The following is a 57,671-nucleotide window of genomic DNA, read 5'->3' as shown; positions in this document are numbered from 1 at the left end:
GAAGGCGCTGCTGCGCCGGGGCTTCGCCTCGTTGACGCGACACTTGGCCACCGGTGGTGAGGGTGTCGGGGAGGCGGTCGAGTAACGCCGCTCCCTGGGGGTCGAAAGGCCTATCGGATGGGAGGCCGGTATCGAAACCGGCGTGGGCAGCGATGAGGAAGACGACAGGGGAGGCACCGGTGAGAGGTTACGGCCGTGGACGAACCGGAGCGGGTGAGGAAGGGCAGCAGCCCGAGATCGCCGCGCTCGTCGCCGACCTGCGGGACGCGTTCCTGGTCGACCCGGATGAGCAGACCGCGCGCCGTCACCTCGACGCGATGCTTGCGGTTCAATCCCCGGTGCAGATACCCCGACCCCGAGCACGGCGGCGGGTGCTCGTCGCCACGGGGATCGGGGTGGGGGTGCTCCTCGCTGGCAGCGGGCTCGCCGCTGCTGCCGGGGCGAACCTCCTTCCCGCGCCCATCCAGGATGCGGTCGCGGCCATTGCAGACCCGTTCGGGTTGGATCTGCCGAACGCCGACGATCGACCGGGCCGGTCCGAAGAGGCCCCGGGTCACGGCGGCGAGGACCCCGGCCGATCGGAGGATGCCCCCGGCCAGGGTGGCGAGAACCCCGGCCGGTCCGACCAGGCACCGGGTCAACAGGAAGCCCCTGGGCGTTCGGAGCAGGCGCCGGGCCAGGGTGGCGAGAATCCGGGCCGCTCGGACGAGGCTCCCGGTGGGAGCGGTACCGCCCCGGGAAACTCGGGGGAGGCGCCGGGCAGGACGGGTGAAACACCCGGTGCTGGGGTCGGGCGTCCGGCCGAGCCACCGGGACAGGCCAAGCGCGATGGGGGGCCGCCAGCGGATGACGCTCCGGGGGCACCTCCGCCGGCGGCGGGTGGCGCGCCCGGAGGAGGGCAGGGCAGCAGTGGAGAAGCCGGAGGGGGCAAGGGCAAAGGTCCGAAGTGATGCTGGATCGGTCATGAGGCTCGGTTCTGGTTGGTGGCCGCGAGGAAGAGGCGGGCGTGAGGAGGTGAACCACCGGTTCACGGCGATCGGTGATGGCCCGCGGTCGAGCCGCGTCGACCGGCCGAGCACGCGATGGGACGACCGCGGCGCGGCCCTGATCGAGTTCGCACTCCTGCTGCCGTTCCTGGCCATCCTCGTGTTCGGCACGATCGATCTCAGCCGAGCCTCCCAGCTGCGGAACCGCTTGACCAACGCCGCCCGCGAAGGGGCGGCGTTCGGCCAGTTCTCCCCGCAGTACGTGAACCCCGGCTGCAACGGCGGGCGCAGCATCGACCGTGCGGTCATGCGCGAGGACCCGGGGTTGGGCGTGACCCGCAACGACATCCAGGTGTCACGGGTGCGGACCACGGCCGGCGTGACGACCGAAGTGCCCTACTGGAACGGTCCGGCCGACTCGCCCGGCGCGACCGCGTGTGACAACCCAGTGGCCGTGTCGGGAGGCACACCCATCACCTTCGACCGCTCGCCCACGAACCCCGACCGGGTCAGCGTCGAGGTGACCCAGAACCTCGAGATCCTGACGCCGCTCGTGGCGGCGATCATCGGAACGGACCAGGTCAAGCTCCGAGGCCGAGCAGAGGCGGTGATCCAGGGATGAGGGCAGGTCAGCCTGAGCCGGCCCGGCTGGGCACCGACCGTGGAGCCGTCCTGGTCGAGGCGGGCCTCGCGCTGCCACTGCTGCTCTTCCTCGTGCTGGGCATGGTCGACTTCGGCTACGCGGCGTTCCGGCAGAGTCAGTACTCGTCGGCAGCCCGCGACGGCGCGCGGGTGGCGATCCTCGACTACAAGGGCGCTGACGTCACCGGGAGCACGGACTGGCAGCGCATCGATCAGGCGGTCAGGGCCCGCCTGGGAGGCAGCGCCGTCTTGGGCATGACCGCTCGTTGTTACCGCCCCGGGTCAGCGTCGCCGATCACCTGCGCCAGCGCGACCCCGGACGTCGACCTCGTCGAGGTGCGCGTGTCGTGGCGCTATCGGCCGATGAGCCCTGCGGGTTCGATCATCGGTGACCGGACGTTCACCTCGAGCTCCCGGATGCTGATCAACGGCAAGCCCGAGCCGGCCACCATCCCTGATGCCCCGATCCCGCCGCCGCCGGACCCGGTGGTGTCCATCAACAGCACCACCTTCTACGGCGGCCAGACCATGGTGGTGAGCGGGTCGGGGTTGGAGCCGGGGGCGCCGGTCACGATCGACGTTCCCGGGTTGTTGGGGGCAACGACGGTCACGGTCGGCCCCGACGGCTCCTTCAGCCTATCGGTGCCCATCACGCCCGGAACGCCACTGGGCGACTACCAGGTGCACGTGCAATCGACCGTCTACGGCGAGCAGCGAACCTTCGGGCCGTTCCCGTTCTCGGTGACGAACCCCCCCGCGTGTCAGGCCACCTCGGTCACCGCCAGCCCCGACCCCGTGGGCAAGAAGGGCAACGGCACCCTCAAGAAGGACCTCACCATCACCGTCCAGACCAACGGCTCCCCGTTGTGCACGAACCTCTCCGTGTTCGTCCAGGTGTCGAACACGACCGGTCAATCCTTCGCCCTCAACGGCACGAGCTCGCCGTACAGCGTCACCATCGGTGCGAGCCAGCTCAACACCTGGACGGGCGGCACCAAGACGATCATCGTCCGATGGGGGACCGCCACCATCGGTACCGGGACCTTCACGGTCAACTGAGGAGGCATCGATGCGTGCACGTGCCAGACGGATCCGGGCCACCGGCGACCGTGGCGTCACCGTGGTGTTCGTGGCCGTCGGTCTGGTGGCCCTGTTGGCGGTGACCGGCCTGGCCGTCGACGGTGGCATCGCCTACGCGCAGCGCCGCACCATGCAGAACGCGGCCGACTCCGCGGCCATGGCGGGTACCCGGATGGTCGACAAGATCCGCTTCCGTGATCCGAGCTCGGGCACCCCGGCGCCGGCGAACTCGGAGATCTTGGTTGCGATCGAGCGGGAGCTCGGCGCGCAGGGGGCGGACGGAGCCAGCTGCCGGTTCGTGCTCAACGACGCAGCTCTGACCGAGGTCGGCGAGGACTTCTGCCAGAGCCCGAGCTTCCTCGGCGCCGTCAACCTCGACACGGACCGCTTCCGCCCGGGCTCCGGAACCGCGTGCACGACGGCGGAGACCGGCTGTTACAAGATCGCCGGCGTGCGGGTGCGATCGCAGGACACCCGCCCCTTGTCGTTCGGTGCCTTCCTCGGCGCGGACAGCCTGACGGCGAGCGCGTCCGCCACTGCCACCATCCAGCCGCTGTACCGAACGGACGGTAGCCCCTTCATCGTGTGCGGCCGAGCCGATCTGGCCCCCGGGAACGCCTGGGACATCCTCGACCTCGACGACAAGATCAAGCCCACTGCGCTGGGGGCGTGGTTCCCGCTGCAGTGGTCGAAGCTCCCGGACTGCGGCGCGGGCAACGAGTTCAAGGGCAAGGGGCCCGATAGTGGGGTGGCCCTCAACACCTGGGTCGACGGGTACACGGGTAACGGCTTCGACGCGCAGATCCTCATCCAGGTCAGCGGGTTGAAGCCCTGCCCTCCGGCCAAGGACGGCTTCCCACCGGGTGGGTGCGGGATGCTCATCCCGATCGCCCGTCAGGGATGCGGGAAGTCCTCGAGTGGGAAAGGGCCGACCTACGACTGCCCGCCCGGAGTCCCGGATCCACTCAAGCCGCACTTGTACGTCGTCACCTGGACGGTGTGGATGGTCTACGGGAACGGCTCGAGCGGCTCGCCCGTGTGCGACACGAACCTCGCGAGTCTCGACCTGAACGGATCGATCAAGTACTGCGGGCAGCTCTTGGGTTACCCACCCCCGGCAATGGGGGGCGGAGGGGGCACGGGCGACGTCGTCGATCCGAGCCAGGCCCGGGTCCTGAAACTGGCGCGGTAAGTGCCTCCCCCACCGCTCGAGGCCCGGGCGCGTCCTCCGAGCCACGTCCGGGGCCCGAGCCGATCAAGAGCTGTTCTTGCCCCGGTGCTTGCGTGAGGCCGTGGCTTCGGTGGGGACCATGGTCGACTCGAAGGTGCCGGGCGGTGGCGGCTCCCACACCAGCCGGTCGTCGCGCAGCCCCTCCTCGTAGAACTGCGCAGCCCACTTGCGGAACTTCATGAACGGTCCGTCGGTGTCGGCCAGCGCCGGGCGTACGAGGTGAGCCTTGTTCTCCCAGATCGGCCCGTCCTCGATGACCTGCTTGTGGACCTCGTTGACGAAGGCCTCGCCCACGCTGGAGGTGGTGCCGTCGTCACCGAGGCTGCGAACCGTGAAGGTGAAGTGCAGCTCGCAGGTGTCCTCGTCGATGGGGGTGTTGCAGCCCATGAGGAAGGTGTCGACGATGCCGCTGAACCGGGTGAACGCGAAGCCCGGTCCCCAGTTGTCGACGTCGATGCGCCCTTCCACCACCCCTCGAGGGGTGGGGAACTTCTGCGACGAGCGCATGACGGCGTGTGGTCCCTCCGCCCGGTACTCCTCGATCTCGGGCACCACCTCGGTGTTGTGGACGTACCGGAAGTGTGCGGAGTCGGCGCCGTTCTCGGCCAGCTCCTGCCAGGCGGCATGCACCGTGTACCGGCGGCACACCGGCTGGGAGAATCCTTCGGCGGCGTTGAACTCCGCCAGCTCGGGGATCTCCCACTGCGGGCCCACCGTCTCGTCCGGGTGGTACCAGGCCATGATCAGCCCGTTGCGCACGACGGTCGGGTACGAGCGGATGCGAGCCTTGGCGTTGGTGCGCTCGCTGTAAGGGATGCAGGTGTTGCGGCCCTCGCCGTCGAAGGTCCAGCCGTGGAAGGGGCACTCGATCTCGGTGCCCCTCACGGAGCCTCCGTGGCCGAGGTGCGCTCCGAGGTGGGGGCAGAACGCGTCCTGCAGGTGCACCGAGCCGCTCTCGTCCCGCCAGAGCACGAGGTGGCGGGCGAAGTAGTAGCGGGGGAGCACCTGCCCAGGGGCCAGTTCGTGGTCCCAGGCCACCTGGAACCAGCCGAACGGGACGGGGAAGGGGTAGCGGCTCATCGGTGGCACCTCACGGTCTCACTGGTCGATCTTGAGCACACGGGCTGCGTTGTGCCGCAGGAACTTCGGCCATACCTCGTCGTCGAAGGGCACGCCGGGGAGCTCGGCGAAGATCCGGTCGTAGGTCAGCCCGGCCGGGAAGTAACCCGCGTAGATGATCTTGTCGGCGCCCCGGGTGTTGGCGTAGTCGATGATCGCTCGCGGGTAGTGCTTGGGGGCGAAGGCCGAGGTGGAGTAGTAGAGGTTCGGCCACTTGAGCATGAGCTTGACCGCGAGGTCGGTCCAAGGCTCGGCGCCGTGGCGCATGACGAAGCGCAGCTCGGGGAAGAACCAGCACACCTCGTCGATCAGCTCGACCTTCTGCGGGGCCATGGGCACCCGGGGCCCCGGCACACCCGCGCAGACGAAGATGGGGATGTCGAGCTCCACGCACTTGGCGTAGATGGGGTAGTACCGCTTGTCGTTGATCGGCACCTGCACGCCCGCCGGGAAGGTGGTCGCGGCCTTGATGCCGTACCGGTCGTGCATCTCCACCAGGAAGCGCACCGCGTCCATGCCCTGGTTGGGGTCGACCGATGCGGAGGGGATGAACCGGTCGGGGAAGTCCTTGAGGGCCCGTTCGGCGTCGTCACGGCCCGGGCCGACCCCGATCATCGCCTTGTCGATACCGAACCGGTCCAGGTTGTCGACCACCACCGCCACTGGGTCGACGTTGTCCTCGAGGTCCGGCGGCACGTCCTTGAACATGTACTGCGCGGGGAAGCGGAACTCCTCGAGGCTCTCCTTGTCCCGCAGGTGCGGGGCCAGGAACTTGTACACCTCCCGCCGGTCCGGTTTGGGGAAGCCGACCATCGTGTCGATGATCCCGACGTCGGTGGGCATGGCCATGGATCACATACTAGAACAGGTTCTAGTTCCAGGGGAGCCGGTCAGGCGGTGAGGCGCTCGGCAGCGTCGCGCAGCTCGGCCACCGCCGCGGTGAAGCCGTCGACGACCTGCCAGAGGTCGGGAACCGTGTCCCGACAGGCGATGACCCCGACGTCCATGTTCCCCATGTTCGACAGGACGGTGAGGTTGATGCCCGATCCTTCGATCAAGGGACCGAACGGGTAGATCCCCTTCACCTGGGCACCGGCGATGTACAGCGGGATCGGGGGACCGGGCACGTTGCTGATCACCAGGTTCTGGACGGGCGGCAGCGTGCCGGCCACCTGCGGGAGCGCGTACAGCCGCAGCGCCAGGTTGTAGACGCCGGGCGGGGTGATCTGTGCCAGGTCCTGGATGAGGTCCGCGCCCATGGCGTTGTGCACCGCCTTGGCGTCCTTGGTCTCGGCGTGGATGGCCTCCAGCTGCCGGACTGGATCGTCCAGGTCCACCGGCAGGCGGACGAACATGTTCGACACCTGGTTGGTCCCGCCGCCGGAGGCCTGACCGTGCACCGACACCGGCACCGCCGCCACCAGTGGCCGGTCGGGTAGGTCGTCGTGGGCGAGCAACCAGCGTCGCAAGGTCATGGCCGTGGCCGCCAGCACGACATCGTTGACCGTGGTGCCGAAGGCCGACTTGATGCGCTTGAAGTCGTCCAGCTCGGCTTGACCGAACGCCACCGCCCGGTTCCCCGTGATGGGCGCGCTGAGGCGGGTGCGCGGCCCGGTGAAGGGCAGGGCCGGGCTGAGGCCGTCGCCACCGAACGGCAGGACGCTGCGTCCCATGTCCACCAGCGAGCGGGTGGTACGGACCAGGGCCCGCACCCCGCGCAGCGGGTTCGTGACCCGGTCGGCGACCGCGCCCGCGAGCACTGTCAGGTCGCTGGGTACGCGGTCGGGCTCCCAGGGCTCCTCGGGCGGCGGCGGGTCGGATGCGCCGGGCTCGAGGTCGAGCAGGTGGGCCATGAGGTCAGCTCCGGTGATGCCGTCGATGGTGGCGTGGTGCATCTTGGTGACCAGCGCCGCCGAACCGTCCTCCAGCCCCTCCACCACGTGCATCTCCCACAGCGGTCTACTCCGGTCGAGCGGCCGGCTGGCGATGTCGCCCACCACCTCGGCCAACTCGTGCAGCGACCCCGGTGGCGGCACCGCCAGGTGCGTGATGTGGCTGCCGAGGTTGAAGTCCGGGTCCTCGATCCACAGCGGGTGGTCCAAGCCCAGCGGTACCGGCACCAGCCGGCGGCGCAGCATCGGCATCAGGTGGATCCGGGCCTCGATGAGCTTGCGCACCCGGGCCACGGAGAACCCGCCCTGCATCGTCGACGGATCGAGGATGAGCACGCCGACGACGTGCATGTGATGGGTGGGCGTCTCCATGTAGAGGAAGGACGCGTCCATCCCGCTGAGGCGCTGCATCGGACCTCCAGTCCGGTCGAACGGGCCGAAGCCTGAGCCGGTGCTGGCACACCGCCCGGCGGGCGCTCACCCATCACCGCTCCAGGGGAGAGGGTACGTTCCGGGGGCATGGCCTCCCACTTCCCACCCCGTCCGGTCCGGATCGCTCGGCTCCGGGCTGCTCTGGGCCCGATCATCTGCACCCTCGTCCTGGCCGCGGGGACGGCGTGCTCCTCGGGCTCCTCAGGCTCGAACGACGGTGCATCCACGGCCACCAGCCGTGAGGTCCCACCCATCAGGCTCAACCAGATCCAGGTGATCGGCTCGCACAACAGCTATCACGTCGAGCCCCCACCGGAGCAGCTCCAGGGCTTCCTGCAGGTGGTCCCGAGCGCCATCGAGCTCGCCTACACCCACGAGCCGCTCGCCGAGCAGTTCAGCTCCCAGGGCGTGCGCCAGATCGAGCTCGACGTGTTCGCCGACCCGGATGGCACGCTCTGGCGGCCGCTCGGCACCCCGGGCTTCAAGGTGTTCCACATCGAGCAGGTCGACGAGCGCTCCCGCTGCGAGACCTTCGTGGGCTGCCTCGAGCAGGTGAAGGCCTGGTCGAGCGAGCACCCGGGCCATCTGCCCATCGCCATCCTGGTGGAGGTGAAGGACTCGGTCGACTTCCCGAACCCGCCGAACCCGGTGCCGGTCGGGCCGGCGGAGCTCGACGCGCTCGATGCCGAGATCCGCTCGGTGTTCGAGCCCGGCGAGCTGATCACCCCCGATGACGTGCGCGGCGACCGGGCGACGCTCGAGGAGGCGGTGCTCGCCGGCCGGTGGCCGCTGCTCGACGACGTCCGCGGCCGGGTGATGTTCCTCCTCGACAACAAGCGCGACGAGTACGTGCAGGGCCATCCGTCGCTGGAGGGGCGGGTGGCGTTCACCCCCTCCGAGCCGGGCCAGCCGGATGCCGCGTTCATCAAGCGCAACGACCCGCTGGGCGAGAACCTGGCGCAGATCCAGGAACTCGTGCGAGCCGGCTACGTGGTGCGCACCCGGGCCGACTCGCCGGTCACCACGCCGTCGTCAGGGGATCGCAGCCAGCTCGAGGCCGCGCTGGCCAGTGGCGCGCAGTGGATCAGCACCGACTACCCGCTGCCGGGCATGGCCGAGCGCTGGGGGTCGGACTACGTGGCGTCGATCCCCGGGGGCACCCCGGCACGCTGCAACCCCGTGAACGCGCCTCCCGGTTGCGAGCCGAGCGACCTCGAGGACCTGGGTCTGCCGCTCGGGCCGTGGGCGCCCGAGTCCCCGCCGCCGACCTACCCGAGACCGACCGTCACCGCCGGGGTGGGCGGCACGGGTTGACCGCTCAGTTCGCCAGGCAGGCCGCCGCCCGGCTCGACAGGCCGATGGTGCGCCGCGCCTCCCGCAGCACGTTCCGGTCGAGTCCGTTGGTCAGGTAGCAGAACGAGACGCCCGACACCGGGTCGGCCCAGGCGATCTGGCCACCCGCCCCGTCGTGGCCGAAGGTCTCGGGGGAGAGGCCGTAGCCGAACCCGCGCATCCTCGCCACGGTGCCCTCGCCGGCCACCATCATCCCGAGACTGCGGTGCGCGGGGATGGCCCGCAGGGGGTCGGGGAGATCGCAGCGCACCCGCCGAGCGGCGTCGAGCAGCAGGTCGCCGTCCCACAGCCCCGCCTCGTTGTGGAGCAGCGACTGGTAGTAGAGGGCGATGTCGGCGGCGGTGCTGATGCCCCCGCCACCCGGCGCGCCCACCGCCCTGACCGCGGGATCGTTGAACTCCAGGAGCGCGTCGGTGGTCACCTCACCGACGAGGGCCTCGAGGTCGATGCCGGGGATGCCGATCGCCGCTTCGATCTCCTCGGGGGTGGGGGGCTCGCCGGAAGCCACCAGCGTGGTGATGTCGGCTTGCCGCTCAGGTGGCTCGCCTAGCCGGAACCGTCGTAGGCCCAGCGGCTCCATGAGCCTGGTGTGCACGAACTCCCGGTAGTCGAGCCCACTCACCACCTCGATCACCTCCCCGAGCACCCAGTGCGCGGCGAGCGGGTGATACTCGAAGCGCGTACCGGGCTCCCAGTTCAACCGCCAGCGCTCGAAACGCTCGAGGCGAGCCTCCCGTGATGCGGCCTCGGTGATCCGCATCGGGGCCTGGGGGAACCCGGAGGTGTGGAGGAGCAGTTGCTCGACCGTGATCACGTCCTTGCCGTTGGTGCCGAAACGGGGGACGATCTCGGCCACCTTGGTCCCCACGTCGAGGGCGCCTTCGGTCATGAGCAGCCAGATGGCGCCAGCGATGACGCCCTTGGTGGCCGAGAAGATGACGTAGCGGTTGTCGTTCGTCGCCGAGCCGATGGCCGTGAACAGCGCCAGCCGACCTTCGCGGGCCAGCGCGAGCTGACAGCTCGGCAGCAGACCGGCGTCGACCTCCCGGTGGGCCCGCTCCACCAGGGCATGGAGCGCGGCCGGGTCGAGGCCGACCCCCGCGGGGTCGGCGAGCTGGTAGCGGTCGTTCGGGTGCGCCATGGGGGCAACGTAGCGGGCAGGGATGGCCGGCGCGATACTCCGCGATGCATGCAGCGACTGAGCGGGCTCGATGCGGGGTTCCTCTACATGGAGACGCCCACGCTCCACATGCACACGCTCAAGGTCGCCATCCTCGAGCCGCCCGCGGGAGCCCCCTTGCCGTTCGAGGCCATGCGAGAGGAGATCGGGGCGCGGCTGGGGCTGCTGCCGGGATTCCGGCAACGCCTGCTGGAGGTGCCGTTCGGCTTCCACCACCCGGTCTGGGTCGACGATCCGGCCTTCGACCTTGGCTACCACGTGCGCCGGGTCGTCCTCCCGCCTCCGGGGAACCGGCGCCAGCTCGACGACACCATCGGGCAGCTCGCCGGCGACCCGCTGGAGCGGGATCGCCCGCTGTGGCAGATGTACGTGATCGAAGGCTCGGAGGACGGCCGGCTAGCGGTGCTGGTGAAGATCCACCATGCCATGGCCGACGGTGCAGCCGCCTCCGCGTTGCTGGCCAACGTGATGTCCTTCGCGGACGGCGACGACGGTGAGGGCGAGACGGTGCTGGCCGGATCCACGGAGGCGTGGCGGCCCGCACCGCTCCCCGGTGGCGGGAGGTTGCTGTTGGACGCGTTCGTCGACCACCTCCGCCAGCTCGCCCGGCTGCCCAGGCTGCTGGTGCGCACCCTCGCCAACCTGCGCGCCGTGCTCCGCCACCGGCGCCGGTCGGTGGTGAGTACTCCGGTGCCGATCCTGTCGACGCCGCGCACGTCGTTCAACACCGCGTTGACCTCCCGCCGCTCGTTCGCCACCACCCGGCTCCCCTTGGAGGACGCCAGAGCGGTGAAGGCCGCGTTCGGGGTCACCCTCAACGACGTGGTGCTCGCGGTCGTGGCGGGAGCGATGCGCGCGTACCTGTCCGAGCGTGGCGAGCTGCCGTCCCGGCCGCTGGTGGCCGGCGTGCCGGTGGGCACCGACGCGGGCGGTGACGGGCGGCTTGGGGGCAACCGGGTCTCGAACCTGTTCACCTCTCTGGCCACCGACGAGCCGGATCCGGTGCGGCGGCTGCTCCGGATCCACGAGGTGACCGCTGAGGCCAAGGCCATGCAGGCCATCATCGGGCCGGAGACGTTCGCCTCCTGGGTGCAGTACACGCCACCACGGCCCTACGCGTGGGTCGTGCGCCAGTACTCCGGTCGTCACCTCGCCGACCGCCACCCGCCCCCCATCAACCTCGTGGTGTCGAACGTGCCGGGGCCCTCCCGGCCGTTGCGGACCGCCGGTGCCCACCTGATGGAGATCTACTCGGTGGGGCCGATCTTGGAGGGCATCGGGCTGAACGTGACGGTGTGGAGCTACCTCGACGGCTTGTACGTGGGCACCCTCGCCTGCCCTGACACGCTTCCCGATCCGCACCGGATCACCGATGCCATGCACGACGCGCTCGGCGAGTTGGTGGCATCGGCGCGGCAGGCGTCCGATGCTCCGTGCCGCGAGCCGGTCCCCCGGTCGTGGAGCTGAAGGGTGCGGGGAGTGACCCGATGAGCGGTCGGTGGCGCTCGGTGTGGGGCGTGGGGAAGGGGTTGTTGCTCGCCTCGCTCGTGCCGCTGGTGGTGGCCTTGGCGTGCTTCTTCGTGCCGGTGGAGAACCCCGGTGTGCAGCGGTGCGGCTCGCCGCTGCTGTTCGCCGTCGGTGGGGGGCGCAACCACCGAGTGGAGCGGACGGGGATCGACGACCCGACCTACGACGCCCGGCGGGCGCAGGACCCGTGCAGCAAGCGGGCTGAGGCGCGAGTCCGCGTGGGTTTCGCGGCTGGTGCCGTGTTCGTGGTGATGGCGGGATCGGGTGCGGTGCTCGGGCTGATCGACGACCGCCGCCGCCTGCGGGAAGCCCCCAGGTTCGAGGACCTGTTGGGAGATCGGCCGGGCGGTCGTCCGGTCAGTCGCCTCTGATCGTGCGGGAGGCGGTCGGTGCGGGTTTCACGTACACCGGTTGCCCGGGACCGGCCGGTGGGGGTGGGGGCCAGCTCTGCCGGGTGCTGTCCGAGCCGCCGACGTAGAACTGCGCGTACCACTTGCGGAACGTGAGGTAGGGCGGGTCGGCGTCGGCCAGGGCGGGTCGGGGGATGAACGCCTTGTTCTCCCAGATCGGCCGGTCCTCCTCGAACTGCTTGCACACCTCCTCGATGAACGCCCGGCCCACGCTGGAGGTGGCCCGCTCGTCACCCAGCTTGCGGACCTTGAAGTTGAACCGCACCTGGCAGTGGCCGGCGTCGATGGGAGTGGTGGTGCCCACCAGCAGGGTGTCGACGATCCCCCGGAACCAGGTGGTGCCGAAGCCCGGGCCCTGGTTCTCGATGTCGATGCGGCCGTCCACGACCCCTCGGGGGGTGGGGAAGCGCTGGACGGAGCGGGTGCGGGCCACCCACCCGTCGGTGTCATACGACTCGATCTCGGGCACGGTGTCGGTGTGGTGGACGTAGCGGAAGTGAGGGCCGTCGACGGTGTTCTCCGCCAGCTCCTGGGTGCCCGCGTTGACCGTGAAGTGGGCGGTGTGCCAGTCCGTGAACTCGTCGCTGGTCGCCTCGTCGGGCAGCCGCAGCTCCCACTTGGGCGGTTCGCCGAGTGGGTGGAACCAGGCCATGACGAAGTGGTCGGCCAGCTCCACCACCGGGTAGGAGTGCACCGTCCCCTTCGCGTTCGTGCGCTCGCTGTAGGGGATGCAGGTGTTTCGGCCCTCACCGTTGAAGCGCCAGCCGTGGAACGGGCACTCGATCTCCGTGCCTCGGACAACGCCGCCGTGGCCCAGGTGCGCGCCCAGGTGCGGGCAGAAGGCGTCCTGGACGTGGGGACGCCCATCCTCGTCACGCCACACCACGAGATGCCTGCCGAGGTAGTAGCGAGGCAGCACCGCGCCCCGCGGGAGCTCATGGGACCAAGCCATCAGGAACCAGCCGAAGGGCATGTCGAACGGGTAGCGGCCCTGCGTGCGCGCCGCCTCGGTGCCGGTCGATGCCCGGGGCTCGCGAGGATCAGTCATCGAGTTTCAGCACCTTTCTCGCGTTGTCACGGAGGAAGTTCGGCCAGACCTCGGCTCGCAGCGGAACGTCGCGCAGCTCCGCCATGATGCGCTCGAGGGTGAGGCCCATCGGGAAGTAGCCGGCGTAGAGGACCTTGTCCGCGCCCCGGGTGTTGGCGTAGTCGATGATCGCCTTGGGGTAGTAGCGGGGGGCGAAGGCGGAGGTGGAGTAGTAGAGGTTCGGCCACTTGAGCATGAGCTTCACCGCCAGCTCCGCCCAGGGCTCGGCACCGTGGCGCATGACGAAGCGCAGCTCCGGGAAGAACCAGCACACCTCGTCGATCAGCTCGACGTGCTGGCAGAGCATCGGTACCCGGGGCCCCGGCACACCCGCGCACACGAAGATCGGGATGTCGAGCTCCACGCACGCGGCGTAGAAGGGGTAGACCCGGCGGTCGTTGATCGGGACCTGTGGGTGGTTACCGGCCGGGAACCACTGAGCGGCCACGGCGCCACCGACCTCGATCGCGTCCCTGAGGGCCCGGACACCGTCCATGCCCTCGTTGGGGTCGATGGCGGCAGCGGCCACGAACCGGTCCGGATGCTGCTTCAGGGCCCGGGCCTGCGGTCCCTCGGTGCTGTAGCCGATGAGGGCCGTGTCGATCCCGTGAGCATCCATCTGGGCGAGGGTCCACTCGACCGGATCGCCGGTGGGGCCGCCCGGGACGTCCTTGAACATGTACTGCGCGGGGAACTCGAACTCCTCGAGGCTCTCACGGTCGCGCAGCTGCGGCTTCAGGAACTCGTACCAGCCTTCGCGGTCGTCCTCGGGGATCCCGAGCATGGTATCGACGATGCCGATGCCCTCGGGCCCGGTCGCCGGGAACCCCCCCGTCGGCGTGTGCATCCCGGCAGTATACGGCGCCTCCCGAGAGAACTAGAACGCGTTCTACTCCTGCCCGGCGGCCGGCGAGGTACCCGTGGGGGAGCGGCACATCGCCGTGGCGGGGCAGGGCGCCCGCCCGTCGGGGGTCGGGCGGGCGCCCGGCACGCAGAAGCTGACGGGAGACCACGAGCTCCTGCGGGGGATCGGTCGGCAGGTCACGCCGCGGGATGGATGTCCTCGTCGGGGACGCCGGCTTGCAACTCGGCGAGCCAAGCCTCGAGCTCCAGCTCGCTGGCCCGCCGCCGGTACGCGCTCGCCAGCGGCGCTGACAGGAACAGGGCCTGCCCCCGAAGGCTCTGTGCCCGCTCACGGAGGACTGATGCGGCTCGCACGAACTCGGTGTCGACCTCGGTGATGCGACTCACGGCGCCTCCCCTCGTGATCGAATCCGTCTCAGCGGTCAACCGACTCTCCCGTACCCGCTCTCGTCCCGGCCCATGCCTCAGGCTGGGGTCGTTTCCGGGGGTGTGCCGTAGCGATGCCGGAAGGCGATCCATGCCCCGAGCCCTGCCGGTAGGGGGAGCCAGTAGGAGGCGACCCTGTAGGCGAGCGTCGCCAGCAGGGCCTGCTCGCCACCGATTCCCGCCAGCGCCAGCATGGCGGTGAGCCCGGCCTCCACGAAGCCGAGCCCACCAGGAGTGATGGGGATCATCCCCAGGACCGCACCCGCACCGTAGGCCAGCAACACCAGGCTGAGATGCGGGCTCGCCCCCACCGCGTAGAGCGCCGCGACCAGGGCCAGGTAGTCGAAGAGCCAGTTCCCGACCGCCGCGGCCAGAGCCTGCTCCCAGCGGCTGCCCAGCGCCGAGACGACCAGGTCGCGCTGACGGATGAGGCTACCCGCGGTGGGAGGATTCGGCCGGCCCACGCGGAGGTAGGCCCAGCGACCGACCCGCTCGACGACCGTGCCCGCGAGCCGCAAAGGGCGGTCGAAGCGCACCACGAGGAACGCCGCGGCGAACAGCACCACGAACACCAGCGCGCCTCCCCAGGCGACCAGCGCGAGGCTGCGCGGCACCGGCGCACCGAAGATCGAGCCCATCACCGCTACCAGGGGGAGGGCGAAGAGCACGCCGTTCGAGATGAAGGAGGTGGCGGCGATCGCGGCCCCGGCCTGGGTGCGGTCCACCCCCGACACCGAGAGCATGCGCCAGCCGATCGCGGTCCCGATGGCCGGCCCTCCGGGAACGATCCGGCTGACGGCGTTGGCGACCAGCTGCGAGGTGGCCGCGACGAACCAGCTCACCCCGGGTACCGCGATGCGCGTCAACCACCACACGCAGGTGAAGCTCGCGATCTCGAAGCCGAGCACGGCCACGAACCACAGCGGGTTGAGCTCGAGGAGCCGGGGTGCCTCGGCGAAGACCGCGAGCACGCGTGGCAGCAACCCGTAGAGGACCGTGGCCGAGACCGCGAGCAGGGCCACCCGGGCGACGATCCGCCATCGCGAGGGCCGGCGAGCGGGAACCTCGGCGCCGTTCGCTCCGACGGCGCGGTCGGACTCCCCAGCCATGCCCACGAGGACCTCAGGGTAGTGGGGGCCGTCGCGCTGTCAGGGCTCTGCCGCAGGCGGTCCGCCGGTCAGCAGCGCGTGCCAGTCTCGGGGCTCGAGATGCATGGGCTCGGTGCTCTCCACGAAGTCGCCAAGCACGTCGATGAACTCCTGGGGCTGCTCCGTGTGGGGGAAGTGTCCGGCATGGTCGAAGATCTCCAGCCGGCTACCGGGCAGGGCGGCGTGGGCGGCATGCGCGTGCGAGACCGGGATGATGCGGTCGTGCGCGCCCCAGATGATGAGTGTGGGCACGTGGCGGGCCAGGTAGAGGCGGTCGTGTGCCGTGACGGTCTGCCCGCTGATGTCGATGACCGCGCGCAGCGTGCGGACGAAGGCGGCTCGGGTGTCTGGCTCGGTGAGGGAGACGTAGCTGCGCCACTCCTCCTCCAGGTGCGGTGCCCTGATGCCTCGCGCTCCCAGCCAGCGGCTCACGGTGTTCCCCAGGTCTCGCACGAACCCGGGGAACAGGACCGGCATGGCGTACTCCGACCCGGGCACGGTCAGCGCTCGAAGGATCCACGAGACCTCCTTGCCCAACCCACCGCTGCACACCAGCACCAAGCGCTCGCAACGCTCGGGATGCTGGTAGGCGAGCTGCATGACGATTCCACCACCGAGCGAGTGCCCCACGAGGGTCGCCCGCTCGACCCCGAGAGCGATCAGCAGGTCGCGCAACAGGCTGGCGAAGTTGCCGAGGGAGTAGTCGTGGCGGGGCTTGGACGAGGTGCCGTGCCCGAGCAGGTCGGGGGCGACGATGGTGTAGTGGCGGCCGAGGCTCGGCATCACCGACCGCCATGTGGTGGCACTGCCTGCCATGCCGTGCACGAGCAGCAGCACCGGCCGGTCCTCGGCCGGGTCGCCGCAGATCCGGTAGGCGACGTCGTAGCCGTGGATCTTCGCCGTTCGCCGCTCGACCGGCCGGTTGGCACGCATCTCCACCCACGGCAAGGTAGCCGCCCGCCGAGCGGTTCGCGCCGTGGCCGGACCCGATCTAGGGTCGGCGTCCGTGCGACCGCTCTACCTGCACGAGGTGATCGACATCCGCGGCGAGCAGGCCGTGCCCTACATGGAGCGCAGCGTGCTCGCCTTCCGCTCCGAGACCACCGACCGAGGGCTCGAGCTGTACGGCACGTGGTACGTCATGGGTAGCACCGGCCGGTGGCCGCAGGTGGTCAATATCTGGGAGATGGCGGACGGTTGGGACGGCTGGGAACGGCTCTGTCGCAGCACGAACCTCCGCCGGGAAGCCAACGAGGAGCTCGCCCAGTGGTGGCGAGAGGCCTACGAGCGGCGAACCGGTGGTTTCGATCGGCTGCTCGGTGCCGTGGCGGGCACCCGTACGCTGGCCGACCTCGAGCGCGACCCGGTCACGGCCACCCTGTTCGTGCACGAGCTGACGATGGTCCGTCCGGGCGCCGCGCTCGATTACCTCGAGGCGGTGCGCGACGAGTGGGCACCGGTCGCCGCCGATCACGGGCACGTGCTGGTCGGGTTGTTCGAGGTGCTGATGGGTGACTCGGAGGTCTGCACCGTGTGGGCCACCGACCTCGGATCGCACGTCGAGATGGGCAAGGCGGCCGACGCGGCCGCGGGGTTCGGCGGGGGCTCGGTTCCAGCCGACGAGCGCATCACTGCTTGGCGGGCGCGAGCCCGGGAGTTCACCACCCGGTGGCGGGAGGAGCTGATGATCCCGTGCCCCGGCACCCCGATGGGCCCGGCGACATGGGCGAGCTGAGCCGACGCGGGGCCGGAGCACCGGGCCCTCGGGGGTGTCAGGAGCCGAAGGCGCCGGCGGCCCGCAGCGCGGCGATGCGGTCGTCGTCGTAGCCCAGCAGCTCGCGCAGCACCTGATCGCTGTGTTCGCCGAGCTCGGGCGCCCTGGTGGGGACCGGGAGCTCCTCGCCGACCAGCTTCACGGGGAACGGCAGTTCCTCCGCGCCGAGCACCTCGCGGGGGATCCAACCGAGCCGGTCCTGGAACTGCGGGTCCTGCGCGATGGTCTGCGGTGTGTTCACGGGGGCGATGGTGGTGTTGTGCTCGTCCGCGAAGGCGATCCACTCGGCCGAGGTCCTCGACTTGAAGATCTCGCGCAGCTCCGCCTGGAGCTCGCGGTTGTGGCGGGCATGGTCCGCGTACTGGCTCCCCGGCCAACGCTCGAACAGGTCCATCCGGCCGACGCCCTGGCAGAAGTTCTTCCAGAAGACCTGCTCGGATGCCATGAACAGCACGTGCCCGTCGGCGCTCTCGTAGAGCTGGTAGCGCACCCCGCCACGCATGCCCGCGATGCCCGGAGCCCGCCGCTCGTAGTTGTCGGACTTGTTGCCGGTGACCTCCGACTCGGGCCGCTCGTAGGCCTTGTAGGTCTCGGAGCGGTACCAGTCGAACGCGGCCGCGGCGTCGGACTGCGCGAGCTCCATCCGGCAACCCTCCCCGGTCTCCCGGGCCCGCAGGATGCCCGCGAGGATGCCCAGCGCGCCGTACAGCGGTGCGGCGTTGATACCGATCGAGACGTGGTCGGGGATGTAGCAGAAGCCGTCCTCGTCGTAGGCAGGGTCGACGATGCCCGCCCAGGTGTCGTACGCGATGCCGTGGCTGGGCAGGTTCTTGTAGGGACCGGTCATCCCGTAGCCGGAGATGGTGCAGAACACGATGCGGGGGTTGACCCCGAGCAGGCGCTCGTAGCCCAGCCCCAGCTTGTCGAGCACCCCCGGGCGCATGGCTTCGACCACCGCGTCTGCCGATCGCACCAGGTCCCGGAAGGTCTCGGCCCCGGGCTCGGACTTGAGGTCCAGCACGATGCTGCGCTTCCCGCGGTTGATGTGTAGGTGCATGAGCGAGGTGCCTTCGACGATGGGCCAGGTCATCTCGCGGACGTAGTCGCCGGTGGGTGACTCGACCTTGACGACCTCGGCGCCCAGGTCGGCGAGGTGGGTGGTGATGGCGGCCGGACCGAGCAGGGAGCACTCGATGATGCGGACGCCGGCGAGCGGTGGGCGGGGACTGGTCATGGCCGGCCACCATATCTGACGACCCATCAGAAATGCGATGCCGGTCGCTTGCGCCCCGCCCCTCGGCGAACTGGCAGGTCAAACGCGTGCCAGGGCACGCGTTTGACCTGCCAGTTCGGGTTGGGGGCAAGATGGCAGCCGCGAGGTGGGTTGCGAGGGCCGAGGCCTGAGGAGCCGGCCGTGAGGACCGAGCGAGCGAGAGGAGACCGGACCATGCGAGTGGTGGTCGACTTCGATCTGTGTGAGAGCAACGCCGTGTGCATGGGCATCGCGCCCGAGGTGTTCGAGGTGCGAGACGACGATTTCCTCTACATCCTCGACGAGCACCCGCCGGAGGAGCTGCGACCGAAGATCGAGGAAGCGGTGCAGCGCTGCCCCAAGCAGGCCATCTCGATCGTCGACGACTGAACCGAGCGGGAGGCGATGCCGCCCATGGCCGAACGCATCGCCATCGTGGGTGCATCCCTCGCCGGCATGCACGCCGCGCACACCCTCCGCCGGGAGGGCTTCGACGGTCAGCTCACGGTCATCGACGCCGATCCCCACACCCCCTACGATCGCCCGCCGCTCTCCAAGCAGGTGCTGGCCGGCGAGTGGGACCCCGAGCGGATCACGTTGCCGGCCGCGCACGAGGACCTCGACATCGACTGGCGCCTCGGTCGCGCCGCGTCGGCCCTCGACGTGGGCGCTCGGAGGCTCTCGCTGGCGGACGGCACGGCGGTGAGCTTCGACGGCTGTGTCGTGGCCACCGGTGCCGCACCGCGCCGGCTCCCCGGCCAGCCGGAGCTGGCGGGCATCCACCTGCTGCGAACGCTGGACGACTGCCTCGCCATCCGAGCCGATCTCGATGCCGGCCCCTCGCGGGTGGTGGTGATCGGAGCGGGGTTCATCGGCGCCGAGGTGGCAGCCACCTGCCGTCATCGTGGTCTGCCGGTCACCCTGGTGGAGGTGGCTCAGGTCCCCCTCGAGCGGGCACTCGGCCGGGAGATCGGGCAGGTGTGCGCGGACCTGCACCGCGACCAGGGGGTCGACATGCGTCTCGGCACCGCCGTGGAGGCCTTCCTCGGCGACCGACGTCTCGAAGGGGTCGTGCTCAGCGATGGCTCGGTGGTGGACACCGAGGTGGCGGTGGTCGGGGTCGGCGTGACCCCGAACACCGTCTGGCTGGAAGGATCGGGCCTCCGCCTGGATGACGGGGTGGTCTGCGACGAGACCTTGCTCGCTGCGCCGGGTGTGGTGGCCGCTGGCGACATCGCCCGCTGGCCCAGCCGGCGCTTCGGCGAGCTGCTGCGTGTCGAGCATTGGGAGAACGCGGTGCAGCAGGGTGAGGCCGCGGCCCGGCGGCTGCTGGTGAACGATGAGGCCGCGGAGGGCTTCGACCCCATCCCGTGGTTCTGGAGCGATCAGTACGACCGCAAGATCCAGCTCGCAGGCCGCTCGAGCGCGGATCATGCCGTCGAGGTGGTGCACGGTTCGCTGGGCGAGAAGCGCTTCGTGGCCCTCTACGGCCGGGATGGGGTGGTGACGGGGGTGCTCGGCTTCAACCGTCCCCGCCACGTGATGCAGCTCCGCCAGCTCGTGGCCGACGCGGTGCCCTGGGCGGAGGCCGTCGAGCGGGCTCGGCAGCTGTGAGGAGGTTGCAGGTGGACGAACCCGAGCGTTCCTGGAGATCCCGATGACCGTCACCTCATCGGAGCACGAGCTCGTTGACGTCCTGGACGCCGCGGGGTCGGTGGTCGGGACGGCACCGCGCTGGCAGGTGCGCCGCGACAACCTGCTGCACCGCTCGGTGTTCGTCGCCGTGGTGAACGACACAGCGGAGCTGCTGGTCCACCGGCGGGCGGACTGGAAGGACGTCTGGCCGGGTCACTGGGACCTGGCGTTCGGGGGCGTCGTCGACCATGGTGAGGCCTGGGAGGCCGCCGCGGTGCGCGAGCTGGCCGAAGAGGCCGGCATCGCGGCCGAGCTGGTCTACCTGGGAGAAGGCCGGTACGAGGACGCCGTCGTACGGGAGATCGCCCGGGTCTACCTCGCCCGCCACGACGGACCGGTGTCCTTCCACGACGGCGAGGTCACCGAGGTTGAGTGGGTGCCGTTGGCCGCGGTACGAGCATGGCTCGAGGGACGCGAGGTCTGCCCGGACAGCCGCGATCTCGTCCTCCCGCGCCTCGATGCGCCCTAGCCGTCAGGGGAGGCGACGATGACCGGCGTGGCCGCGCTGTGGTTCGCGCTGGCCCTCACCGTGGCGGTCGGGGACTGGTTGGCCGTGCACGCCGGCCGGCGGACGGCCGAGTACGTCGCGAAGCCCCTCACCATGGTGCTGCTCATCGGGGCCGCTCTGGCCCTCGACCCCGTGGATGGGGCGGTGCGGGTGGCGTTCGTCGTTGCTCTGGCGTTCTCGCTGGCCGGCGACATCTTCCTGATGCTGCCGCGCGACCTCTTCGTCGCCGGACTCGCCTCCTTCCTGATCGGCCATCTCGCCTACATCACCGGACTCCAGCTCCGGGGCCAGTCAGGGGAGTGGTTCGTCCTGGGCCTGGTGGTCGTGCTCGCCGTGATCCTCGTGGTGGGGGTGCGGATCGTGCGAGCGGTGAGAGCGGGTGACGATGCGCTCGCCGTGCCGGTGACCGCCTACCTCGCGGTGATCTCGCTGATGGTGGCGAGCGCGTTCGGCACCGGCAACGGGTTCGCCATGGCCGGCGCCCTGCTCTTCTACGCCTCTGACGCGATGATCGCCTGGAACCGCTTCGTCCAGCCCCATCCCTGGGCCCGGGTGGCGATCATGACCACCTATCACCTGGGGCAGTTCGGCCTGGTCCTCTCGCTGCTCTGAGCACCCTTCGTGCCCGGCGTCGGCGGACAGGGCGCCCGAGTGGGCTGATCGGTGACCGGCTAGAAAGGGTGCTGTCATGGCATCGAGCGGCAAGGTCGGAGGCGCGCCGCCGCCGCGCATCGTCATCGAGGACGTGATGCCGCAGGTGGCTGCAGGACGGTTCCCCGTGAAGCGGGTCGTCGGCGAGCCGGTCGACGTGCGCGCCACGGTCTATGCGGACGGTCACGACGTGCTCCACACGGTGCTCTCCCATCGTCCGCCCGATGCCCGCCGGTGGGTCGACGTGCCGATGGGGGCCACGAACCCCGGTCTCGACCTGTGGGAGGCCCGGTTCGTGCCACTCGTCGAGGGCGTGCACCGTTTCCGGGTCGTGGCCTGGATCGACGGGTTCGGCTCGTGGCAGCAGGCCACGCTGCGCAAGCTCGAGGCGGGCGTCGACATCACCTCCGATCTCCTGGCCGGGGCCGCTCTCCTCGAGGAGGCCGGGGAGCGAGCCCCGACGCGCCAGCAGCCCGCCTACCGGGAGGCAGCCGCCCGGCTCCGAGCCGGTGACACCATCGACCTCACCGACCCGGGCGGAGACGACCGGCCGTCCGCGGGGATGCTCTACCGCCGGGTCCTGCGGCTGTCGGAGGCCACGGTGGGCGAGACGGTCGAGGTGCTCGTCGAGTGGGAGCGGGCCCTGTTCAGCGCGTGGTACGAGCTGTTCCCCCGATCGTGGAGCACCGATCCGCAGTGGCGCCCCCACGGCACCCTGCGCGACGTCACCGCCCGGCTCGGCTACGTCGCCGAGCTCGGCTTCGATGTGTTGTACCTCGCGCCGATCCACCCGATCGGCACGTCCTTCCGCAAGGGACGGAACAACACCGAGACCTGTGGCCCCGACGATCCAGGGAGCCCCTGGGCGATCGGTGGCCCGGCCGGTGGCCACACCGCGATCCACCCGGAGCTGGGCACCATCGACGACTTCCGCGAGCTGGTCGAGGCTGCCGCCGGCAACGGGATCGACGTGGCCCTCGACCTGGCCTTCCAGTGCTCACCGGACCACCCGTGGGTCACCGAGCATCCCGAGTGGTTCAGGCACCGGCCTGACGGCACCATCCAGTACGCCGAGAACCCCCCGAAGGCGTACCAGGACATCTACCCGCTGGATTTCGACACCCCGGCGTGGCGTTCGCTGTGGGAGGCCCTGCGCGACGTGGTGCGGTTCTGGCTCGACCAGGGCGTGCGGATCTTCAGAGTGGACAACCCGCACACCAAGCCGTTCGCCTTCTGGGAATGGCTGATCACCGACGTGCGTGCCACCCATCCCCGCACCATCTTCCTCTCGGAGGCCTTCACCCGGCCCCGGCCGATGCACCGCCTGGCCCAGCTGGGGTTCACCCAGTCCTACACGTACTTCACCTGGCGGGTCTCCAAGGCGGAGCTCACGGAGTACTTCACCGAGCTGGCCAGCCCTCCGAGCGTCGACCAGCTCCGGCCGAACGCGTGGCCCAACACGCCGGACATCCTGCCCTGGCATCTCCAGGACGCGCCGAGGGAGATGAACGCGCTTCGGGTCTTCCTCGCTGCCACCCTCAGCCCCAGCTACGGCATCTACGGCCCGGCGTTCGAGCTGGCCGACAACCGCCCGGCGGGCAACGGCAAGGAGGAGTACCTCGACTCCGAGAAGTACGAGATCCGCAGGTGGGACCTCGACGACCCGGGCAGCATCCGGCCGCTGATCGCCGCGCTGAACCGCGCCCGCCGGGACCAGGCGGCGTTGCGTACGCTACGGACCCTTCGGTTCCACGACGTCTCCAACGACCTGATGCTGGTGTACTCGAAGACCCCGCACGGCGGCCCGATCCCTGATCCCGCCGACCCGGCGAGCAACGCCGTGCTGTGTGTCGCCAACCTCGATGCCCGGTCGACCCAGGTGGGCATGGTGACCCTCGACCTCGCCTCGCTCGGCATCGACCCGTCGCGCCCGTTCGAGGCGCATGACCTGCTCACCGGCGAGCGCTTCGAATGGGGTCCGTCCAACTACGTCGAACTGCATCCGGGCCATCGCCCGGGCCACCTGCTCAGGATCAGCCAGACGTGATCGACGAGACCCATCGCCCAGATCTCTCCGAGTTCGACTGGTACAAGGACGCCGTCATCTACGAGTTGCACGTTCGCGCGTTCGGCGACTCCAACGGCGACGGGATCGGGGACTTCGACGGGTTGACCGCGAAACTCGACTACCTCCAGCAGCTCGGGGTCACCGCGCTGTGGTTGCTCCCGTTCTACCCGTCACCCCTGCGCGACGACGGCTACGACATCGCCGACTACGGCGGCATCAACCCCGCCTACGGCGATCTGCGGTCGTTCCGGCGGTTCCTCCGTGAAGCGCACCGCCGGGGATTGCGGGTGATCACCGAGCTGGTCCTGAACCACACCAGCGACCAGCACCCGTGGTTCCAGCGGGCTCGCCGGGCCAAGCCGGGGAGCAGGTGGCGGAACTTCTACGTGTGGAGCGACACGCCCGATCGCTACCCCGAGGTGCGGGTGATCTTCGAAGACTTCGAGACCTCGAACTGGGCTTGGGATCCGGTCGCCGGGGCCTACTACTGGCACCGCTTCTTCTCTCACCAGCCCGATCTCAACTACGACAACCCCGAAGTGCGTTCCTGCATGCTGCGCGTCGTCGACCGGTGGTTGGAGATGGGTGTCGACGGGGTGCGGCTCGACGCGGTGCCGTACTTGTTCGAGCGCGAGGGCACCAACGGCGAGAACCTCCCCGAGACGCACCTGTTCCTCAAAGAGCTGCGCGCCCACATCGACGCCCACTACCCAGGTCGCATGCTGCTGGCGGAGGCGAACCAGTGGCCGGAGGACGCGGTCGCCTATTTCGGGGATGGCGACGAGTGCCACATGGCGTTCCACTTCCCGCTCATGCCGCGGCTGTTCATGTCCTTGCGTATGGAGGACCGCCATCCCGTCATCGACATCCTCCAGCAGACACCGGACATCCCCTCCTCGGCGCAGTGGGCACTCTTTCTGCGCAACCACGACGAGCTGACTCTCGAGATGGTGACCGACGAGGAGCGCGACTACATGTATCGCGCATACGCCACGGATCCGCAGATGCGGGTGAATCTCGGTATCCGCCGCAGGCTCGCGCCGTTGATGGGTAATGATCGGCGCAAGATCGAGCTCATGAACGGCTTGCTGTTCGCCCTGCCCGGTACACCCGTCATCTACTACGGCGACGAGCTCGGCATGGGCGACAACGTCTACCTCGGTGACCGCAACAGCGTGCGCACGCCGATGCAGTGGAGCCCGGACCGCAACGCGGGGTTCTCGTCCGCCAATCCGCAGCAGCTGTTCCTGCCGGTGATCATCGATCCCGAGTACCACTACGAGACCGTCAACGTCGAGGCCCAGCACCAGAACCCCAGCTCACTGCTGTGGTGGATGCGTCGGATCATCGCCCTGCGTGCCCAGCATCGGGTCTTCGGCCGGGGCACGATCGAGTTCCTGTACCCGGAGAACGCGAAGGTGCTGGCCTTCCTCCGCCAGGACGACGACGAGACGGTGCTGGTGGTGGCGAACCTCTCTCGGTTCGCGCAGAGCGTCCATCTGGATCTCCACGACTATCGCGGCGCCATCCCGGTCGAGATGTTCGGCGGCACGGAGTTCGCGCCCATCCATGAGGTCCCGTACCAGCTCACCCTGGGGCCGTACGGCTTCTACTGGTTCTCGCTCACCTCACAGCGGATGGACGGAGCTCCGGCATTCCACGACGGCCACGACCTTCCCGAGCTGTCGGTGACCGGTGAGTGGCGGCAGCTCTTCCGAGGCCGCTCGCGCGCTGGTCTCGAGCATGCGCTCCGAGGATTCCTGGGCAGGAACCGCTGGTACGCGGGCAAGGCCCGATCGTTGCGCTCGGTCGAGCTGTTCGACTCGATCCCGCTGTCCTCCGGGAAGGCCAAGCCGGGCGCGTTCATCGTGCTCGCCCAGGTCGAATACTCCGAGGGCGAGCCCGAGACCTACGTCCTGCCGCTCACCGTGGCGCCTTCGGCCCGAGGGGAGGCGTTGCTCGCCGACAACCCGAACGCGGGTGTGGCCTGGGTGCAGGTCCGGTCGAGCGGGGAGCGCCTCTTGCTGCTCGACGCTTTGGTCGATCCGACGTTCCTCGATGCCACGCTGGCCGTGTTTCGCAACCGGCGAGCGTTCAGTGCCTCGGGCAGCGGCGGTGGGGTCGTCCGCACCGCCGTGAGCCCGCAGTTGCGCCGCCTGCTCTCCGGGGTGGACGATCTGACCGTCCAGCCCTTGATGACTGATCAGTCCAACACCTCGGCGGTGTTCGGCAGCACGGTAGTCATGAAGGTCTTCCGGCGGGCCCAGGAAGGGGTGAACCCCGACCTGGAGATCGGTCGATTCCTCACCGATCGGGGGTTCGAGCATTCGGCCCCGCTGCTCGGTGCGCTGGAGTACCACAAGGGCCGGGGTGAGCCGCGCACGCTGGCCGTCCTCTCGGAATACGTCCCGAACGAAGGCGACGCTTGGCACTACACCCTCGACGCACTGGGGTTGTTCTACGAGCGGGCCAGCACCTACTTGCCAGGTTCGGGCATCGAGATCCCGTTGTGGGGCAACATCGTCGACTCGATCACCCTCATGCCGCCGGATCCCATCGCGGACGCGATCGGCCCCTATCTCGACTCGGCCGCGCTCTTGGGGCAGCGGACGGCCGAGTTGCACCTCGCGCTGAGCAGCGGCGATGACGAGGCATTCACGCCGGAGCCGTTCACCACCCTGTACCAGCGCTCGCTGTACCAGTCGATGCGTGCCCAGGTCCGCCCAACGCTGCAGCTCCTGCGCAAGGCGCTCGGTGATCTCGACGACCGGGCTCGGCTGGAGGCCGAGGAGGTGATCGAGTCGGAAGCCCGGATCCTCCAGATCTTCTCGGCGGTGACCTCCCATCGCATCGACGCGGCTCGCATCAGGCTCCACGGTGACTACCACCTCGGCCAGGTGCTGCATTCCGGGAGGGACTTCGTCATCATCGACTTCGAAGGCGAGCCTTCACGCTCACCCACCGAGCGACGCATCAAACGCGGCGCGCTGGTCGACGTAGCGGGTATGTGCCGGTCGTTCCAGTACGCCGTCGAGGCGGGGCTCCGCAGCTTCGAGGAGCGAGGGCTCCTCCAGCCGGACAAGCGCAACGAGCTCGAGCTCTTCGGGCTGGCCTGGGAGACCTGGGTGACCATCCGGTTCCTCGCCGGATACCTCGAGGCCGCCGATGGGGCGCCGTTCGTGCCGAGCGACCGCGACGACGTCCGGACGTTGCTCATGGCCTACACCCTCGACAAGGCGCTCTACGAGATCCGCTACGAGCTCAACAGCAGGCCCGAATGGGCACCCATCCCGATCCGCGGCGTGCGCCAGCTCCTCGAGGATGCTCGACTCGCCGACGGTGGGTGAGCGTTCATGAACGACGGTGACCTCCCCGATGATCTGTACGGGCTGAGCGAGTGGTTCGGGGTGCAACCCCGCTACTGGAGCACGAAGGGGGAGCTCGTCGGGGCGGACCCCGAAGCACTGGTGGCGGTGTGCCGGGCCCGGGGAGTCGCCCTCGACCACCCGCACGACCTGTCGCCTCTCCGAGCGCGGGTCATCGAGGACCTGACCCGACCCGTGGAGCCGGTGGTGGTGGTCTGGGGTGAGCGGCCGCTGGTGCTCGACATCTGCATCGACGAGCGTTACACCCCGGCCTGGTTGGGTCTCGAGGTGGAGCTGGAGGGCGGTGGCACCAACCGGTGGGATCGTGAGGTGGGCTCGCTGCCCCTCGTGGGCCGCCACGAGCTCGACGGCCGTTCGATGTTGGTACGCCGTGTCGAGGTGAGGGCGGACCTGGCCATCGGCTACCACCGGCTCATCGTCGAGCTCGGTCCGCACCGCCACGACGTCCACCTGCTCGTGGCGCCGGAACGGGTGCGCGAGCCGGCGCCGAACGACCGGCGGTGGGGGGTCTTCGTCCCGCTGTACAGCCTCCGCACCGAGCTGGGGGTCGGCCCTCACGTCGGGGACCTGGAGGCGATCGCGGCGTGGGTCGGCCGGGAGGGTGGCTCCATCGTGGCCACGCTCCCACTGCTGGCGTCCTATCTGGATCGACCGTTCGATCCCAGCCCCTACGCTCCGGTCAGCCGGCGGTTCTGGAACGAGCTGTATCTCGATCTGGAGCGGCTGCCCGAGATGGCACGGTCGCCGCGGGCCCGTTCGCTGCTCGACCACCCGGACACCCAGCGGGAGATCGCCGAGCTGCGTGCCGGCTCGTTCTTCCAGTATGCGCGCCACGCACGCCTGACACGGCGGGTGCTGGCCGAGCTGGCGGCCACCTTCATCCGGGAGGGTGGGGCGACCTCCGACGAGTTCCGGGCGTTCGCCGCCGCCTGCCCCGACGTGACCGACTATGCGCGCTTTCGTGCTGCCGCCAGCCGAGCGGGTTGCGGATGGCATGCCTGGCCGGAGTCGGCGCGCCGCGGGATGCTGTCACCGGCGGACTACGACGACGCCGAGGTGGAGTTGCACCGGTACGCCCAGTTCGCCATGCACCGCCAGATGAGCGACCTCGCGGCGAGGCTGTCGGCCCGGGGTCAGGACCTGTACCTCGACCTGCCCGTGGGCGCCCACCCGGAGGGCTACGACACCTGGCGTGAGCGGGAGCTGTTCGCCGAGGGCGCAAGCACCGGTGCCCCGCCCGACGATTTCTTCTCCGGTGGGCAGGACTGGGGCTTCCCACCGATGCAACCCGACGCCAGCCGGGCCCAGGGGCACCGCCACGTCGCTGAGTGCCTGCGCCACCACATGAAGGTCGCCGGGATGGTCCGGCTCGACCACGTCATGCAGTTGCACCGGCTGTACTGGGTGCCCGAGGGGCTCGGAGCCACCCGCGGCGTGTACGTTCGCTACCCGCGCCAGGAGCTGTTCGCGGTGGTGGCCATCGAATCGGTGCGCAACTCATGCCTCGTGGTGGGGGAGGATCTGGGTACGGTGCCCGACGAGGTGCGCGAGGCGATGAGTAGGCACGGGCTGATGGGCATGTACGTCGCGCAGTTCCAGCTACCGAGCGCCACCGGGGCGGAGCTCCCATCGCCACCGCCCCGCGCCCTGGCGTCGGTCAACACCCACGACACCCCCACGTTCACGGGCTTCCTGCGCGCCCTCGACGTCGCGGGCCGCTTCGAGCTGGGACTGCTCGACGAGCGGGACGCGGCGCAAGAGCGAGCGGAGCGGGAGCAGGCGGTCGCCAACCTGGTCCGCTTCCTGGCGGAGCGGGGCTTGCTCGAGGAACCTGGCGGGGAGCACGAGATCCTGCGGGGCCTGCTGCGGTTCCTCGGCGAGAGCGACGCGCCCGCGGTCCTGGTGATGCTCGACGACCTGTGGGGTGAGACCGACCCGCACAACGTCCCGGGCACCCCACTCGACCGCCCCAACTGGGTGCGGCGCATGGCCCGGTCGCTGGCGACCCTGGCCGGCGATCGGTCCGTGCTCGACGACCTCGCCGTGCTCGAGCGCAGCCGGGCCCGCTCCCGAACCCGGGCGGGGGAGATGACGTGAGCGACGACGCGGCCCGCGAGCAGGTGTTCGTGTCCGACGAGGACCTGTGGCTGTTCAACGAAGGTGCGCACAGCCGGCTCTACGAGAAGCTGGGCTGTCACCTCCTCGGTGACGGCCTGGCGGTGTTCGGGGTGTGGGCGCCCAATGCCCGGAAGGTCTCGGTGGTCGGTGACTTCAACGATTGGCGCGCCGGCGTCGACGTGCTCGAACCGCAGCGCTCGTCGGGCATCTGGCAGGGGACGGTCGACGGCGTCTCGGCCGGTGACTGCTACAAGTTCCACATCGAGTCGAGAGCTCGCGGCTACGTCGTCGACAAGGCCGACCCGTTCGCCTTCCACGCCGAGCAGCCGCCGCGCACCGCGTCGCGGGTGCACCGCTTCTCCCACGTGTGGGGCGACGGTGAGTGGATGGAGGGGCGTGCGGCGAGGAACTCACTCGATGATCCGATGGCGATCTACGAGGTGCATCTGGGCTCGTGGCGCCATGCCGAGCACGAGCACCGTTCGCTCAACTACCGGGAGGTCGCCCCGGCGTTGGCGGCGTACGTCGCCGAGCGCGGATTCACCCACGTGGAGCTCCTCCCCGTCATGGAGCATCCGTTCTACGGCTCGTGGGGCTACCAGACGACCGGCTACTTCGCTCCCACGTCGCGGTTCGGTACGCCCGAGGACTTCATGTACCTGGTCGACACCCTGCACCGGTATGGCATCGCCGTGATCCTGGACTGGGTGCCGTCGCACTTCCCGGCCGATGAGCACGGCCTCGGCTTCTTCGATGGAACGCATCTGTTCGAGCACGCCGACCCACGCAAGGGTCGGCATCCCGATTGGGACAGCCTGATCTTCAACTACGACCGGCACGAGGTGCGCAGCTTCTTGCTGTCGAGCGCGTGCTTCTGGCTCGACCGGTACCACGCCGACGGGCTACGGGTCGACGCGGTGGCGTCGATGCTGTACCTCGACTACTCGCGCCGCGAGGGCGAGTGGATCCCGAACGAGCACGGTGGCAACGAGAACCTCGGCGCCCTGCGGTTCCTCAAGCAGCTCAACACGGTCGTCTACCGGGACTTCCCCGGCATCCAGACCTTCGCCGAGGAATCCACGGCATGGCCCATGGTCTCACGACCGGTCGAGCTCGGCGGTCTGGGGTTCGGGTTGAAGTGGGACATGGGCTGGATGCACGACACCCTCCGCTACTTCGCCCGTGAGCCGGTGCACCGGCGCTACCACCATGGGGACCTGACCTTCCGGGCGATCTACGCGTTCACCGAGAACTTCTGCCTCCCGCTCTCGCACGACGAGGTGGTCCACGGCAAGGGTTCGCTGCTGCACAAGATGCCCGGTGACCGCTGGCAGCAGTTCGCCAACCTGCGGCTGCTCTTCGGGTACATGTACGGCCTCCCGGGCAAGAAGCTGCTGTTCATGGGCGACGAGTGGGCCCAGCCGGAGGAGTGGGACCATGACCGCCAGCTCCGCTGGGACCTCCTCGCGGTCGAGGAGCATCGCCGGGTCCAGCAGTGGGTGACGGACTTGAACCGCCTCCACCGCGACGAGCCGGCGTTGCACGAGCTCGACACGGAGCCGGCGGGGTTCGAGTGGGTGGATGCCACCGACGCCGCCGCCAGCGTGCTGTCGTTTCTGCGGCTGCCCCGGCGGGACGAGGGTGGCGAGCCAACTACTCCGGGCGGCCGGGAGATCCTGGTGGTGTGCAACTTCACGCCCGTACCACGCGAGGGGTACCGGGTGGGTGTGCCCCGACCCGGGCGGTGGTTGGAGCTGGCCAACAGCGATGCCGACGTGTACGGGGGCAGCGGGGTGGGCAACGCCGGCGGTCTGGACGCCGAGGAGGTTCCGTGGCACGGGCGCCCGGCTTCGCTGCCGCTGACCCTGCCCCCCCTCGCCGCGATCTTCCTCGCCCCCGCCCCGGCGTGAGCGATTCCCAGGTTCTTCTAGGTTCGTGATCCATGAGCTACCGTTACACGCCTCAGGCGGACCGAGACCGAGAGCTCCCGTGAACCCGACGTCCCTCGACCACCCCCCGACCGTGACGCGCCCCGAGCGGTGGCGCGACCGCGCCCGCGGCTTGCTGCTCGGCGAGCCGGTGGGGGAGGAGCTCACCCCGTACGAGCCCGCCGTGGTGGTGCCGGATCCGCACCTCGGCCGAGGGTCCCTGCGCCGCAACGGTCTGCTCGTGGCGTCGACCATCTCGGGCCTGCTCGGCACGGCGATCATCGTGGCCACCGCGCCGGTGTGGCGGCTCGATCTGTTCTCGAAGCGGCTGGCGATCCCGGGCATCCCCACCCCCGGCAGCTCGTTCTTCGCCGGGGCCAGCTTCCTGCTCGGGGTGTGCCTGCTGACCGTCGGCTGGGTGATCCTCATCGGTCGCTCCGAGCGGCAGCGCTGGAGCGAGCAGCGGCGCCTGCTCATGGTGGCGGTGGTCGTCGCGGTGTGGGCCGTGCCCCTCCTGTTCGGCCCGCCGCTGCTCTCCAACGACGCCTACAGCTACGTGGCCCAGGGGGAGCTGGCCAGCCGGGGCTTCGACCCCACCTCGCACGGTCCGGTCTACCTCGGAGCCGGCAAGATCATGAGCGCCGCCGATCCCGTCTGGCGCAACGCTCCGGCACCATACGGCCCGGTGGCGATCGGCCTCAGCCGGTTGGTGGTGGAGATCACCGGTCATGAACCCGCCTCGGCGCTGCTGGGCATGCGCGTACTGGCCATCATTGGGGTGGTCATGTCCGCGGTGGGCGTGGGCCTGATCGCCCGCAGCTACCAGGTCTCGCCCGCCAGCGCGATCGCCATCGGCATCGCGAACCCGCTGGTGCTGCTGCACCTCGTGGGTGGTAGCCACAACGACGCGCTGATGCTGGGCTTCCTGGCTCTCGGCCTGGCCGCGGTCCGCGCCGACCGCCGGTGGCTGGGGATCGTCCTCGTGGCCGCGGCCACCGCGGTGAAGCTGCCGGCTGCGGCCGCGTTCCTCTTCATCGGCTGGACCTGGACCCCCGTGCAGGTGTCGCTCCGGCGCCGGGCCGGGCAGGCCGGGGCGGTCCTGGCCGCGGGCATGGCGGTGGTCGGGGTGCTGTGTGTGCTCGGCGGCACCGGGCTCGGATGGATCACGAACCTGCGGGGGACCGGCACGGTCAAGACCACGTTCTCCGCCACCACCCGTCTCGGGTTCGTGCTCTCCGACGGGCTGCACGCGGTGGGCCTGCCGGTCGACCAGGAGACGGTCGTGTCGCTCACCCGCCTGGCAGGTCTCCTGCTGGCCGGAGGGCTGTCGCTGCTCATCCTGCTCCGGAGTCCCCAGCTGGGCCTGGTGCGGGCGGTGGGGTTGGTGATGATCGTGGTCATCGTGCTCGGCCCCGTGGTCTGGCCCTGGTACCTGCCTCCGGGGTTCGCGCTCCTCGCCGGGGCAGGGATCGGCAAGTACCGCCCCTCTTACTTGGTCGGCGTGTTCGCCGTGAGCCTCCTGGTGTTCCCCACCACGGTGGAGGGGGTGCCGACGCTCAGCCGCTACCAGCACGTCCTGGCACTCGGCGTCGTGGTCCTCATCGTGGGCGCCTGCTTCGCCGCCCAGTGGATCGCGGACCGAGCCCGCGACCGCCGCATCCGCCGTCACCGCAGCGACGGCACGTTGCCTGAGGCGGTGGAGGTCGCGTCCGCCCTGAGCCGCTGATGGCTCTCCGCCGGGTCCTGCGGCGAGACGGCCGGGACGGGGAGGGCTGCGACAGTGGTCGGGATGCCGCAGCCCTCGCCCCCGACGAGTCATCGTCGCGAGGGGTGGTGCCGATACCACCTTGGTTGGCCGTCGTCCCCAGCGCCTCCTAGCATCGTCGGGATGCCAGCCCTCGCAACGGAGCCCCCGAGTCGCCGTGGCCACCCGAGCCCTTCGCCGCTCTGTCGCGCGCGTCCGGGCCGCGGCCGCGTCGGATGCGGCCGGGCTCCGTCAGGCGCTGGCCGCCCTGCTCGTCTCCTCCGGTGGTGACCTCCTCGCCGGTCTGACCCTCGGCGCCATCACCGGCACCCTCGAGGCCCTCCCCGGGCTGCTCGTGCTGGTGCCGGCCGCGATCGGCATGCGCGGCAACATCTTCGGTGCGCTCGGCAGCCGTTTGGGCACGGCCATCCACACCGGAACGTTCCGGTTCTCCTGGCGCCGCGACACCGTGGTGGGCCAGAACCTGTGGGCCTCCGTGGTGCTCACCCTGTCGATCTCGGCCGCGCTGGCGGTGCTGGCCAAGACCATGGCCAGCCTCTTCGGGGTTGCCGACACCATCTCGCTGCTCGACTTCCTGGTCATCTCGATCGTGGGTGGGGTGCTCTCGTCGGTGGTGGTACTCGCGGTCACCCTCGGGGTGGCCGGGCTTTCGGTCCGCCGGGGATGGGACATGGACAACGTGGCGGCGCCTCTGGTGACCGCCAGCGGCGACATGGTCACCCTCCCGTCGCTGTTCCTGGCCACGTTCCTGGTGGGTCTCGGTGGGGTGACAGCCGTCATCGGGACGCTGTCGGCGCTGGTCGCGGTCACCGCGTTGGGGCTGGCGTGGCGCACGGACCGCGAAGTCATGCGGCGGGTGTTGCACGAGTCCATGCCGGTCCTGCTCGTCGCCGGCACCATCGACATCGTGGCCGGTCTCACCATCGAGCACCGGGTCGAGTCGTTCCTCACCTATCCGGCGTTGCTGGTGCTGGTGCCGCCGTTCCTCGAGGACACGGGCGCCCTCGGTGGGATCCTCTCCGCCCGGCTGGCGTCGAAGCTGCACCTGGGTGTGATCACCCCGGCGGTCAAGCCACAGCGCCCCGCCAGGGACGACTTCGCCATCATCGGGCTCCTCGCGGTGCCGGTGTTCACGTTGCTCGCGCTCTCCGCCGATCTGGTCTCGGCGCTGTTCGGGTTCGCCAGCCCGGGGGCGCTGCAGATGATCGCCATCACGTTGATCGGGGGGCTGCTTTCCACCGCCGTGGCCGTCGTCGTGTCGTACTACGGCAGCGCGCTCACGTACCGGCTGGGTCTGGACCCCGACAACTACGGCATCCCGCTGCTGACCTCGACGATGGATCTGGTGGGCGCGCTGTCGCTGGTCTTCGCCATCATCGTCCTCCGGGTGTCCTGACGATCCCCCGCCCCGACCTGGGGCAGGATGGGGTCGTGCTCGAGGTCCGGGTGTTCACCGGCGGCCAGCAGGTGGAGCAGATCGCCCCCGAGGCGATCTCCTCCCACGTGGGCCGTTCTGGGGAGTTGGTGTGGGTCGACGTGGTCGGACCCACGGAGGACGACCTGGCCTGCATCACCGGCGAGTTCGACCTCCACCCGCTCGCCGTCGACGACGTGCGGTTCCGCAACCAGCGACCCAAGGTCGACCTCTACCCCTCCCACGCCTTCCTCGTGGGCTACGCCCACGACGAGGACCCCCTGGACCTCCCCGAGGTCGAGCTGTTCGTCGGGCCGAACTGGCTGGTCAGCGTTCGTTCTCCGAACGGGGCCGGTCGGGTCTTCGACGTGAGGCCGGCGGTCGAGCGCTTCGAGCGCACCTCCGGGGACGGCGCCGGGGTCGGGTTCTTCCTGTACACGCTGCTCGACGACATGGTCGACGGCTACTTCGACACCGTCGAGGGAGCGGAGGACCGGCTCGCCTCGATCGAGTCCAGCCTGTTCCGGGCGTACTCGAACGACCGGGGGGCCGAAGCGGGCGAGCAGGTGATCGCCGCCCTGGACCGGGAGCTGCAAGGAGAGCTGCTCCACATTCGCCGTACCCTCATCGCCCTGCGGCGCAAGGTGGTCCCGATGCGCGAGGTGGTGCTCGTGATCCTGCGCCGCGAGATCCCCTGGATCGAGGATCGGGCGATCCTCTACTTCCAGGACGTGCTCGACCACCTCCTGCGGGTCGTCGACGAGATCGACACCCAGCGGGAGCTGCTCGGCAACATCGTGGACGCCCACCTCGCGCTGGTCGCGAACCGCACCAATGACGTCATGAAGAAGACGAGCGGCTGGGGTGCCATCCTCATCGTGGCCACACTGATAGCCGGCATCTACGGCATGAACTTCCGCAACATGCCTGAGCTCGAATGGCGCTACGGCTACTTCGGCGCGCTGGGCACCATGCTCGTGACGACCGCGGGGCTGTACGCGTACTTCAAGCGGAAAGGCTGGATCTGACCCCGGGCTCGGCGGCTCGGCTCGCGCTGCGCTCGCTCAACGTGCGCAGCGCGATGATCAGCATGGCGACGAGGAGCCCGTTGCGCACCAGGATGGGGAGCATCGCGTACAGCCGGCCCTCGATCTGGGCGTGGATGCTGGCCAGGATGAAGGTCGTGAGCGCGCTCAGCGCGAGGCCCAGCCATCCCAGCACCCGCTCGCCGTGCGCGGCCGCGATGGCCACGAACGGCATGAGCCACAGGACGTACTGCGGCGAGATGATGGGGGAGAACACGAGCAGGCCGACCACTGCGGCGAGGGGGGCCACGCCGTCGACGACCCTCGGGGAGCGGTCGGTGCCGCGGCCGGCGAGCCACCACGCGGCGGCGATCGTGCTCAGGGATGCGAGGGTGAGCAGCGGGCGGCTCCAGCCTGGCATCGGCGCGCCGGTGCGCCACGCGCCCTGCTCGAGTCGGCTAGTGGAGGGATCGAGCAGGTGCAGCACGGCTCCCGGGAGGCTCTCGATCTGCCAGCCCCTGGCCCCCCGGTAGCTCACCACCTGCTCGACACCGTCGATGCCGCCCAGCCCGAGCCACACGGCGGTGCCGATGCCACCCACCACCGCGGCGGCCGCCAAGGCTCGCCAGCGGCGCTCGACCAGCAGCCGGGGGGCGACGGCCAGCGGCCACAGCTTGGCCAGCGCGGCGACGGCGAGCGATGCGCCTGCCGAGGGCTCGTGTGCCCGTCGGAGCAGCGCCAGGCCGAGCATGGCGAGCAGCACGGACACCAGATCGATCCGCAGGTAGGGGAACGGGAAGAGCACCATAGGGGTGCCGAGCAGGAGGTAGGTGACGGCGCTGCGCCGCCCCCACCCCCAGCCGACGAGCGCCGCGACGGCCAGGTCGAGGACGAGCTGGCTCACGGCCAGGCGGGTCAGGGTGTCGAGGTGATCGTGGCCGACCACCAGCTCGATCGCCACCACCGTGACCGGTGGGTACTCCACCTCGAAGTCCCGGTACGGTCGACCGTCCGAGCGGGCGATGGTCTCGTAGCGGAGGGCGTCGCCTCCGAGGATCGAGAACTCCTCCTCCACGCCGCTGTGCAGCACCGCCACGACTGAGACGACCCGCATCGCGATCAACAGCAGCACCAGCCAGGCCCAACGCGACGACCCCCCGGTCGCCCGGGGGGTCGTCGGCACGGTCGGGTCTGCGGGCGTCGTGGCCGCGGGCACCGCCCGAGACTACGACGCGATGGGCTCGTGGCTCAGCCGGTGTAACGGGGTGTCGTGAGGGCTGCGGCCTGGATGGTGGTGGTGGAGGGCGCGGTGGTGGTCGTCGGTGCCTGCACGGTGACCGTGGCGGATGCCGTGCCCTCGGTGCACAGGGATTGCACGGTCCCCTGGGACGTCCGTCCCGCCGGGATCGGCAGCTCGTAGCAGGCCTCCCACGTGGCCGTGTTGGTGGTGGTGGTGGTGATCACCGCGTCGACGGTGAGGCCGAGGGTGACCGTGTTCACGGACGCCCCGGGCAGGAGGTTGTAGTCCGCGGCGTTGAGCAGCGTCCCCTCCTTGTCGTCGGTGAGGGTGTGGACGCCGAAGGTGACCTCCGAATCGTTGGTGACCGTGTAGCAGTAGTACACGGTCGTGCCGGGAGCCACGGTGATCGCGCTCTCGGTCCCGCACACGCCGGGGGTGGTGCCGACGGTCTTGACCACGGTGATGCTCAACCGGGGGCCTGCCGACGCCGGTGTCGCGGCGGCGCCGAGCACCAGCGCTGCCGTGGCGGCCACCAGTGCGATCGTCTTCTTCATGGTCATGTCTCCTTGGTCCAGGGATGTCCGAGGCTGGTCCATCAAGGGCCGTCCGCCCGGATGAGCGCGGCCGAGGGGAGCGGGTCGTGCAGCTCGGAGACCGGTGTGCGTCCGCCAGGCCCGCGCCAGCCGCCGAGCACGTCGCGCCAGCGACCCGCCGGGAGCTCGACGGTGGCGTCGGGCGAGTTTCGGGACCCGGGGTCGACGGGGGCGCGCCGCACCACCACCACCAGCGCTTCCGCTCGAGCGAACGCGATCAGCTTCCCGGCCTCCGGACCGGAGAGCGGCAGCGGTGTGTAGCCCGCGTGCTCGTCGAACAGATCGGGCCTGGCGCGCCGGAGCCGCAGGAGCTGGTTGATGACGCCGATCTTCGCCAGCCCGGGACCGTCGCCGACCCGGTCGCCCGCCTCGCCCCACCACAGGGCTGGATCGCTCGAAGTCGCGTCGCGCAGTGCCCGGCGGCGCTCCTCGAAGTCGACGGGTCGGCGGTTGTCGGGGTCGACCAGCGAGTGGTTCCACAGCTCGTCGCCCTGGTAGAGGTCGGGCACCCCGGGCATGGTGAGCAGGAGCGTGACCTGGGCCAGTCCGAGTGCGCGGGCGGCCGGGTCGAGACGGGCCACGAACGCCGCCAGCGAGGAGGTGAACGCCGGATCGCCGAGCGTGCCATCGACGAATCGGCGCAGTGCGGTTTCGTAGCGCTCGTCGGGGTTCGTCCAGGAGGTGTGCCGTCTACGTTCCCGTGCTGCCTTCACCAGGTAGGTGGTCGTCCGTGCCCGATCGATGGGCCAGGCCGCCACCAGGGCCTGGTAGTAGAGGTATTCGATCGCCTGGTCGGGGAGCGTCCCGGTTCGATGCCGGCGGTTGTGCGCCGACCATGCCGTCACCACCTCCCGCCATCCCTGCACATCGTGGGAGACCAGCGCCAGGCGCAACCTGGCGTCCGCGCTCCATTTGGTGTCGTGGGTCGAGATCGTCGACATGCCGAGCGGGTGCGCGGCCGCCGACCGCACCGCCTCGTCGTGGATGGCGGGAGCGTCGGCTCCGAACCGGGCGGGGTCGTTGCCGACCTCGTTCAAGGCCACGAGGGGCAGCCAACGGTAGAACGCGGTGTCCTCGATGGCCTTGGCGGACAGTGGCGCGGTGAGCTGCGCGAAGCGCACTGCATAGGCCGGCTGGTGGTGTGGCGCGCCGTAGCGCCGGTAGGTGCGGAGGGCCACGGCATCCTCGATGACCTGGTCGAGCGTCGCGGTGAGGTCGCGTGCTGGTGGATCACCGGCCAGGGCCCGAGCGGCGCGTTCGGCTTCCGGACGCAGCGCCCCGGTGGCCAGCTCTCGCTTGGCCGCCGCCACGCAGCCCTCCCAGGTCCGCTCCCTCGGCTCGGCGGCGCGGGCCAGCTCCACCAGCTCCGCTTCGGCCGCGGGCTCGACGAACAGCCGGGTGAGCCGGGCCGCGGTGTCGTAACCGGTGGTGCCCGCCACCGCCCAGGAGGCCGGCAGCCGCTCAGCCGCCGCCAGGATCTTTTCCACTACCACCCATCGATCGCCGACCAGCTCACGGAGCCGGTCGAGGTAGGCGCCAGGGTCGGCGATCCCGTCGACGTGGTCGACCCGCACACCCTGCACCGCGCGGCTCGCGAGGTCGTCGTGCATCCAGCCCGCCAGCAGCCGGTGCACGTCGGCGAAGACGGGTGCCTGGTCGACGCGCACCGCGGCGAGGCTGTCGATGTCGGCGAAGCGCCGGTAGTTCAGCCGTCGCTCGCGTGCCCGCCATTCGACCAGCTCGTAGTGCTGGCTGTCCGCCAGCTCGAGCAGGAGGGTGGGATGGCGGTTGGCGGTCTGCACCGCCTCGGCGATCCGCTCGGGGCAGTCACCCGGTGCCAGGCCCACCATTCCGAGCGACGAATCGGCGACCGGCCAGGTGCGCTGCCCGTGGCGGAGCGTGAACCGGGCTTCACCGGGAGGTGACCAGGCCACCAGCGCGCCCTGCTCGACGGCGTCGCGCAGTGGTAGCCCCAGGAACGGCAGCACCACCCGTCCCCGGGCCCCGGGCGCATCCCAATCGACGTCGAAGTAGCTGGCATAGCGGCTGTGGATGCCGTCCTCGAGGAGGCTCCACCACCACCGGTTCCGGTGGGTGGCGATCGACATGTGGTTCGGGACCAGGTCGACGACCTGGCCCATCTCGTGGGCCAGTAGCGCCGCCCACAGCCGGCGTAGCGCCGGCTCGCCGCCGAGCTCGGCTCGGACCCGGTGGTGGTCGACCACGTCGTAGCCGTGAGGGCTGCCGAGCTCGGCCTCCGCGATCGGCGAGGTGTACAGGTGGCTGACACCGAGCTCGGCGAGGTAGGGAACGAGCGCCGCGGCGTCATCCAGGGTGAACGCCGGACCGAGCTGGACCCGGTAGGTGGCGACCGGAGCCCGCGGCACGCTCAGGCACCGTCGACCCGGCGGAGCAGCACCACCGAACGGGCTCGCACCGTCACCGACTCCCCGGCTTTGGCGGCCTCCCCGTCGGGGCGGGGGAAGGTGTGCTTCATGGCGTCCTCAAAGGTGTCGAGCACCTTGACCCAGTGCTCGCCGTAGCTCGGGTCGGGCAGGGTGAACTCGAGCGCGTCGTCGGAGGCGTTGAACAGCACGTAGAAGCTGTCGTCACGCACCGGCTCCCCTCGCGGGGTCCGGGCCGGGATGGCGTCCCCGTTGAGGAACACCGCCAAGGCCCTGGCGAAGCCGGCCGACCAGTCGGCCTCGGTCATGGTCGTGCCCTCTGGGGTGAACCAGCCGATGTCGTCGACGTCTTCGCCTTGGATCGCCCGGCCTTGGAAGAAGCGCGGTCGGCGGAAGACGGGGTGCTCCGAGCGCAACCGGATCAGTGCCCGGGTGAAGTGCAGGAATGCTTCGTCGGCGTGTTCCCAGTCGTACCAGGAGAGGGCGCTGTCCTGGGCGTAGGCGTTGTTGTTGCCCTGCTGGGTCCGGCCGATCTCGTCACCTCCCAGCAGCATGGGCACGCCCTGCGAGAGCATCAACGTGGCCAGCAGGTTGCGGCGCTGCCGGCGCCGGAGGGCGATCACCTCCGGGTCGTCGGTCGGGCCTTCGACACCGCAGTTCCACGACCGGTTGTCGTCGGTGCCGTCGCGGTTGTCCTCGCCGTTGGCCTCGTTGTGCTTGTCGTTGTAGGAGACCAGGTCGGCGAGGGTGAATCCGTCGTGGCAGGTGACGAAGTTGATGCTCGCCGACGGGGTGCGACCGTTGGACTCGTACAGGTCGCTGGAGCCGGTGAATCGGTACGCGAACTCCGCCACGGTGTTGTCGACGCCCCGCCAGAAGTCTCGGACCTCGTCGCGGTAGCGCCCGTTCCACTCCGACCACAACGGAGGGAAGTTCCCCACCTGGTAGCCACCCTCGCCCACGTCCCACGGCTCGGCGATGAGCTTCACCTGGCTGACGACCGGGTCCTGCTGGATCAGGTCGAAGAAGGCCGACAGCTTGTCGACGTCGTGCAGCTCGCGCGCCAGAGTGGCGGCGAGGTCGAAGCGGAAGCCGTCGACATGCATCTCGAGCACCCAGTAGCGGAGGCTGTCCATGATGAGCTGTAGCACGTGGGGGTGCCGCATGTTGAGGCTGTTCCCGGTGCCGGTGTAATCGACGTAGCGGCGCCGGTCCGCAGGGTCGAGCCGGTAGTAGGCGGCGTTGTCCGCGCCCTTCAGCGACAGCATGGGCCCGAGGTGGTTCCCCTCGGCGGTGTGGTTGTAGACGACATCGAGGATCACCTCGATGCCTTCGGCGTGCAGGATCTTGACCATCTGCTTGAACTCCTGCACCTGGTGGCCGCGCTGGCCGTACACCGCGTACTCGTTGTGCGGGGCGAGGAAGGCGATCGAGTTGTAACCCCAGTAGTTGCGCAGCCCGAGCTGCTCCAGCCGATGGTCGTGGACGAACTGGTGGACGGGCATCAGCTCGACGGCGGTGACGCCAAGCTTCTTCAGGTGATCGATGACCGGTCGGCTGCACAGGCCGAGGTAGGTGCCCCGGAGCTCCTCTCGGACCTCCGGGTGCCGCCACGTCAAGCCCTTGACATGGGTCTCGTAGACGACCGTCTCGTGCCAGGGGGTGCGCGGGTGGCGATCGTCGCTCCAGTCGAAGTACGGGCTGATCACCACCGACTTCGGGACGAACGGTGCGCTGTCGGCGTGCGAGGGCTCGTTGGCGTGGGGGTCGCCGAGGAAGGGGAACACCGCCTCGGCCCAGTCCACCTGGCCCTCGACCGCCTTGGCGTACGGGTCGATCAGCAGCTTGGCCGGGTTGGCCAGTGAGCCTTCCTCCGGCGCCCATGGCCCGTGGACCCGGAATCCGTAGCGCTGTCCGGGTTGGATGCCGGGCAGGTAGCCGTGATGGATGAACGCGGTGACCTCGGGCAGATCCAGGCGCTCTTCGTGGCCATCGTCGTCGAACAAGCAGAGCTCGACCCGCTCCGCCACCTCGGAGAAGATGGAGAAGTTCGTCCCCGCGCCGTCGAACGTGGCCCCCAGAGGGAAGGGCTCCCCAGGCCAGACCTCCACAGCGGCGGAGTGTAGGCGCGGCCACCGCCGGCGAAGCTGCTGGAGCATGGCGATGCGCCTCACCGTGCTGTGGGCCGCGGGATCCGGCTCGCCGACCGCATCGAGCCGGACGGTCATAGTTCGTGGGCGTCTCGTGAGCAGTTGGTGAACGCCTACCTGAACGGGCGGATGAGTCGGCGCATGTTCGTGCGCTGCTCAGCTTCGGAGTGAGTGCGTCGGCGGCGCTCGCGCACGCGGATGTGCTGAAGGACCCCAACCCCCAGGCGATCCCTCTGGCGAACGATATCTACCCGACGACGGACATCTACCCGACCACGACCACGACGTCGTCGAGCACCACCACGACGACCGAGCCGACCACGACCACGAGCGTGGAGCCCACCACCACGAGCACCGGGGGTGGGTCCACGACCACGACCACGGGATCGACGACGACGGCTCGAGATGACGTGAGGGCGAACGCCGCGGCGAGGAGTGCACGGCGAATCCCCGCTACACCGGCTGATCTGGTGAGTCGCTCGCCGAGCGGTCCTCTCCCAGCACAGTTCGACCAGGGGCGGGTGGGGAAGCGCCCGCGGGCAGTAGTGATCCACACCACGGACGGCACCTTCGCCGTCAGCGTCGACCGACAGCACCTCGAACCCGGGCGCGCCGAACCATTTTCCACACCGCACCGCAACTACCGTCGACCACCGGGGCCTCCCGACTCTCGGACCGTCGAGCAGTCGCGAGATCCACGGAGGCCCCCACCTCAACGGTGGACCCCCACCCCACCACTCCCGGCTTCACCGCGTAGGGCCGCTATGAGGGCTGGGACGACCGGCAGAACCGCCAGCGGCTGCTCGACGCCGCGTGGAAGCTCGCACCGGGTTGGGTGCTGTTCCGGGACGCGGACGAGCGGATCCCACCCGACGATGCAGCCGCGCTGCGCGCGTTCCTCGCCGGCGACGCGCTGGCCAGCTTGGCGTACGGCATGCGCTGCGACCACATGATCGGCGACCTCGACCACCCCGTCGACCGGATCGTGTCGCACTACTACTACTACATGCGCTCCCAGAGCCGGGACCCCGTGCACGATCGGGCCCTGGAGGGCGTCGAGTCGCTGGAGGACTACGTGTGCTCCTCGGCGTTCGCGTCCCTCGTCAACAACGGCCAGACGCGGCTGGTCGGCGCCGTGTCGGCGAGGGCTGGCAGCCCCGCGGACGCCGAGGTGTTGGCCGCGGCCAAGGCGGTGCTGGACCGCTCCGACGTCGTGGTCGGGCTGCAGGAGCGCTTCGACGAGTCGCTCCTGCTGTTCATCGTGGCCGGTAGCGCGGCGAGGGTGGCGACGGTGTCGGGGTGGGTGGCAGCCAGCTGGTGGCAGCCAGCTCGCCGACGACGAAGAAACTTGCCGGAGCGTCGAGTCGCCGGAGTTCCTCCGCTATCGGGGCGGTGAAGGAGCCGGGTCCGTCGTCGAAGGTGAGGGCGATCACCGGCTCGTCCGCGGTGAACCGATCTCCTGGCAGCTCGGGCGACCGGCGGACGACCGTGGCCATGCGCAGGGGAGCGTAGGCCGCTGCACGGTACCGGTGGTTCAGGACGCCCGGTGCGCCGGCACGATCACCACGGGACAGGGCACTTCATGAGGGAGCTTGGTGGCCACGCTCCCGAGGATGCGCTCCCGCCAACCGGTGCGTCCGTGGCTGCCCACCACGACCAGGTCCGCCCGCTCGCCCTCGACGGCGTGAGCGATCGCCGAGACGGCATCGTCCTCGATCAGCACCGAGCGGTGGGGGACGCCGGCGTCGGCCAGGGGCCGGCACCAGTCGGCGGCCAGCGTGCGGCGAGCCGCGTCCTCGAGAGCTGCGAAGTCGATGGGCGGCTCGGCCCGGCCGAGCTCGTCGAGGGGGTCGTAGCCCCGGACCACGACCACCTCAGCCCCGAGCTGGCGCGCCAGGCCGGCCGCCCATTCGATGGCGTGGCGCGCTCCGGGCGAGCCGTCGTGGCCCACGACGATCCGTTCGATGCTCATCGGCTCCTCATCCGTCGACGGCTTCATGGCTGGCTCTCGCCGCTGCCCGCAGCGAGGCGAGCACGGTCACCCCGAGCACCACGGCGATGAAGGCCAGCGAGATGGGGGTGGCGATGTGCACCCCCCACCACGACAGCAGCATCTTCACACCGACGTACGCCAGGATGACCCCGAGCCCCTTGTTCAGGTGAACGAGCTTGTCCTGGGCTCCCGCGAGCACGAAGTACAGCGAGCGCAGCCCGAGGATGGCGAACGCGTTCGAGCTGAACACGATGAACTGCGAACGGCTGATGGCCAGGATCGCCGGGATCGAGTCCACCGCGAACACGACGTCGGTCGCCTCGATCAGCACCAGGACCACGAACATCGGGGTGGCGTAGCGCTTGCCCGCCTGCACGACGGTGAAGCGCGTTCCGTGGAACTCGGCCGTGACGGGCATGACCCGGCGTACCAGCTTGAGCGCAGGGTTGCGCTCGGGATGGATCTCGGTCTCGTCGTGGGTGCCGACCCGCCAACCGGTGAAGACCAGGAACGCGCCGAACACCAGCAGCAGGACCTCGAAGCGCTGGAGGAGCGCGACCCCGGTGAAGATGAAGATCGCCCGCAGGACGAGCGCACCGAAGATGCCCCAGAACAGCACCCGGTGCTGGTTGGCTCGTGGCACGGCGAAGTACCCGAGGATCACCGCCCACACGAAGACGTTGTCGACCGAGAGGCTCTTCTCGATCACGTAGCCGGTGAAGTACTGGGTGGCGGCGCTTCCGCCCAGCCACCACCAGCAGAACAGCCCGAAGCCGAGCCCGATCACCACCCAGGCGGCGGTCGAGACCGCCGCCTCCTTCAGCGAGATCTCGTGGGCCTCCCGGTGGAAGAGGAACAGGTCGGCCAGGACCAGCAGGGCCACGAAGCCCACGAACAGCGCCCACTCCCACGGCGCGACGACGATGTCGGCGCCCGGCACGTTCGAGGCGGAGGCGAGGAGCACGGGTCGCTCCGGCTCAGGTCAGCGAGCGAGCGAACCGTTCGGCCTCGCGTGCGCGGAGCGCGACGTTGACCTCCAGCCGCTCGAGGTGCTGCGCCAGGATCTTGTCGCCCTGCGGCACCTCGTGGGTCTCGAAGAACGCGAACACCGTCGAAGCCACCTCGGGCGCCAGCATCGTGCGGATGCCCTCGAGCATCCGCACGATGCTGTTGCTCGGGAACCGTTCGTTGATCGTCTCCCACTTGTCCTGGATGAAGAACCACGCCAGGCTGCCCTGGTTGCGGTTCGACAGGGCCCGCCGGAGCAGGTAGGGAGCGTTCTGGGTGCGGACCTGATCGGTGATGCTCATCGCCAGCACCCGTTGCATGAGCTCGGGATCGTCGAAGTCCGCGAGCGCCGAGAGGTAGCGCAGCTCCTCCTGGGGCGTCGGGGCCGCCGCGAAGCGGGCGACGAAGTCCTCGAACTCGGCTGCGCTCCCCGTGGCCGCGATCACGTTGATCGAGGCCGCGACCAGGCTGGCATCGACGTCGGTGCCGCGGTGCGACTCGGCGAGCAGCGCTCGGGCTCGATCGCCGACGTTGTGGTCGTTGCCGATGGTGCCGAGTGCTTCGAACAGCACGCCGCGAAGCTGTCGATCCCGGTCGGTCTCATCCGCTGCCGGTGCCGGCCCGAGCCGATCGAGTGCGGGGTGCAGCAGCGCGCGGACCCGCTCGCGCAGGACTTCTCGGGGCTCGCCGTCGATCAGGCGATCGAGCGCGCCGAGCGCGCCGATGATCCGCTGCCACACCGACAGGTCGGTCTCCGCGGCGAACGAGCCCACCAGATCGAGGAACTGGGCAGCGGTCATCTGGTCGGCGAGCACCGCCGCCCAGGCATCATCCACCAGCCCGTAGCGCTCGATGGGTGAGAGCGCGGTGGCGGCCCTGGTGGCCAGCGCGGCCAGCAGGTCGGGGGCGTAGCGGACCCGGTAGAAGCCGGTGCCCTCGGTGTTCACCAGCACGAAGTCGATCTCCTCGACCACCGGGACGTCGACGCTGTCTCCCTCCAGCAGGACCCGCTCCACGGTGAGCACCTCGTTGATCGAGATGGTGAGGATCACGGGGATGGCCCACCTGGTGCCCCGGAGGGCCTCCAGCTCGTCGTCGCCGCCGAGATCACCGGCGTAGCCGAAGCGCTCCTGGGTGAGCCGGATCGTGCCGCCGTCGTCCACCAGGTCGACCTCCACGACCGGAAACCCACCCTGGAAGATCCACGAGTCCATGATCCGCCGCACCGGCTCGCCACTCGCCTCCTCGATGGCGTCCCACAGGTCGGTGGTCTCGGTGTTGGTGAACTGGTGGCGAGCGAGGTACCGGCGGATCCCGTCTCGGAACACCTCGGCGCCGAGGTACTGCTCGAGCATCCGCACCACCGCCGCGCCCTTCTCGTAGGTGAGGACGTCGAACATCCCCTCGGCGTCCTCGGGTGAGACGACCGGGTACTCGACCGGTCGGGTGCTCCTCAGGGCGTCGACGTCGAGCGCCGCTGATCGCGCCAGCCCGAAGCTGGTCCACTGCTCCCACTCGGGGCGGAAGGCGTCGGTGGCGAGCATTTCCATGAAGGTGGCGAAGGCCTCGTTCAGCCAGATCCCGTTCCACCAGCGCATGGTGACCAGATCGCCGAACCACATGTGGGCCAGCTCGTGGGCGATCACCTCGGTCACCCGGGCCAGCTCCGGTTGGGTCACCCGCTCGGGGTCGACGAGCAGCAGCACCTCTCGGAACGTCACGCAGCCGAGGTTCTCCATGGCCCCGAACGCGAAGTCCGGGATCGCGACCAGATCGAGCTTGTCGCCCGGGTAGGCGATGCCGTAGTAGTCCGCGAAGTAGCGAAGGCAAAACGCTCCCACCTCGAGCGCGTAGCCGGTGAGGTGCCCCTTGCCTTTCGGGTAGGCGACCCGCAGCGGCGTGCCGTCCACGTCCATCGGGGCGGTGACCTCGAGGGGGCCGACGATGAACGCGACCAGATAGGTCGACATCTTCATGGTGTCGGCGAACCGCACCGCCACCTTGCCGTCGTCGGTCTCGGTGCGCTCGATCTCCGCCGAGTTGGACAGCGCGGCAAGGCCCGGATCGACGACCAGCGTGACCGCGAAGACGGCCTTCAGGTCCGGCTCGTCCCAGCAGGGGAACGCCCGGCGGGCGTCGGTGGCTTCGAACTGGGTGGTGGCGATGACCTGCTCGTTGCCGTCGCCGTCGGTGAAGGTGCTGCGGTAGAAGCCCTTCAGCTTGTCGTTGAGCACCCCACGGAAGTGCAGCTGCAGGTGCCAGGTACCGGGCTCGGCGATGGCGTCGAGTTCGATGGTCAGTCGCTCGGTCTCGCTGTCGAGGGCGACCAGCTCAGGGTGCAGCCGAGTGCCGTCGAGTCCCTCGAGGTGGACCTCGTCGATCTCGAGGTCGACGGCGTTGAGCACGATGGTGTTCGTGGCTGTGAGGACTTCCACCGTCGTGGTGCAGTTGCCGGTGAACGTGGCCTCATCGAGATCCGGCCGCAGAGTGAGGTCGTAGCGGACGGGGATGACCGTGCGGGGGAGGCGATGGGGGTTCGCGGGTGTCTCGGTGGTCTCGTTCGGCACGAAAGGCTCCGGTGGCTTGAGGAGGGCGGCTCGGTCGGACACGCAGCTCGGGTCGTCGCATCCGGTAGGGGACCGCAGTTCGCCGAGAGCGTACCGGGTAGGGTCCGGGGCCATGACCCAGGAGCGCTTCGATGTCGTGGCCATCGGCAACGCCATCGTCGATGTCATCGCCCACGCCGACGACGGCTTCCTGGAGGCACACGGGATGGTGAAGGGCTCGATGCGGCTCATCGACGACGCCACCGCCCAGCGCCTCTACGAGGCCATGGGACCTGCCGTGGAGTCCTCCGGTGGCTCCGCCGCCAACACCGCGGCGGGCATCGCCTCGCTCGGCGGCACCGTCGCGTTCATCGGGCGGGTGGCCGACGACGTGCTCGGGCAGGTGTTCACTCACGACATCAGGGCCGCCGGGGTTTCTTTCGAGCCGCTCGCGCCTGACAGCGATCCTCGGGGCACCGCGCGTTGCTTGGTGCTCGTCACCCCGGACGCGCAGCGCACCCTGAACACCTACCTGGGCGTGTCCAGCGCGATCAGCCCTCGCGACGTGGATGAGACGCTGGTGGCCCGCGGCCGGGTCCTCTACTGCGAGGGCTACCTCTGGGACGAGCCGGATGCCAAGGACGCGCTGCTGAAGAGCATGGACGCGGCACGAGCCGCAGGAGCGAAGGTGGCCTTCACCCTCTCGGATGCCTTCTGCGTCGACCGCCATCGGGCCGAGTTTCTCCACCTGGCCGAGCACCGGGTCGACATCCTGTTCGCCAACGAGGCCGAGCTGCTCTCGCTGTACGAGGTCCGGCGGTGGGAGGAGGCGGCGGAACGGGTCGCCGGGCACTGCGAGCTCGCCTGCCTCACCCGGAGCGAGAAGGGGTCAGTGGTGATCACCGCGGCGGGCGAGCGGGTCCATGTCGACGCCTGGTCGGTGGGGAAGGTGATCGACACCACCGGGGCGGGCGATCTGTATGCCGCGGGCTTCCTCTACGGCTACACGCACGGGCTCGACGTCGAAGCGTCCGCGCGGCTGGGGTCCCTCGCCGCCGGTGAGGTGATCAGCCATCTCGGAGCCCGCCCCGAACGATCGCTGGCCGCCCTGGCGGAGGACCTGCTCCGCGCCTGACCCCACCGTGGTCGAGCCGGTCGGGTCCCGGGTAGGGAACCAGCCGTGCACGGCGATCTTCTCCAGCGCGGCGACCGGCGGCAGCGCGACCGGGCCGGCTCGCGGCCGGCCAGTGGGTGGTGGAACGTGGCCCGACGGGTCCGGGTGGGGGTGCGCGAGGACGGCCTCACCATCATCTCGGCGGGGGTGGCGTTCTACGCGCTCTTGTCGGTTGTGCCGGCCCTCACCGCGCTCGTCGCGGCCTACGGCATCGTCAGCGAGCCCGACGATGTCGCGGCGCAGATCGAGGAGTTGAAGGTCCCGATCCCCGATGAGGCCCGGCGGTTGCTCAGCACCCAGTTGAGCGAACTGGCATCGACGGGCTCCGGACGCCTGGGCGTGGGGTTGGTGGTCGGTCTCGCAGCCTCGTTGTGGGGAGCCTCCGCTGCCGTGAACCATCCGCTGGTCGCGGTGGCCACCGTGTCCGGCGAGCGGGAGGGAAGGGGCTTCGTGCGTCGTCGCTCGATCGCGCTCGCCATGACGGTGGCCGGCATCGGCTTCGTCGTGGTGGTGATGCTCATCCTCACCGGGCTGCCGGGTTGGGCCGGTGACGTGGCCGGCCCCGTCGGCCGGGTGGTGGCCTCGGCGTTGCGTTGGCCCGTGCTGGCGGCCCTGATGCTGATCGCACTCGCCGTCATCTATCGCGTGGGATCCGACCGCCGCCGGAGGTGGCAGTGGGTGAGCTGGGGTGCGGTTGTCGCAGTGGTGGTGTGGGTGGCGGCCAGCGCCGGCTTCTCCCTGTACGTCTCGACCTTCGGGACCTACAACCAGACCTACGGCGCGCTCGGCGGGGTGATCGTGTTCATGCTGTGGCTGCTCATCTCGGTGTCGTGCGTGCTGCTAGGCGCGGAGGTGGACGCAGTGCTGGAGGGCCGGCACAACCGTGAGATCGGTGGGAGGCCGGCCGGGTGACGGGGGGCGCGGTCCCTGGCTCGACGCCTCGACGGGCAGCGTCCGGGCAGGCTTGATGAGCTGATAATGATCGTTATTATGGAGTCGTGGGCACTGCCACCTCTCCTGTCACGCCTGCTGCCACCCCGCTGACCGTCGACTCGAGCGCCGTCGACACCACCACCGAGCGGTTGGTCGCGGCCGCGGCGCAGGTGTTCGGGGAGAAGGGCTACGACGGGGCGGGAGTGGCGGAGATCGCGCGCCGGGCCGGCCTCACGACCGGGGCCATCTACAGCCGCTTCTCGGGGAAGGCCGAGCTGCTCGCGGCCGCCATCCGGTCCTGCACCGAGGACGAGTTCGACCAGCTCTTCGCCGATCACGCCTTCGACGGGCGGGCCACCGACCTGCTGCGCACGGTCGGGTCCCATCTCGTCACTCGCCGGCCCCAGCCGGGCCACGCGCTCCTGCTGGAGGCGTTCGTTGCCGCCCGGCGCGACGAGGAGGTGGCGAGGTTACTGCGCAGCCACCTCGCCGAGCGAGCGGCCCGGCTGGCCGGTCTGGTGGACGCGTCGAAGGTCGACGGCGTCGTCGACCCCGAGGTCGACACCCGTTCCATCGTGCACCTGGCTCACGCCGTCGGCCTCGGGTTCCTCCTCTTCGAAGCCCTGGGCGTGGCCTCCCCCGATCCCCGGGCCTGGGAGGACCTCGTCGGTCGGGTGGTGGCTTCGGTCATGCCCCCCGATCGCCCCACTCGAGGTCCCAACGACCCCACGGAAGACCCCAACGACCCCACGGAAGACCCCAACGACCCCACGGAAGACCCCAACGACTAGGAGCTAGCACTCCCGACCCACAGGAGCTATCGCCATGGCAGACGACCAGCAGATCCTCGGCCGAGCCGACGTCAACGATTTGGAGGCGATCCTCGCCATCGCGAACTCCGATGTCGACGAGCTCGTCCACCAGGTCAAGGACAACGCGGACGCCATCTTCACCTGGGACTACGAGAAGGGGGCGCGGCCCGCGCTCAACAAGCTCTACGAGAAGGCCAAGACCGCGCAGTGGAACGGCGAGACCGACCTGCCCTGGGACACCGACGTCGACCCCGAGAAGGTCGTGAGCGTCATCCAGGGCTCGAACACGGCCGGCCCGTTCGAGTATCTCCAGAACCACCCGGAGTCGCCCTTCCGCAACTTCGGTGAGAAGGAGTGGACCCAGCTCGGGGTCGAGTCGATGAACTGGCGCTTGAGCCAGTTCATGCACGGCGAGCAGGGCGCGCTGATCTGCACTGCCAAGATCGTCGAGACCGTGCCCTGGATCGACGCCAAGTACTACGCCTCGACCCAGGTGATGGACGAGGCCCGCCACGTGGAGGTGTTCGCCAAGTACCTACAAGAGAAGCTCACGGGCTTCTACCCGATCAACGCCCACCTGCGGCTAGTGCTCGACGACATCATCGAGGACAGCCGCTGGGACATGACCTACTTGGGCATGCAGATCATGGTCGAGGGCCTGGCGCTGGCCGCGTTCGGCTTCATGTACCAGCTCACCACCGAGCCGCTGCTCAAGCAGTTGCTGCGGTACGTGATGAGCGACGAGGCCCGCCACGTGGCCTTCGGGGTGCTCTCGCTCAAGGAGTACTACGCCGAGCTGGACGCCAAGGAGCTCCGCGAGCGTCAGGAGTTCGCGTTCGAGGCCGCGGTGCGGATGCGTGACCGGTTCCTCCAGCAGGAGGTGTGGGAGCGGATGGGCATCGACACCCGCAAGATGGTGCGGCTGCTTCTCGACGTCCCCCAGGATCAGATGATCTTCCAGCAGATGCTGTTCTCGAAGATCGTGCCGAACTGCAAGAAGCTCGGGCTGCTCGATGCCGGTGACGCCTGGCTGCGCCGCCGGTTCGAGGAGATCGGCGTGATCCAGTTCGAGGACTGGGCCGACACCGGCGAGGAGTACCTCGAGTTCGACGCGGTCTCCCAGGACCGGGCCGCGGCGTCGGCTTCGGCTTCGGCCTGATCGTCGGGCTCCGGACCCCGGGTGTCGCCTCGGGGTGCGGATCCCGATCGTGCGGTCGGTGATCCGCACCCCGAGAGGCGGTTCAGAACAGCAGGCCGCAGGCCACCCGGATGAGCTGTCGGTAGTCCGGGAAGATCAGGTCCCCTCCCGCGCAGGCCAGCGGCAGGAAGTCCAGGAGCGCGCCGTACGGGTCGGGCGCGGCGGCGACCCCCTGGCAGCCTTGCAGCACCAGGTCGCGGAACTCCGGTGCGGCGGCGTTGGCCACGATCGGGCAGAGCTTGGGCATCAGGGCCCGCAGGATGCTGTTGAGGAACTGCCGCCCGGCCGGGGTGAGCTCGATGTCGGTGAGGGCCACGTTGTCGAGCACCGACTGCAGCAACCACGACTCTGTGTAGGACAGCGTGCGGGTCGGCTGGGGGGCCGGCGCCGGCTTGCTCCGGCTCCACCAGCCGGCGGCGTCGGCTGCCGGCACGGCGGTGAGCAGCAGGGTGGCGGCGAGCGCCACGGCGGCCAGGGTCTTTCGCATGTGCGGGTTCCTTCCTTCCTCGGGCACCCGGTGTGTCGGATGCCACTCCCTCCGCACACACTTCTAGGCCATTCGGCCCATCTTTGCAACAAGTTCTAGAAAGCCGTCTTTCCCACTCCCGTCGCTCGATCGCGTGTTCGCTCTTTCGTTCTGGCATGTCAAACGCGTGCTCTGGCACGCGTTTGACATGCCAGGACGTGAGGATGAGGGGAAGCACCGGGCGGGAGGCTTGGAGAGTGTCGGGTACCGCCCAGCCGCCTAGGGTGGCGGCATGGGCTACTGCTGCTTCGACGTCGAGATCAGCGACAAGGTGGCGCACCTGCGCCTCAACCGGCCGGACGAGCTGAACACCATGGTGCCGGCCTTCTGGTCGGAGCTACCGCAGATCGTGCGGGAGATCGATGACGACGGATCGGCCAGGGTGATCGTGCTGTCCTCCACCGGCAAGCACTTCAGCGCCGGGATGGACCTGTCGGTCTTCACCGGAGGGGCCGGCCTGCCAGGGAACGAGGAGCCCCGCACCACCGAGATGGGCCGCACCCGGGCCCGGCTGCGCCAGACCGCGCTGCTGCTCCAGGAGAGCTTCAACGCCCTCGAGAAGGCCCGCCAGCCGGTGCTCGCCGCGGTACAGGGTGGCTGCGTGGGCGGCGCGGTCGACATGGTCACCGCGTGCGACTGTCGCTACGCGACCGCGGACGCGTTCTTCGTGGTCCAGGAGATCAACATCGGCATGACCGCCGACGTCGGCACCCTGCAGCGCCTGCCGAAGCTGATCCCTGAGGGTGTGGCCCGCGAGCTGGCCTACACCGGGCGGCGCATGCCGGCTGCGCGGGCGAAGGAGGTCGGGCTGGTCAACGAGGTGTTCGACACCCAGGAGGCGATGCTGGAGGCCGTGATGGAGATCGCCCGCGAGATCGCCGCCAAGAGCCCGCTGGCGATCTGGGGAACCAAGGAGATGGTCAACTACGCCCGCGACCACTCGGTCGCCGACGGGCTCAACTACATCGCCACCTGGCAGACGGGCATGTTCCAGCCGGCCGACATGATGGAGAGCTTCGCCGCCAAGAGCGAGAAGCGCGACCCGCGCTTCGACGACCTGCTTCCGAACCCCAAGTCGTTCTGATCGGGCTGAATCGGCTGATCGGCCCTGCTACTCCCCGCCGTCGAGCGGCGGGAGGAAGTCCCAGGTGAGATCGCCTACGCGTACCAGGGTGGAGGAGATCCACCCGCCCATCGCGGAGAAGTGGTCGTCGAGGATGCGGCCGTCCTCGAGGGTGGCTTCGTCGAACTCGTAGCAGCCGTCGTAGCTGACCTCGATGGCGTACTCGGGCTCCTTGAGGTCGGGTGGGTACACCGTCTCGATCGTCGGCCCTGAGCGGTGCAACGGCTCGCTGGCGATCGGCGGGCTCTCGGTGGGCAGCACGCTCAGCAGCATCGCCGGATCGGGGGAGGAGGCGAGGCGCTGAACGCGCAACACGATCTCGATGTCGATGCGGGGCGGCTCGTCGAAGGGCTCGTCGATGTACCAGAGGCGGTAGGAGGTCTGCGACCACGTCGGCCAGGAGAGGGTGATGTCGGCCTGCACCCGCGGTGGGAGGCCTTCGCCGGGGAGCCCGTAGCTGGTCTCCCAGCGCATGTCCCCGAGCAGCATGTCCATCTGGAACCGTTCCTCGAACGCTTGTCGTTCGAGCAGGGCCCCTTCGAACGCGTCGCGTAGCGCCCCGATGGCATCGGTGAAGACGTGGTCGAGCATCTCGGCCCGAGGGTAGCCGCACCCCTAGCGGGCCGGTCAGCGCGCTGGGCCCTGCTCGCGCCCCAGCGCGTCCGGCCCGGGGGACAGGAACGCGGTGGGCACCGACAGACCGAGCGCCTTGTGCCGGAGGGTGGCGATGCGCCGGCCGGGTTGCACAGCTGCCTTGGGGGTGCCGAGCGCGTCGCGGAGCAGCGCGGCGGTCGCGTCGAGGTCGGCCACCGTGTAGGCCAGGCCGAAGAACGCCGCCGGCCCGTCCCCGCTCGGCTCCTCGGGGCCGATCACCTCCACGATGACCTCGCCGGCGCGGAAGAACACTTGCAGGAACGGCGGCCCGTACTGGTCTGTGTGGCGGGTCCGGCGCGGTTCGAACCCCGCGGCGCACAGCATCGCCGTGGTCCGAGCGGGGTCGGGGGTCACCAGCACCACGTGGTCGATCTGGAGCACACCGTTCGGGTGGCGGGCCGGCTCGCAGGGTCGCGCCGTGCTTGCAGCGGTGGGGAGGCCGTCGAGGTCGGGGCTCGTGACGGTGGCGTCCCGCAACGCCCACGACAGGATGCGCCGGCCCCGTTCCCGGCCCACCAGGCGTATCCGCACCCCGCCGACCCGGCAGGTGGCGTCGTCGTCGACGTCGAAGCCGGCCGCCCGCCAGGCCTCCGGCGGATCAGCGACCTCGATGGTGTCGATCGTGGGCATCGGCGGCGTCATCGTCCTCTCAGCGCGACGCGTGGATCGGCGGGAGGCGGTCTTGCCAGGGCAGCGCCTGCTCGAGTTGGGCGGCGAGCCGGAGGAGCAGGTCTTCGCGGCCTTGCACCGCGACGAGCTGGACACCGATCGGCAGGCCCGAGTGGTCCTGGTGCAGCGGCAGGGAGATCGCCGGCTGCCCACTCAGGTTCCACGGCAGCGTGTAGGCGACCAGTCGGGCGCCGGTCGGGCCGGTGAGTTCGCCCAGCGGCGGAGGTGGCTCGGGGAGGGTGGGGGTGACCAGCACGTCCCAGCCCGCCGCCCACCAGGCCGCCGCCTGCCGGGACCAGCGCTGCGCGGCGTCCAGGCAGGCGAGGTACCGAGCGGCGGTGACGGACCGGCCGATCTCCGCCATCACCCAGGTCGCGGGCTCCACGTCGTCCTCGCCGATGACCCGGCCGGTGCGGGCCGACCAGCGGTCGAGCTCGCGGGCCGCGAACACGGGGAACATCAGCAGGGCGTCGTCGAGGCTGAGCTCCAAGGCGTCCGGGGCGGACCAGTCCACGCGGTGGCCGAGGTCCTCCAGCGCCTGTCCGGTCCGCTCCACCGCGGCCCGGCACGCGCTGTGGGGCTCGCCGCCCGGCGCGGGCAGCTCCACCCGAAGCCCGATGCGCAGCGAGCCGGGATCCGCGCCGAGCTCGTCGAGGAACGGGCGCGCTGGCGGGGGTGCGGTGTAGGGATCACCCGGTGCGGATCCGGCGATGCGGTCCAGCACGGCCGCGGTGTCGCGTACGGTGCGGGTGAGCACGCCCTCGTGGGTGGTCGGTCCCCACAGCTCGCCCAGCGACGGTGCCAGCGAGGTCCGTGCCCGGGTGGGCTTGAGACCGACCAGGCCGCACGCGCTGGCGGGGATGCGGATCGAGCCGCCCATGTCGTTACCGTGGGCGACGGGCACCATGCCCGAAGCCACCGCAGCCGCGCTGCCACCGCTGGACCCGCCGGGTGAGCGGGCGGGATCCCAGGGGTTTCGCGTCGGGCCGTAGGCGACGGGCTCGGTGGTGTCGGAGAAGGCCAGCTCCGGGACGTTCGTCTTGCCGATGATCGACAGCCCGGCGTCGCGGAACCGGGTGACCAGCCAGGCGTCGTCGTCTTCGGTCCATCCGAGGTCCCGCAGGAACCGCATGCCGAGGTGGTGGGGGTCGCCCGCGGAGTGCGCGACCGCGTCCTTGAGGCCCATTGGCACGCCGGCGAACGGGCGCGCCGCCATATCCGGATCGCGCCGGGCCTGGTCGCGGGCCTTGTCGAAGAGGGGATGGATGATCGCGTTCAACCGCGGGTTCAGGCTCTCGACGCGCTCGATGGCGGCGTCGACGAGCTCCAGCGGGGTGCAGGCGCCCGAGCGCACCAGTTCGGCTTGCCCGGTGGCGTCGAGCACGGAGAGGTCGTCTCGCACCTCGAGGACCCTACCGGCACCTCGAGGTCCTCGCCCGTGGCCAGCCGCGAGCAGACTGGGGGCCATGCTCGACGCCGAGCTGATCCGACGGGTGCGGGCCTGGCAGGCCACCGATCCCGATCCCGAGACCCGGGCCGAGCTCGACGCGCTGGTGGCGGTGGGGGACGAGGACGGGCTGCGTGACCGGTTCGACCGCCGGCTCGAGTTCGGCACTGCTGGCTTGCGGGCGGAGATGGGTGCCGGGCCGAACCGCATGAACCGGGTGGTGGTCCGCCGTGCCGCCACAGGGTTGATGCGCTATCTCGGCGACGGCCGGAAGGTCGTCGTCGGCTACGACGCTCGGCGCAAGTCGGACGAGTTCGCGCTCGAGACCGCGAGGGTCGTGGCGGCAGCGGGCGGGGTGGCGGTCCTGTTCCCCCGGCCGGTGCCGACGCCGCTGGTGGCGTTCGCGGTCCGGCTGCTCGGTGCCGACGCGGGCGTGATGTGCACCGCCAGCCACAACCCGCCGGCGGACAACGGCTTCAAGGTGTATCTGGATGACGGCGCGCAGATCGTGCCGCCGGTGGATCGGCAGATCGCGGCCGCGATCGACGAGATCGCCGAGGGTGACGGCGGGGGCGCCCCCGCGTTGCTCGAGGTGCCTGGCGGTGACGGTGCAGAGGACTCCCGCGGCATCCGCCAGGCGGGCAGCGACGTCGTCGACGCATACGTAGAGCGGGCGGTGAGTCGACTCGGTGCCGGCCCCCGCCAGTTGTCGATCGTCTACACGCCCCTGCACGGTGTCGGGCTCGACGTCACGGAGCGGGTGTTCGCCGCCGCGGGCTTCGAACCGCTGCACGTGGTGGCCGCGCAGGCGGTGCCCGATCCGGCCTTCCCGACCACGCCCTACCCCAACCCCGAGGAAGATGGGGTGCTCGACCTGGCCTACGGCCAGGCGGAGGCGCTCGGCGCGGACCTGGTGCTCGCCCACGACCCCGACGCGGACCGCTTGGGCGTGGCGGTCCGCGGGCGCGACGGGCTCTGGCGGCGATTGACCGGAGATCAGGTGGGCGCGCTGCTGGCCGACTATCGGCTTCGCCGCAGCAACGGCGGGCCTGGTGAGCGGCTGGTGGTCGACACGTTCGTCTCCTCCGGGCTGGTGGCGCGGCTCGCGGCCGCGCACGGCGTGCACCACGTCGAGACCCTGACGGGGTTCAAGTGGCTCATGCGCCCGGTGATCGCCCACCCCGAGTGGGAGCTCGTGCTGGCCTACGAGGAGGCGCTCGGCTACGCCGTGGACGGCTACCTCCGGGACAAGGACGGCATCGCCGCGGCGTTGGCGTTCGCCGAGCTCGCCGCCGAGCTTCGCGCCGCGGGGCTCACCGTGTGGGACCGCCTCGAGCAGCTCGCCCGGCGTCACGGGCTGTTCGCCACCGCCACCTGGTCGTTCCGGTTCACCGGCTACGCCGCCCGGTCGAGGATCGATGCCCTGATGGCCGCCCTGCGGTCGTCGCCACCGGCGCGGCTCGGCCACCACGAGGTCCGCCGAGTGGAGGACCTCCTCGCCGGTGGGCGGCTCCCACCGGTCGACGCAGTGGTGCTCCACCTCGGCGGCGACGCTCGGCTGATCGCCCGGCCCAGCGGCACCGAGCCCAAGCTGAAGGTCTACGGGCGGGTCTGCCGGGCCGTCGGTGACACACCGTCATCGCTGGCTCGGGCCGAAGCCGACGCGGCCCGCGAGCTCGAGTCGCTGCACGGCGCGGTCAGCTCCTACGTGGATCGAACGGCCCATGGCTGAACGGGCCACGCAACTGGGCTAGCGTTCCGCGCTCCGGCATCCTCCTGCTCCTCGGCCGAGTCGCCCGCTCCGATGCTGTTCCCGACCGTCGACTTCGCGATCTTCTTCGTGGTCGTGTTCACGGGCAACTGGCTGTTGCGACCGTTCCCGAAGTGGTGGCGCCTGTTCATCCTCGCCGCCAGCCTGATCTTCTACGGCTGGTTCCGTTGGTACTACGTGTTCCTCCTGCTGGGATCGATCGGGGTCAACTGGTTCTTCGGGAGGCAGATCTACGCGTCGCTCGGCCCCGAGGGGCAGCGCACCACGACCAGTACGCGCCTGGTGCGCCTGGCGGTGCTGATCAACCTCGGCGCCCTGGGGTTCTTCAAGTACGCGGAGTTCGTGCTGTCTACCGGGAGCAGCTGGCTGAACCGCCTCGGCTTCGACCTCGATCCGCCGCTGCTCGGGATCGTGCTCCCCGTGGGTATCTCCTTCTTCACCTTCCAGGCCATCAGCTACGTGGTCGAC

At 69.9% G+C, this 57,671-nt stretch carries 48 protein-coding genes (2 of these 48 only partly in view); 26 read left to right on the top strand and 22 right to left on the bottom strand.

Going from position 1 to position 57,671, the window contains the following annotated elements; translation table 11 throughout:
- The 4 genes from HZF19_RS03920 to HZF19_RS03905 form a co-directional block, all read left to right on the top strand.
- Positions 1 to 85, top strand: partial view of an RNA polymerase sigma factor gene (locus tag HZF19_RS03920; RefSeq protein ID WP_208027433.1) — the 3' end only. Its footprint begins 488 nt before the window's first position; the window shows 85 of its 573 coding nt (coding positions 489-573); the start codon falls outside the window, past its left edge; it ends in the stop codon at positions 83 to 85.
- 929 nt (positions 86 to 1,014) lie between these two features.
- The gene (locus HZF19_RS03915; protein ID WP_208027432.1) at positions 1,015 to 1,608 is read left to right on the top strand and encodes a TadE family protein; all 594 of its coding nucleotides are present in this window, start codon (positions 1,015 to 1,017) and stop codon (positions 1,606 to 1,608) included.
- Positions 1,605 to 2,687: a TadE/TadG family type IV pilus assembly protein gene (locus HZF19_RS03910; RefSeq protein WP_208027431.1), complete on the top strand. Its 1,083-nt coding sequence runs from the start codon at positions 1,605 to 1,607 to the stop codon at positions 2,685 to 2,687. The genes HZF19_RS03915 and HZF19_RS03910 overlap by 4 nt, the downstream gene beginning before the upstream one ends.
- Before the next feature lie 10 nt (positions 2,688 to 2,697).
- Positions 2,698 to 3,900, top strand: a complete 1,203-nt coding sequence (locus tag HZF19_RS03905) for a pilus assembly protein TadG-related protein (protein WP_208027430.1) — start codon at positions 2,698 to 2,700, stop codon at positions 3,898 to 3,900.
- A 63-nt stretch (positions 3,901 to 3,963) separates the two neighbouring features.
- On the opposite strand, the gene HZF19_RS03900 is transcribed toward HZF19_RS03905, so the two are convergent.
- The 3 genes from HZF19_RS03900 to HZF19_RS03890 are packed head-to-tail and all read right to left on the bottom strand — an operon-like array spanning position 3,964 to position 7,361.
- Positions 3,964 to 5,019 carry a Rieske 2Fe-2S domain-containing protein gene (locus tag HZF19_RS03900; protein ID WP_208027429.1) on the bottom strand — a complete coding sequence of 352 codons (1,056 nt, stop codon included), beginning with the start codon at positions 5,017 to 5,019 and terminating at the stop codon, positions 3,964 to 3,966.
- Between the two features lie 18 nt (positions 5,020 to 5,037).
- Positions 5,038 to 5,907, bottom strand: coding sequence for an amidohydrolase family protein (locus HZF19_RS03895; protein ID WP_235979274.1), 870 nt, complete (start codon positions 5,905 to 5,907; stop codon positions 5,038 to 5,040).
- A gap of 41 nt (positions 5,908 to 5,948) precedes the next feature.
- The gene (locus HZF19_RS03890) at positions 5,949 to 7,361 is read right to left on the bottom strand and encodes a WS/DGAT/MGAT family O-acyltransferase (protein ID WP_208027428.1); all 1,413 of its coding nucleotides are present in this window, start codon (positions 7,359 to 7,361) and stop codon (positions 5,949 to 5,951) included.
- A gap of 108 nt (positions 7,362 to 7,469) precedes the next feature.
- Between HZF19_RS03890 and HZF19_RS03885 the strand changes: the two genes are divergently transcribed.
- Positions 7,470 to 8,696 carry a phosphatidylinositol-specific phospholipase C1-like protein gene (locus tag HZF19_RS03885; RefSeq protein ID WP_208027427.1) on the top strand — a complete coding sequence of 409 codons (1,227 nt, stop codon included), beginning with the start codon at positions 7,470 to 7,472 and terminating at the stop codon, positions 8,694 to 8,696.
- A 4-nt stretch (positions 8,697 to 8,700) separates the two neighbouring features.
- Here HZF19_RS03885 and HZF19_RS03880 read toward each other — a convergent pair whose 3' ends face one another.
- Positions 8,701 to 9,876 (bottom strand): serine hydrolase domain-containing protein, encoded by a 1,176-nt coding sequence (locus HZF19_RS03880; protein WP_208027426.1) that lies wholly within the window; start codon positions 9,874 to 9,876, stop codon positions 8,701 to 8,703.
- Positions 9,877 to 9,924: 48 nt separating this feature from the next.
- Here HZF19_RS03880 and HZF19_RS03875 point away from each other — a divergent pair, with 48 nt between their 5' ends.
- Together HZF19_RS03875 and HZF19_RS03870 are read left to right on the top strand one after the other, a co-directional pair.
- Complete coding sequence (locus tag HZF19_RS03875; RefSeq protein ID WP_208027425.1) at positions 9,925 to 11,382, top strand: WS/DGAT/MGAT family O-acyltransferase; 1,458 nt, start codon at positions 9,925 to 9,927, stop codon at positions 11,380 to 11,382.
- A 20-nt stretch (positions 11,383 to 11,402) separates the two neighbouring features.
- Complete coding sequence (locus HZF19_RS03870; protein ID WP_208027424.1) at positions 11,403 to 11,813, top strand: hypothetical protein; 411 nt, start codon at positions 11,403 to 11,405, stop codon at positions 11,811 to 11,813.
- Here HZF19_RS03870 and HZF19_RS03865 read toward each other — a convergent pair.
- From HZF19_RS03865 to HZF19_RS03845, 5 genes are all read right to left on the bottom strand, one after another.
- Entirely contained in the window at positions 11,800 to 12,900 is a 1,101-nt protein-coding gene (locus HZF19_RS03865; protein WP_208027423.1) for a Rieske 2Fe-2S domain-containing protein, read from the bottom strand. The two genes, HZF19_RS03870 and HZF19_RS03865, sit on opposite strands and share 14 nt — an antisense overlap.
- Entirely contained in the window at positions 12,893 to 13,786 is an 894-nt protein-coding gene (locus tag HZF19_RS03860; protein ID WP_208027422.1) for an amidohydrolase family protein, read from the bottom strand. The genes HZF19_RS03865 and HZF19_RS03860 overlap by 8 nt, the downstream gene beginning before the upstream one ends.
- 194 nt (positions 13,787 to 13,980) lie before the next feature.
- On the bottom strand, positions 13,981 to 14,190 hold the full coding sequence (locus HZF19_RS03855; RefSeq protein ID WP_208027421.1) for a hypothetical protein: 210 nt from the start codon (positions 14,188 to 14,190) through the stop codon (positions 13,981 to 13,983).
- A 77-nt stretch (positions 14,191 to 14,267) separates the two neighbouring features.
- On the bottom strand, positions 14,268 to 15,338 hold the full coding sequence (locus tag HZF19_RS03850) for a lysylphosphatidylglycerol synthase transmembrane domain-containing protein (RefSeq protein ID WP_208027420.1): 1,071 nt from the start codon (positions 15,336 to 15,338) through the stop codon (positions 14,268 to 14,270).
- Between the two features lie 39 nt (positions 15,339 to 15,377).
- Positions 15,378 to 16,310 (bottom strand): alpha/beta fold hydrolase, encoded by a 933-nt coding sequence (locus HZF19_RS03845; RefSeq protein WP_208027464.1) that lies wholly within the window; start codon positions 16,308 to 16,310, stop codon positions 15,378 to 15,380.
- A gap of 73 nt (positions 16,311 to 16,383) precedes the next feature.
- Between HZF19_RS03845 and HZF19_RS03840 the strand changes: the two genes are divergently transcribed.
- A complete protein-coding gene (locus HZF19_RS03840) occupies positions 16,384 to 17,112 on the top strand; it encodes a hypothetical protein (protein ID WP_208027419.1) in 729 nt (242 codons plus the stop codon).
- 37 nt (positions 17,113 to 17,149) lie between these two features.
- Here HZF19_RS03840 and HZF19_RS03835 read toward each other — a convergent pair whose 3' ends face one another.
- Positions 17,150 to 18,385 (bottom strand): CaiB/BaiF CoA transferase family protein, encoded by a 1,236-nt coding sequence (locus HZF19_RS03835; RefSeq protein ID WP_208027418.1) that lies wholly within the window; start codon positions 18,383 to 18,385, stop codon positions 17,150 to 17,152.
- Between the two features lie 213 nt (positions 18,386 to 18,598).
- Between HZF19_RS03835 and HZF19_RS03830 the strand changes: the two genes are divergently transcribed.
- The 11 genes from HZF19_RS03830 (at position 18,599) to corA (ending at position 34,964) form a co-directional block, all read left to right on the top strand.
- Positions 18,599 to 18,793 carry a ferredoxin gene (locus HZF19_RS03830; RefSeq protein WP_208027417.1) on the top strand — a complete coding sequence of 65 codons (195 nt, stop codon included), beginning with the start codon at positions 18,599 to 18,601 and terminating at the stop codon, positions 18,791 to 18,793.
- Between the two features lie 24 nt (positions 18,794 to 18,817).
- A complete protein-coding gene (locus HZF19_RS03825) occupies positions 18,818 to 20,017 on the top strand; it encodes an NAD(P)/FAD-dependent oxidoreductase (RefSeq protein ID WP_208027416.1) in 1,200 nt (399 codons plus the stop codon).
- A gap of 43 nt (positions 20,018 to 20,060) precedes the next feature.
- Positions 20,061 to 20,567, top strand: a complete 507-nt coding sequence (locus tag HZF19_RS03820) for an NUDIX domain-containing protein (RefSeq protein ID WP_208027415.1) — start codon at positions 20,061 to 20,063, stop codon at positions 20,565 to 20,567.
- A gap of 18 nt (positions 20,568 to 20,585) precedes the next feature.
- Positions 20,586 to 21,218, top strand: a complete 633-nt coding sequence (locus HZF19_RS03815) for a lysoplasmalogenase (RefSeq protein WP_208027414.1) — start codon at positions 20,586 to 20,588, stop codon at positions 21,216 to 21,218.
- Between the two features lie 76 nt (positions 21,219 to 21,294).
- A complete protein-coding gene (locus tag HZF19_RS03810; protein WP_208027413.1) occupies positions 21,295 to 23,304 on the top strand; it encodes an alpha-1,4-glucan--maltose-1-phosphate maltosyltransferase in 2,010 nt (669 codons plus the stop codon).
- Positions 23,301 to 26,672, top strand: coding sequence for a maltose alpha-D-glucosyltransferase (gene treS, locus HZF19_RS03805; RefSeq protein WP_307781133.1), 3,372 nt, complete (start codon positions 23,301 to 23,303; stop codon positions 26,670 to 26,672). The genes HZF19_RS03810 and treS overlap by 4 nt, the downstream gene beginning before the upstream one ends.
- 6 nt (positions 26,673 to 26,678) lie before the next feature.
- Complete coding sequence (gene malQ / locus HZF19_RS03800; protein ID WP_208027411.1) at positions 26,679 to 28,808, top strand: 4-alpha-glucanotransferase; 2,130 nt, start codon at positions 26,679 to 26,681, stop codon at positions 28,806 to 28,808.
- Complete coding sequence (gene glgB / locus HZF19_RS03795) at positions 28,805 to 30,739, top strand: 1,4-alpha-glucan branching protein GlgB (RefSeq protein WP_307781132.1); 1,935 nt, start codon at positions 28,805 to 28,807, stop codon at positions 30,737 to 30,739. The genes malQ and glgB overlap by 4 nt, the downstream gene beginning before the upstream one ends.
- A 79-nt stretch (positions 30,740 to 30,818) precedes the next feature.
- The gene (gene mptB, locus HZF19_RS03790; RefSeq protein WP_208027410.1) at positions 30,819 to 32,483 is read left to right on the top strand and encodes a polyprenol phosphomannose-dependent alpha 1,6 mannosyltransferase MptB; all 1,665 of its coding nucleotides are present in this window, start codon (positions 30,819 to 30,821) and stop codon (positions 32,481 to 32,483) included.
- Between the two features lie 196 nt (positions 32,484 to 32,679).
- Positions 32,680 to 33,918 carry a magnesium transporter gene (locus HZF19_RS03785; protein WP_208027409.1) on the top strand — a complete coding sequence of 413 codons (1,239 nt, stop codon included), beginning with the start codon at positions 32,680 to 32,682 and terminating at the stop codon, positions 33,916 to 33,918.
- Positions 33,919 to 33,953: 35 nt separating this feature from the next.
- Complete coding sequence (gene corA, locus HZF19_RS03780; protein WP_208027408.1) at positions 33,954 to 34,964, top strand: magnesium/cobalt transporter CorA; 1,011 nt, start codon at positions 33,954 to 33,956, stop codon at positions 34,962 to 34,964.
- Here corA and HZF19_RS03775 read toward each other — a convergent pair.
- From HZF19_RS03775 to HZF19_RS03740, 8 genes are all read right to left on the bottom strand, one after another.
- Positions 34,942 to 36,177, bottom strand: a complete 1,236-nt coding sequence (locus tag HZF19_RS03775; RefSeq protein WP_208027407.1) for a glycosyltransferase 87 family protein — start codon at positions 36,175 to 36,177, stop codon at positions 34,942 to 34,944. The genes corA and HZF19_RS03775 overlap by 23 nt on opposite strands.
- Positions 36,178 to 36,209: 32 nt before the next feature.
- Positions 36,210 to 36,755, bottom strand: coding sequence for a hypothetical protein (locus tag HZF19_RS03770; protein ID WP_208027406.1), 546 nt, complete (start codon positions 36,753 to 36,755; stop codon positions 36,210 to 36,212).
- A gap of 41 nt (positions 36,756 to 36,796) precedes the next feature.
- Positions 36,797 to 39,181 carry an alpha-amylase family glycosyl hydrolase gene (locus HZF19_RS03765; protein WP_208027405.1) on the bottom strand — a complete coding sequence of 795 codons (2,385 nt, stop codon included), beginning with the start codon at positions 39,179 to 39,181 and terminating at the stop codon, positions 36,797 to 36,799.
- Positions 39,182 to 39,183: 2 nt separating this feature from the next.
- Positions 39,184 to 41,358 (bottom strand): glycogen debranching protein GlgX, encoded by a 2,175-nt coding sequence (glgX, locus tag HZF19_RS03760; protein WP_268962754.1) that lies wholly within the window; start codon positions 41,356 to 41,358, stop codon positions 39,184 to 39,186.
- A 1,247-nt stretch (positions 41,359 to 42,605) separates the two neighbouring features.
- On the bottom strand, positions 42,606 to 42,845 hold the full coding sequence (locus tag HZF19_RS17380; RefSeq protein WP_208027403.1) for a polysaccharide deacetylase family protein: 240 nt from the start codon (positions 42,843 to 42,845) through the stop codon (positions 42,606 to 42,608).
- A gap of 38 nt (positions 42,846 to 42,883) precedes the next feature.
- Positions 42,884 to 43,321 carry a universal stress protein gene (locus tag HZF19_RS03750; RefSeq protein WP_208027402.1) on the bottom strand — a complete coding sequence of 146 codons (438 nt, stop codon included), beginning with the start codon at positions 43,319 to 43,321 and terminating at the stop codon, positions 42,884 to 42,886.
- 7 nt (positions 43,322 to 43,328) lie between these two features.
- The gene (locus HZF19_RS03745) at positions 43,329 to 44,306 is read right to left on the bottom strand and encodes a TerC family protein (RefSeq protein ID WP_208027401.1); all 978 of its coding nucleotides are present in this window, start codon (positions 44,304 to 44,306) and stop codon (positions 43,329 to 43,331) included.
- A 13-nt stretch (positions 44,307 to 44,319) separates the two neighbouring features.
- Positions 44,320 to 46,959 (bottom strand): M1 family metallopeptidase, encoded by a 2,640-nt coding sequence (locus HZF19_RS03740; protein WP_208027400.1) that lies wholly within the window; start codon positions 46,957 to 46,959, stop codon positions 44,320 to 44,322.
- A gap of 70 nt (positions 46,960 to 47,029) precedes the next feature.
- Here HZF19_RS03740 and HZF19_RS03735 point away from each other — a divergent pair, with 70 nt between their 5' ends.
- The 4 genes from HZF19_RS03735 (at position 47,030) to HZF19_RS03720 (ending at position 50,974) form a co-directional block, all read left to right on the top strand.
- Positions 47,030 to 48,031, top strand: a complete 1,002-nt coding sequence (locus tag HZF19_RS03735; RefSeq protein WP_208027399.1) for an adenosine kinase — start codon at positions 47,030 to 47,032, stop codon at positions 48,029 to 48,031.
- Between the two features lie 126 nt (positions 48,032 to 48,157).
- A complete protein-coding gene (locus HZF19_RS03730; protein WP_208027398.1) occupies positions 48,158 to 48,982 on the top strand; it encodes a YihY/virulence factor BrkB family protein in 825 nt (274 codons plus the stop codon).
- 86 nt (positions 48,983 to 49,068) lie between these two features.
- Complete coding sequence (locus HZF19_RS03725) at positions 49,069 to 49,794, top strand: TetR/AcrR family transcriptional regulator (RefSeq protein WP_208027397.1); 726 nt, start codon at positions 49,069 to 49,071, stop codon at positions 49,792 to 49,794.
- Between the two features lie 34 nt (positions 49,795 to 49,828).
- Positions 49,829 to 50,974, top strand: a complete 1,146-nt coding sequence (locus HZF19_RS03720) for a ferritin-like domain-containing protein (protein ID WP_208027396.1) — start codon at positions 49,829 to 49,831, stop codon at positions 50,972 to 50,974.
- 82 nt (positions 50,975 to 51,056) lie between these two features.
- Here HZF19_RS03720 and HZF19_RS03715 read toward each other — a convergent pair whose 3' ends face one another.
- Positions 51,057 to 51,500 (bottom strand): hypothetical protein, encoded by a 444-nt coding sequence (locus tag HZF19_RS03715; protein WP_208027395.1) that lies wholly within the window; start codon positions 51,498 to 51,500, stop codon positions 51,057 to 51,059.
- Positions 51,501 to 51,771: 271 nt separating this feature from the next.
- Between HZF19_RS03715 and HZF19_RS03710 the strand changes: the two genes are divergently transcribed.
- Positions 51,772 to 52,623, top strand: a complete 852-nt coding sequence (locus HZF19_RS03710; protein WP_208027394.1) for a crotonase/enoyl-CoA hydratase family protein — start codon at positions 51,772 to 51,774, stop codon at positions 52,621 to 52,623.
- Positions 52,624 to 52,650: 27 nt separating this feature from the next.
- Here HZF19_RS03710 and HZF19_RS03705 read toward each other — a convergent pair whose 3' ends face one another.
- Genes HZF19_RS03705 through HZF19_RS03695 form a run of 3 tightly spaced genes read right to left on the bottom strand, consistent with a single transcriptional unit; the run spans position 52,651 to position 55,387 of the window.
- On the bottom strand, positions 52,651 to 53,253 hold the full coding sequence (locus HZF19_RS03705; RefSeq protein WP_208027393.1) for a hypothetical protein: 603 nt from the start codon (positions 53,251 to 53,253) through the stop codon (positions 52,651 to 52,653).
- 36 nt (positions 53,254 to 53,289) lie between these two features.
- Entirely contained in the window at positions 53,290 to 53,946 is a 657-nt protein-coding gene (locus HZF19_RS03700) for a VOC family protein (RefSeq protein WP_208027392.1), read from the bottom strand.
- Between the two features lie 19 nt (positions 53,947 to 53,965).
- Positions 53,966 to 55,387: an amidase gene (locus HZF19_RS03695; RefSeq protein WP_307781131.1), complete on the bottom strand. Its 1,422-nt coding sequence runs from the start codon at positions 55,385 to 55,387 to the stop codon at positions 53,966 to 53,968.
- 64 nt (positions 55,388 to 55,451) lie between these two features.
- Between HZF19_RS03695 and HZF19_RS03690 the strand changes: the two genes are divergently transcribed.
- Both HZF19_RS03690 and HZF19_RS03685 read left to right on the top strand, forming a co-directional pair.
- Positions 55,452 to 57,164 carry a phospho-sugar mutase gene (locus HZF19_RS03690; RefSeq protein ID WP_208027390.1) on the top strand — a complete coding sequence of 571 codons (1,713 nt, stop codon included), beginning with the start codon at positions 55,452 to 55,454 and terminating at the stop codon, positions 57,162 to 57,164.
- 72 nt (positions 57,165 to 57,236) lie between these two features.
- On the top strand, positions 57,237 to 57,671 hold the 5' portion of the coding sequence (locus HZF19_RS03685) for an MBOAT family O-acyltransferase (protein ID WP_208027389.1). It continues 1,050 nt past the right edge of the window; the window shows 435 of its 1,485 coding nt (coding positions 1-435); its start codon is at positions 57,237 to 57,239; its stop codon lies beyond the right edge, outside the window.

The sequence above is a fragment of the Rhabdothermincola sediminis genome (assembly GCF_014805525.1).
Lineage (GTDB): Bacteria > Actinomycetota > Acidimicrobiia > Acidimicrobiales > Acidimicrobilacustridaceae > Rhabdothermincola > Rhabdothermincola sediminis.
This window is presented reverse-complemented; position numbering and strand designations above follow the sequence as displayed.

What these genes read in the sequence shown, in the direction of transcription:
- HZF19_RS03880 (WP_208027426.1), bottom strand. Translation starts at nt 9,876, where the DNA reads ATGGCGCACCCGAACGACCGCTACCAGCTCGCCGACCCCGCGGGGGTC.
- HZF19_RS03870 (WP_208027424.1), top strand. Translation starts at nt 11,403, where the DNA reads ATGAGCGGTCGGTGGCGCTCGGTGTGGGGCGTGGGGAAGGGGTTGTTG.
- HZF19_RS03900 (WP_208027429.1), bottom strand. Translation starts at nt 5,019, where the DNA reads ATGAGCCGCTACCCCTTCCCCGTCCCGTTCGGCTGGTTCCAGGTGGCC.
- HZF19_RS03905 (WP_208027430.1), top strand. Translation starts at nt 2,698, where the DNA reads ATGCGTGCACGTGCCAGACGGATCCGGGCCACCGGCGACCGTGGCGTC.
- HZF19_RS03850 (WP_208027420.1), bottom strand. Translation starts at nt 15,338, where the DNA reads ATGGCTGGGGAGTCCGACCGCGCCGTCGGAGCGAACGGCGCCGAGGTT.
- HZF19_RS03845 (WP_208027464.1), bottom strand. Translation starts at nt 16,310, where the DNA reads ATGCGTGCCAACCGGCCGGTCGAGCGGCGAACGGCGAAGATCCACGGC.
- HZF19_RS03720 (WP_208027396.1), top strand. Translation starts at nt 49,829, where the DNA reads ATGGCAGACGACCAGCAGATCCTCGGCCGAGCCGACGTCAACGATTTG.
- HZF19_RS03885 (WP_208027427.1), top strand. Translation starts at nt 7,470, where the DNA reads ATGGCCTCCCACTTCCCACCCCGTCCGGTCCGGATCGCTCGGCTCCGG.
- HZF19_RS03770 (WP_208027406.1), bottom strand. Translation starts at nt 36,755, where the DNA reads ATGAAGAAGACGATCGCACTGGTGGCCGCCACGGCAGCGCTGGTGCTC.
- HZF19_RS03735 (WP_208027399.1), top strand. Translation starts at nt 47,030, where the DNA reads ATGACCCAGGAGCGCTTCGATGTCGTGGCCATCGGCAACGCCATCGTC.
- HZF19_RS03865 (WP_208027423.1), bottom strand. Translation starts at nt 12,900, where the DNA reads ATGACTGATCCTCGCGAGCCCCGGGCATCGACCGGCACCGAGGCGGCG.
- HZF19_RS17380 (WP_208027403.1), bottom strand. Translation starts at nt 42,845, where the DNA reads ATGGCCACGGTCGTCCGCCGGTCGCCCGAGCTGCCAGGAGATCGGTTC.
- HZF19_RS03875 (WP_208027425.1), top strand. Translation starts at nt 9,925, where the DNA reads ATGCAGCGACTGAGCGGGCTCGATGCGGGGTTCCTCTACATGGAGACG.
- HZF19_RS03910 (WP_208027431.1), top strand. Translation starts at nt 1,605, where the DNA reads ATGAGGGCAGGTCAGCCTGAGCCGGCCCGGCTGGGCACCGACCGTGGA.
- HZF19_RS03835 (WP_208027418.1), bottom strand. Translation starts at nt 18,385, where the DNA reads ATGACCAGTCCCCGCCCACCGCTCGCCGGCGTCCGCATCATCGAGTGC.
- glgX (WP_268962754.1), bottom strand. Translation starts at nt 41,358, where the DNA reads ATGCTCCAGCAGCTTCGCCGGCGGTGGCCGCGCCTACACTCCGCCGCT.
- HZF19_RS03825 (WP_208027416.1), top strand. Translation starts at nt 18,818, where the DNA reads ATGGCCGAACGCATCGCCATCGTGGGTGCATCCCTCGCCGGCATGCAC.
- HZF19_RS03895 (WP_235979274.1), bottom strand. Translation starts at nt 5,907, where the DNA reads ATGGCCATGCCCACCGACGTCGGGATCATCGACACGATGGTCGGCTTC.
- HZF19_RS03700 (WP_208027392.1), bottom strand. Translation starts at nt 53,946, where the DNA reads ATGCCCACGATCGACACCATCGAGGTCGCTGATCCGCCGGAGGCCTGG.
- malQ (WP_208027411.1), top strand. Translation starts at nt 26,679, where the DNA reads ATGAACGACGGTGACCTCCCCGATGATCTGTACGGGCTGAGCGAGTGG.
- HZF19_RS03820 (WP_208027415.1), top strand. Translation starts at nt 20,061, where the DNA reads ATGACCGTCACCTCATCGGAGCACGAGCTCGTTGACGTCCTGGACGCC.
- HZF19_RS03810 (WP_208027413.1), top strand. Translation starts at nt 21,295, where the DNA reads ATGGCATCGAGCGGCAAGGTCGGAGGCGCGCCGCCGCCGCGCATCGTC.
- HZF19_RS03860 (WP_208027422.1), bottom strand. Translation starts at nt 13,786, where the DNA reads ATGCACACGCCGACGGGGGGGTTCCCGGCGACCGGGCCCGAGGGCATC.
- HZF19_RS03710 (WP_208027394.1), top strand. Translation starts at nt 51,772, where the DNA reads ATGGGCTACTGCTGCTTCGACGTCGAGATCAGCGACAAGGTGGCGCAC.
- HZF19_RS03705 (WP_208027393.1), bottom strand. Translation starts at nt 53,253, where the DNA reads ATGCTCGACCACGTCTTCACCGATGCCATCGGGGCGCTACGCGACGCG.
- HZF19_RS03715 (WP_208027395.1), bottom strand. Translation starts at nt 51,500, where the DNA reads ATGCGAAAGACCCTGGCCGCCGTGGCGCTCGCCGCCACCCTGCTGCTC.
- HZF19_RS03750 (WP_208027402.1), bottom strand. Translation starts at nt 43,321, where the DNA reads ATGAGCATCGAACGGATCGTCGTGGGCCACGACGGCTCGCCCGGAGCG.
- HZF19_RS03815 (WP_208027414.1), top strand. Translation starts at nt 20,586, where the DNA reads ATGACCGGCGTGGCCGCGCTGTGGTTCGCGCTGGCCCTCACCGTGGCG.
- HZF19_RS03830 (WP_208027417.1), top strand. Translation starts at nt 18,599, where the DNA reads ATGCGAGTGGTGGTCGACTTCGATCTGTGTGAGAGCAACGCCGTGTGC.
- HZF19_RS03890 (WP_208027428.1), bottom strand. Translation starts at nt 7,361, where the DNA reads ATGCAGCGCCTCAGCGGGATGGACGCGTCCTTCCTCTACATGGAGACG.
- HZF19_RS03690 (WP_208027390.1), top strand. Translation starts at nt 55,452, where the DNA reads ATGCTCGACGCCGAGCTGATCCGACGGGTGCGGGCCTGGCAGGCCACC.